62 protein-coding genes, 1 tRNA gene and 1 other RNA gene (2 of these 64 running past the window's edge) are annotated in these 57,182 nt (G+C 45.7%); 39 read left to right on the plus strand and 25 right to left on the minus strand.

The window, feature by feature from the left end; genetic code table 11:
* The 5 genes from FKV70_RS10895 to FKV70_RS10915 form a co-directional block, all read right to left on the minus strand.
* Positions 1–941: the 5' portion of a M42 family metallopeptidase gene (locus tag FKV70_RS10895; RefSeq protein WP_142612849.1), read on the minus strand. It extends 97 nt beyond the left edge of the window; only the first 941 of its 1,038 coding nucleotides appear in the window; the start codon lies at positions 939–941; its stop codon lies off the left edge, out of view.
* Positions 942–954: 13 nt separating this feature from the next.
* On the minus strand, positions 955–1,368 hold the full coding sequence (locus FKV70_RS10900; RefSeq protein WP_063213034.1) for a LapA family protein: 414 nt from the start codon (positions 1,366–1,368) through the stop codon (positions 955–957).
* A 56-nt stretch (positions 1,369–1,424) separates the two neighbouring features.
* Positions 1,425–3,221, minus strand: a complete 1,797-nt coding sequence (gene pepF / locus FKV70_RS10905) for an oligoendopeptidase F (RefSeq protein ID WP_142613102.1) — start codon at positions 3,219–3,221, stop codon at positions 1,425–1,427.
* Positions 3,222–3,419: 198 nt separating this feature from the next.
* Positions 3,420–3,608: a hypothetical protein gene (locus FKV70_RS10910; protein WP_016819720.1), complete on the minus strand. Its 189-nt coding sequence runs from the start codon at positions 3,606–3,608 to the stop codon at positions 3,420–3,422.
* A gap of 7 nt (positions 3,609–3,615) precedes the next feature.
* The gene (locus FKV70_RS10915; protein ID WP_014599632.1) at positions 3,616–3,849 is read right to left on the minus strand and encodes a hypothetical protein; all 234 of its coding nucleotides are present in this window, start codon (positions 3,847–3,849) and stop codon (positions 3,616–3,618) included.
* A 173-nt stretch (positions 3,850–4,022) separates the two neighbouring features.
* Here FKV70_RS10915 and FKV70_RS10920 point away from each other — a divergent pair, with 173 nt between their 5' ends.
* The 5 genes from FKV70_RS10920 (at position 4,023) to FKV70_RS10940 (ending at position 8,405) form a co-directional block, all read left to right on the plus strand.
* Positions 4,023–4,220: a cold shock domain-containing protein gene (locus FKV70_RS10920; protein ID WP_013370483.1), complete on the plus strand. Its 198-nt coding sequence runs from the start codon at positions 4,023–4,025 to the stop codon at positions 4,218–4,220.
* A gap of 208 nt (positions 4,221–4,428) precedes the next feature.
* Complete coding sequence (locus tag FKV70_RS10925; protein WP_142612850.1) at positions 4,429–5,844, plus strand: MATE family efflux transporter; 1,416 nt, start codon at positions 4,429–4,431, stop codon at positions 5,842–5,844.
* A gap of 151 nt (positions 5,845–5,995) precedes the next feature.
* Positions 5,996–7,075, plus strand: coding sequence for a tetraprenyl-beta-curcumene synthase family protein (locus tag FKV70_RS10930; protein WP_142612851.1), 1,080 nt, complete (start codon positions 5,996–5,998; stop codon positions 7,073–7,075).
* A 23-nt stretch (positions 7,076–7,098) separates the two neighbouring features.
* A complete protein-coding gene (pfkA, locus tag FKV70_RS10935) occupies positions 7,099–8,070 on the plus strand; it encodes a 6-phosphofructokinase (RefSeq protein WP_063213030.1) in 972 nt (323 codons plus the stop codon).
* Positions 8,071–8,195: 125 nt separating this feature from the next.
* A complete protein-coding gene (locus FKV70_RS10940; protein WP_063213029.1) occupies positions 8,196–8,405 on the plus strand; it encodes a DUF3906 family protein in 210 nt (69 codons plus the stop codon).
* Here FKV70_RS10940 and FKV70_RS10945 read toward each other — a convergent pair.
* The 4 genes from FKV70_RS10945 to FKV70_RS10960 all read right to left on the minus strand — a co-directional run bounded on the left by FKV70_RS10945 (position 8,402) and on the right by FKV70_RS10960 (position 12,541).
* The gene (locus FKV70_RS10945) at positions 8,402–9,772 is read right to left on the minus strand and encodes an MATE family efflux transporter (protein WP_142612852.1); all 1,371 of its coding nucleotides are present in this window, start codon (positions 9,770–9,772) and stop codon (positions 8,402–8,404) included. The two genes, FKV70_RS10940 and FKV70_RS10945, sit on opposite strands and share 4 nt — an antisense overlap.
* Positions 9,773–9,963: 191 nt before the next feature.
* The gene (locus tag FKV70_RS10950) at positions 9,964–11,142 is read right to left on the minus strand and encodes a putative glycoside hydrolase (protein ID WP_142612853.1); all 1,179 of its coding nucleotides are present in this window, start codon (positions 11,140–11,142) and stop codon (positions 9,964–9,966) included.
* Between the two features lie 216 nt (positions 11,143–11,358).
* A complete protein-coding gene (locus FKV70_RS10955) occupies positions 11,359–11,547 on the minus strand; it encodes a hypothetical protein (protein WP_014599634.1) in 189 nt (62 codons plus the stop codon).
* Positions 11,548–11,719: 172 nt separating this feature from the next.
* Positions 11,720–12,541, minus strand: a complete 822-nt coding sequence (locus FKV70_RS10960) for a YitT family protein (protein WP_063213026.1) — start codon at positions 12,539–12,541, stop codon at positions 11,720–11,722.
* Positions 12,542–12,867: 326 nt separating this feature from the next.
* Between FKV70_RS10960 and cshA the strand changes: the two genes are divergently transcribed.
* From cshA to FKV70_RS10980, 4 genes are all read left to right on the plus strand, one after another.
* Positions 12,868–14,442 (plus strand): degradosome RNA helicase CshA, encoded by a 1,575-nt coding sequence (cshA, locus tag FKV70_RS10965; RefSeq protein WP_064796152.1) that lies wholly within the window; start codon positions 12,868–12,870, stop codon positions 14,440–14,442.
* 224 nt (positions 14,443–14,666) lie between these two features.
* Positions 14,667–15,428 (plus strand): YesL family protein, encoded by a 762-nt coding sequence (locus FKV70_RS10970; RefSeq protein WP_064796151.1) that lies wholly within the window; start codon positions 14,667–14,669, stop codon positions 15,426–15,428.
* A 58-nt stretch (positions 15,429–15,486) separates the two neighbouring features.
* A non-coding RNA gene (gene ssrS / locus FKV70_RS10975) (6S RNA) lies at positions 15,487–15,681 on the plus strand.
* Between the two features lie 216 nt (positions 15,682–15,897).
* A complete protein-coding gene (locus tag FKV70_RS10980; protein ID WP_063209160.1) occupies positions 15,898–16,290 on the plus strand; it encodes a DUF1499 domain-containing protein in 393 nt (130 codons plus the stop codon).
* A 91-nt stretch (positions 16,291–16,381) separates the two neighbouring features.
* On the opposite strand, the gene tpx is transcribed toward FKV70_RS10980, so the two are convergent.
* Positions 16,382–16,900, minus strand: a complete 519-nt coding sequence (tpx, locus tag FKV70_RS10985) for a thiol peroxidase (RefSeq protein WP_064796150.1) — start codon at positions 16,898–16,900, stop codon at positions 16,382–16,384.
* 120 nt (positions 16,901–17,020) lie between these two features.
* Between tpx and FKV70_RS10990 the strand changes: the two genes are divergently transcribed.
* The gene (locus FKV70_RS10990) at positions 17,021–17,644 is read left to right on the plus strand and encodes a rhomboid family intramembrane serine protease (RefSeq protein ID WP_063209164.1); all 624 of its coding nucleotides are present in this window, start codon (positions 17,021–17,023) and stop codon (positions 17,642–17,644) included.
* Positions 17,645–17,741: 97 nt separating this feature from the next.
* Complete coding sequence (gene gltC, locus FKV70_RS10995; protein ID WP_063209263.1) at positions 17,742–18,671, plus strand: glutamate biosynthesis transcriptional regulator GltC; 930 nt, start codon at positions 17,742–17,744, stop codon at positions 18,669–18,671.
* A 101-nt stretch (positions 18,672–18,772) separates the two neighbouring features.
* Here gltC and FKV70_RS11000 read toward each other — a convergent pair whose 3' ends face one another.
* A complete protein-coding gene (locus FKV70_RS11000; protein ID WP_013370498.1) occupies positions 18,773–19,444 on the minus strand; it encodes a zinc metallopeptidase in 672 nt (223 codons plus the stop codon).
* Positions 19,445–19,485: 41 nt separating this feature from the next.
* Positions 19,486–19,917, minus strand: a complete 432-nt coding sequence (locus FKV70_RS11005; RefSeq protein ID WP_063209265.1) for a MerR family transcriptional regulator — start codon at positions 19,915–19,917, stop codon at positions 19,486–19,488.
* Positions 19,918–20,209: 292 nt separating this feature from the next.
* Between FKV70_RS11005 and FKV70_RS11015 the strand changes: the two genes are divergently transcribed.
* From FKV70_RS11015 to FKV70_RS11030, 4 genes are all read left to right on the plus strand, one after another.
* Positions 20,210–21,613, plus strand: coding sequence for an ammonium transporter (locus FKV70_RS11015; protein ID WP_064796149.1), 1,404 nt, complete (start codon positions 20,210–20,212; stop codon positions 21,611–21,613).
* 48 nt (positions 21,614–21,661) lie between these two features.
* Positions 21,662–22,744, plus strand: coding sequence for a DUF294 nucleotidyltransferase-like domain-containing protein (locus tag FKV70_RS11020; RefSeq protein WP_142612854.1), 1,083 nt, complete (start codon positions 21,662–21,664; stop codon positions 22,742–22,744).
* Positions 22,741–23,478: an exonuclease domain-containing protein gene (locus FKV70_RS11025; protein WP_063209170.1), complete on the plus strand. Its 738-nt coding sequence runs from the start codon at positions 22,741–22,743 to the stop codon at positions 23,476–23,478. Before FKV70_RS11020 ends, FKV70_RS11025 begins: the two co-directional genes overlap by 4 nt.
* A gap of 171 nt (positions 23,479–23,649) precedes the next feature.
* Entirely contained in the window at positions 23,650–24,276 is a 627-nt protein-coding gene (locus tag FKV70_RS11030) for a TlpA family protein disulfide reductase (RefSeq protein ID WP_142612855.1), read from the plus strand.
* Positions 24,277–24,337: 61 nt separating this feature from the next.
* Here FKV70_RS11030 and cimA read toward each other — a convergent pair whose 3' ends face one another.
* The gene (gene cimA / locus FKV70_RS11035) at positions 24,338–25,954 is read right to left on the minus strand and encodes a citramalate synthase (protein WP_063209172.1); all 1,617 of its coding nucleotides are present in this window, start codon (positions 25,952–25,954) and stop codon (positions 24,338–24,340) included.
* 293 nt (positions 25,955–26,247) lie between these two features.
* Here cimA and FKV70_RS11040 point away from each other — a divergent pair, with 293 nt between their 5' ends.
* The 3 genes from FKV70_RS11040 to FKV70_RS11050 all read left to right on the plus strand — a co-directional run bounded on the left by FKV70_RS11040 (position 26,248) and on the right by FKV70_RS11050 (position 29,523).
* Complete coding sequence (locus FKV70_RS11040; RefSeq protein WP_142612856.1) at positions 26,248–27,528, plus strand: DNA polymerase IV; 1,281 nt, start codon at positions 26,248–26,250, stop codon at positions 27,526–27,528.
* A gap of 161 nt (positions 27,529–27,689) precedes the next feature.
* On the plus strand, positions 27,690–27,932 hold the full coding sequence (locus FKV70_RS11045) for a ferredoxin (RefSeq protein WP_064796146.1): 243 nt from the start codon (positions 27,690–27,692) through the stop codon (positions 27,930–27,932).
* 160 nt (positions 27,933–28,092) lie between these two features.
* Positions 28,093–29,523, plus strand: a complete 1,431-nt coding sequence (locus FKV70_RS11050) for a L,D-transpeptidase (protein ID WP_142612857.1) — start codon at positions 28,093–28,095, stop codon at positions 29,521–29,523.
* Between the two features lie 27 nt (positions 29,524–29,550).
* On the opposite strand, the gene FKV70_RS26120 is transcribed toward FKV70_RS11050, so the two are convergent.
* Entirely contained in the window at positions 29,551–29,697 is a 147-nt protein-coding gene (locus FKV70_RS26120; RefSeq protein ID WP_167669723.1) for a hypothetical protein, read from the minus strand.
* A gap of 217 nt (positions 29,698–29,914) precedes the next feature.
* Between FKV70_RS26120 and FKV70_RS11055 the strand changes: the two genes are divergently transcribed.
* The 3 genes from FKV70_RS11055 to FKV70_RS11065 are packed head-to-tail and all read left to right on the plus strand — an operon-like array spanning position 29,915 to position 32,426.
* On the plus strand, positions 29,915–31,009 hold the full coding sequence (locus tag FKV70_RS11055) for a quinone-dependent dihydroorotate dehydrogenase (RefSeq protein ID WP_142612858.1): 1,095 nt from the start codon (positions 29,915–29,917) through the stop codon (positions 31,007–31,009).
* 34 nt (positions 31,010–31,043) lie between these two features.
* The gene (gene yjbM / locus FKV70_RS11060; protein WP_064796143.1) at positions 31,044–31,856 is read left to right on the plus strand and encodes a GTP diphosphokinase; all 813 of its coding nucleotides are present in this window, start codon (positions 31,044–31,046) and stop codon (positions 31,854–31,856) included.
* Positions 31,857–32,426 (plus strand): DUF309 domain-containing protein, encoded by a 570-nt coding sequence (locus FKV70_RS11065; protein ID WP_142612859.1) that lies wholly within the window; start codon positions 31,857–31,859, stop codon positions 32,424–32,426.
* An 85-nt stretch (positions 32,427–32,511) separates the two neighbouring features.
* Here FKV70_RS11065 and FKV70_RS11070 read toward each other — a convergent pair whose 3' ends face one another.
* Positions 32,512–33,039, minus strand: coding sequence for a thioredoxin family protein (locus tag FKV70_RS11070; protein WP_063209186.1), 528 nt, complete (start codon positions 33,037–33,039; stop codon positions 32,512–32,514).
* 163 nt (positions 33,040–33,202) lie between these two features.
* Between FKV70_RS11070 and FKV70_RS11075 the strand changes: the two genes are divergently transcribed.
* On the plus strand, positions 33,203–34,816 hold the full coding sequence (locus FKV70_RS11075; protein WP_142612860.1) for an RsmB/NOP family class I SAM-dependent RNA methyltransferase: 1,614 nt from the start codon (positions 33,203–33,205) through the stop codon (positions 34,814–34,816).
* Positions 34,813–35,595 carry a pseudouridine synthase gene (locus FKV70_RS11080; RefSeq protein WP_142612861.1) on the plus strand — a complete coding sequence of 261 codons (783 nt, stop codon included), beginning with the start codon at positions 34,813–34,815 and terminating at the stop codon, positions 35,593–35,595. The genes FKV70_RS11075 and FKV70_RS11080 overlap by 4 nt, the downstream gene beginning before the upstream one ends.
* Before the next feature lie 123 nt (positions 35,596–35,718).
* On the opposite strand, the gene FKV70_RS11085 is transcribed toward FKV70_RS11080, so the two are convergent.
* The gene (locus FKV70_RS11085; RefSeq protein WP_142612862.1) at positions 35,719–36,900 is read right to left on the minus strand and encodes a GGDEF domain-containing protein; all 1,182 of its coding nucleotides are present in this window, start codon (positions 36,898–36,900) and stop codon (positions 35,719–35,721) included.
* A gap of 205 nt (positions 36,901–37,105) precedes the next feature.
* Between FKV70_RS11085 and FKV70_RS11090 the strand changes: the two genes are divergently transcribed.
* Entirely contained in the window at positions 37,106–38,230 is a 1,125-nt protein-coding gene (locus FKV70_RS11090) for a glycosyltransferase family 4 protein (RefSeq protein ID WP_142612863.1), read from the plus strand.
* Here the strand turns inward: FKV70_RS11090 and FKV70_RS11095 are convergent.
* Positions 38,227–39,333 (minus strand): YkvI family membrane protein, encoded by a 1,107-nt coding sequence (locus tag FKV70_RS11095; protein WP_142612864.1) that lies wholly within the window; start codon positions 39,331–39,333, stop codon positions 38,227–38,229. The two genes, FKV70_RS11090 and FKV70_RS11095, sit on opposite strands and share 4 nt — an antisense overlap.
* Positions 39,334–39,475: 142 nt before the next feature.
* Between FKV70_RS11095 and FKV70_RS11100 the strand changes: the two genes are divergently transcribed.
* The 5 genes from FKV70_RS11100 to FKV70_RS11120 all read left to right on the plus strand — a co-directional run bounded on the left by FKV70_RS11100 (position 39,476) and on the right by FKV70_RS11120 (position 41,988).
* Positions 39,476–40,081, plus strand: a complete 606-nt coding sequence (locus FKV70_RS11100; protein WP_063209198.1) for a DedA family protein — start codon at positions 39,476–39,478, stop codon at positions 40,079–40,081.
* A gap of 85 nt (positions 40,082–40,166) precedes the next feature.
* Positions 40,167–40,739 carry a xanthine phosphoribosyltransferase gene (locus tag FKV70_RS11105; protein WP_063209201.1) on the plus strand — a complete coding sequence of 191 codons (573 nt, stop codon included), beginning with the start codon at positions 40,167–40,169 and terminating at the stop codon, positions 40,737–40,739.
* Positions 40,740–40,840: 101 nt separating this feature from the next.
* Positions 40,841–41,185 carry a hypothetical protein gene (locus tag FKV70_RS11110; RefSeq protein WP_013370520.1) on the plus strand — a complete coding sequence of 115 codons (345 nt, stop codon included), beginning with the start codon at positions 40,841–40,843 and terminating at the stop codon, positions 41,183–41,185.
* A 138-nt stretch (positions 41,186–41,323) separates the two neighbouring features.
* Positions 41,324–41,545, plus strand: a complete 222-nt coding sequence (locus tag FKV70_RS11115; protein WP_063209269.1) for a hypothetical protein — start codon at positions 41,324–41,326, stop codon at positions 41,543–41,545.
* A 113-nt stretch (positions 41,546–41,658) separates the two neighbouring features.
* Entirely contained in the window at positions 41,659–41,988 is a 330-nt protein-coding gene (locus FKV70_RS11120; RefSeq protein WP_013370522.1) for a carboxymuconolactone decarboxylase family protein, read from the plus strand.
* Positions 41,989–42,122: 134 nt separating this feature from the next.
* Here the strand turns inward: FKV70_RS11120 and FKV70_RS11125 are convergent, their stop codons facing one another.
* Entirely contained in the window at positions 42,123–42,656 is a 534-nt protein-coding gene (locus tag FKV70_RS11125; RefSeq protein ID WP_142612865.1) for a YhjD family protein, read from the minus strand.
* Between the two features lie 207 nt (positions 42,657–42,863).
* Between FKV70_RS11125 and FKV70_RS11130 the strand changes: the two genes are divergently transcribed.
* From FKV70_RS11130 to FKV70_RS11140, 3 genes are all read left to right on the plus strand, one after another.
* A tRNA-Leu gene (locus FKV70_RS11130) sits at positions 42,864–42,948 on the plus strand.
* A gap of 210 nt (positions 42,949–43,158) precedes the next feature.
* Positions 43,159–43,671 (plus strand): peptide-methionine (S)-S-oxide reductase MsrA, encoded by a 513-nt coding sequence (gene msrA, locus FKV70_RS11135; RefSeq protein ID WP_142612866.1) that lies wholly within the window; start codon positions 43,159–43,161, stop codon positions 43,669–43,671.
* A gap of 126 nt (positions 43,672–43,797) precedes the next feature.
* Entirely contained in the window at positions 43,798–44,733 is a 936-nt protein-coding gene (locus FKV70_RS11140) for a divergent polysaccharide deacetylase family protein (RefSeq protein ID WP_063209205.1), read from the plus strand.
* On the opposite strand, the gene FKV70_RS11145 is transcribed toward FKV70_RS11140, so the two are convergent.
* Entirely contained in the window at positions 44,708–45,463 is a 756-nt protein-coding gene (locus tag FKV70_RS11145; protein WP_142612867.1) for an N-acetylmuramoyl-L-alanine amidase, read from the minus strand. The two genes, FKV70_RS11140 and FKV70_RS11145, sit on opposite strands and share 26 nt — an antisense overlap.
* A 244-nt stretch (positions 45,464–45,707) precedes the next feature.
* On the opposite strand from FKV70_RS11145, the gene FKV70_RS11150 reads away from it, so the two are divergent.
* Positions 45,708–45,893, plus strand: coding sequence for a YqzE family protein (locus FKV70_RS11150; RefSeq protein ID WP_142612868.1), 186 nt, complete (start codon positions 45,708–45,710; stop codon positions 45,891–45,893).
* A gap of 123 nt (positions 45,894–46,016) precedes the next feature.
* Here FKV70_RS11150 and FKV70_RS11155 read toward each other — a convergent pair whose 3' ends face one another.
* The 5 genes from FKV70_RS11155 to FKV70_RS11175 form a co-directional block, all read right to left on the minus strand.
* Positions 46,017–47,072 (minus strand): hypothetical protein, encoded by a 1,056-nt coding sequence (locus FKV70_RS11155; RefSeq protein WP_142612869.1) that lies wholly within the window; start codon positions 47,070–47,072, stop codon positions 46,017–46,019.
* Positions 47,044–47,292 carry a hypothetical protein gene (locus FKV70_RS11160; protein WP_142612870.1) on the minus strand — a complete coding sequence of 83 codons (249 nt, stop codon included), beginning with the start codon at positions 47,290–47,292 and terminating at the stop codon, positions 47,044–47,046. Before FKV70_RS11160 ends, FKV70_RS11155 begins: the two co-directional genes overlap by 29 nt.
* 37 nt (positions 47,293–47,329) lie before the next feature.
* Entirely contained in the window at positions 47,330–48,280 is a 951-nt protein-coding gene (locus tag FKV70_RS11165; protein WP_142612871.1) for a YqhG family protein, read from the minus strand.
* A 2-nt stretch (positions 48,281–48,282) separates the two neighbouring features.
* The gene (locus FKV70_RS11170; RefSeq protein WP_142612872.1) at positions 48,283–50,175 is read right to left on the minus strand and encodes a DEAD/DEAH box helicase; all 1,893 of its coding nucleotides are present in this window, start codon (positions 50,173–50,175) and stop codon (positions 48,283–48,285) included.
* Positions 50,176–50,310: 135 nt separating this feature from the next.
* Positions 50,311–51,150 (minus strand): helix-turn-helix transcriptional regulator, encoded by an 840-nt coding sequence (locus FKV70_RS11175; protein WP_142612873.1) that lies wholly within the window; start codon positions 51,148–51,150, stop codon positions 50,311–50,313.
* A gap of 172 nt (positions 51,151–51,322) precedes the next feature.
* Between FKV70_RS11175 and fabF the strand changes: the two genes are divergently transcribed.
* The 4 genes from fabF (at position 51,323) to FKV70_RS11195 (ending at position 54,884) form a co-directional block, all read left to right on the plus strand.
* The gene (fabF, locus tag FKV70_RS11180) at positions 51,323–52,561 is read left to right on the plus strand and encodes a beta-ketoacyl-ACP synthase II (protein ID WP_064796131.1); all 1,239 of its coding nucleotides are present in this window, start codon (positions 51,323–51,325) and stop codon (positions 52,559–52,561) included.
* Positions 52,562–52,692: 131 nt separating this feature from the next.
* Positions 52,693–53,061 (plus strand): GNAT family N-acetyltransferase, encoded by a 369-nt coding sequence (locus tag FKV70_RS11185; protein ID WP_142612874.1) that lies wholly within the window; start codon positions 52,693–52,695, stop codon positions 53,059–53,061.
* 20 nt (positions 53,062–53,081) lie between these two features.
* Positions 53,082–54,035 carry a helix-turn-helix transcriptional regulator gene (locus FKV70_RS11190; protein ID WP_142612875.1) on the plus strand — a complete coding sequence of 318 codons (954 nt, stop codon included), beginning with the start codon at positions 53,082–53,084 and terminating at the stop codon, positions 54,033–54,035.
* 108 nt (positions 54,036–54,143) lie between these two features.
* Positions 54,144–54,884: a zinc ribbon domain-containing protein gene (locus tag FKV70_RS11195; protein WP_142612876.1), complete on the plus strand. Its 741-nt coding sequence runs from the start codon at positions 54,144–54,146 to the stop codon at positions 54,882–54,884.
* An 83-nt stretch (positions 54,885–54,967) separates the two neighbouring features.
* Here the strand turns inward: FKV70_RS11195 and FKV70_RS11200 are convergent, their stop codons facing one another.
* Complete coding sequence (locus FKV70_RS11200) at positions 54,968–56,203, minus strand: MFS transporter (protein WP_142612877.1); 1,236 nt, start codon at positions 56,201–56,203, stop codon at positions 54,968–54,970.
* 197 nt (positions 56,204–56,400) lie between these two features.
* On the opposite strand from FKV70_RS11200, the gene FKV70_RS11205 reads away from it, so the two are divergent.
* Together FKV70_RS11205 and FKV70_RS11210 are read left to right on the plus strand one after the other, a co-directional pair.
* The gene (locus FKV70_RS11205) at positions 56,401–56,988 is read left to right on the plus strand and encodes a TetR/AcrR family transcriptional regulator (RefSeq protein ID WP_142612878.1); all 588 of its coding nucleotides are present in this window, start codon (positions 56,401–56,403) and stop codon (positions 56,986–56,988) included.
* A 22-nt stretch (positions 56,989–57,010) separates the two neighbouring features.
* Positions 57,011–57,182 carry the start of a hypothetical protein gene (locus FKV70_RS11210; RefSeq protein WP_142612879.1) on the plus strand. It continues 221 nt past the right edge of the window, so 172 of the gene's 393 nt are visible here — the first part of the coding sequence; its start codon is at positions 57,011–57,013; its stop codon lies beyond the right edge, outside the window.

Below are 57,182 nucleotides of genomic sequence, written 5' to 3' on the forward strand. Positions count from 1 at the left end.
ATCAGGGCAGCACGAATGTTATTGCCTGCTTTAAGCGCAGCCGAAGCGTCCGAACCATAATGCGGATAAATATCTACCGCATACGGAATATTCAGCTCCTTGGCCAGCTCAATCAGACGGGTCGTCATATTATAGTCATAAGGACCAGAGGAATCTTTGGCGCAGATAGAAACATCAGTTTCCTTGCAGCTCAGATCCTCACCTATGCAGCCCATGTCGACAGCAATCAGCTCATTGATTCCTTTCGGTATGTATGCCGCTCCGTGCCCTACTTCCTCATAGTTGGAAATGAGCAATTTAACGGTATGTCGAGGCTTCCAGCCCCCATGTACAGCCGATTCCAATAAACCAAACAGTGCCGCTACGCTAGCTTTATCATCCAAGTGCCGTGATTTGATAAATCCACTAGGCGTTACGACCGGGCGCGCATCGAAGGAAATAAAATCGCCCACTGCAATACCGAGCTGAAGCACGTCTTCCTTCGACTCGACAAGCTCGTCAATCCGTACCTCCATATGGCTCTCCTTGCGTTCATAGCTTCGTGCATCATCATAGACATGCACGGATGGATGGCTTGACAGGATCGTGCCTGTATACGTTTGTCCGCTTCGGGTATGAATAAGGCAGTATTCGTTCTCGATACTGTTCATCATGAAACCGCCCACAGATGTCAGGCGTAAGGTTCCTTGCGTTGTAATCGACCGTACCATCGCCCCCAAGGTATCCACATGCGCGCTGAGCGCTACAGTACGTTCCTTTTCTTGACCTTCCAATGTCAAGATAGCACCGCCTTTAGCATTCCATTCAATGGGTACCCCTAGGTTTTCGGCTTCCTTACGAATTAGCTCCATTACATGATGTGTGTACCCGCTAGGACTAGGCGTGTTCAGCAGCTGATTCAAAAAGCTCATGATATAGTGTTCATTTAATTGAATTGTCATTTGTTGCTCCTCCTCATTTGGACAACCGATCGGGGTTAGAGGACGGTTGCTCTATACCTGGGTCGGATGTAGACAACGTGCCAGTCGTGTCATCGGACACATTTGCATATGCTTCCACTGCGGTTGTGTGCTCTTCTTGTAGGGTATGCAGCTGATTAGTTAGACGTTTGATCTCTCTCTGAAGTCTATATTGACGGAAAATACCGAAAGAACCGACAATAAGTCCACCCAGAAGAGTGCAACCGAGAATAAGCAGAATCAAAGGAATGCTAACCCTGCTAAACAGAAGGTTCACTTGAACCGAATTGACATTAATAACAGCAAAAACAGCTGTTAACAAAGCTATAACAAGTGCAGCGATCAAAGACCATTGTGTTTTCAAAATGCCACCTCCTCCCGTTACATTATAAAATCCCTTGTCCGCCATGGACAAGGGATTTATCCGTGCATCTTTTTCATGCGGGATTCTAAGTGTGCACGGTTTTACTTTCCTTCAGTTAGCTTTTCCATTTCCGTAATGACTTCCTCAAATACACTCATCGCTTCGCGAATCGGCTGTGGTGAGGACATGTCAACGCCAGCCTTCTTCAAAATATTGATTGAATAATCACTGCCGCCGCTCTTTAGGAAGCCTAAGTAACGGTCAACAGCTGGCTGGCCTTCTTCCAGAATCTGTTTTGAAAAACTGGTTGCGGCCGAGAAGCCAGTAGCATATTTGTAGACATAAAAACTGTTATAAAAATGAGGGATTCGTGCCCATTCCATTTCTATGTCTTTGTCTACTTTCATGCCAGGCCCGTGATATTTTACATTCAGATCATAATAAATCTCCGATAAAAGCTGCGGTGTAAGGGATTCTCCCTGTTCAGCACGCTCATGTACAATCTTCTCGAATTCCGCAAACATCGTTTGACGGAATACCGTTGTCCGGAATTGGTCCGCATAGTAGGTGAGGAGGTACATTTTCTCTTTTGGATCGGTAGATTTGTTCAGCAAGTAATCCATCAGCAAAGCTTCGTTAGTAGTGGAAGCCACTTCAGCCAGGAAGATGGTATACTGTGCATCCCGGTACTTCAATGCGTTGTCTGAATAGTATGAATGCAGCGCATGCCCCATTTCATGCGCAAGCGTGAACATGCTGTTCAGATTATTTTTATGGTTCAGAAGAACATAAGGATGGGTGCCATAAGCTCCCCAGCTATAGGCGCCTGTACGCTTATTTTCATTTTCGTATACATCAATCCAGCGCTCGTCATAGCCTTTTTGCAATGAAGCCAGATAGTTCGCGCCCAGAGGCTTAAGACCTTCTTTGGTTTGCTTTTTGGCGTCCTCATACGTAATGTCCATCTTGTATTCGTCCACAAGTGGAGCGAATAAATCATACATATGAAGCTCATCCACACCTAACAACTTTTTACGCAACTTAATATAACGGTGAAGCAGGGGCAAGCTTTCGTGAATGGTATCAATAAGGTTCGTATACACTTCCTTCGGAATATTATCACCATATAGTGACATCTCCAGTACGGAAGGGTATTTGCGAACACGAGAATAAAAAATATTTTTGTTCACATTGGCACTCAATGTAGAAGCAATCGTATTTTTATTTTTGGCATACGTGTCATATACCGCTTTAAAAGCACGTTCACGTACTTCGCGGTGTGGACTTTCGAGAAATTGAATGTAGCTGCCATGAGTCAGCTCGACCTCTTTGCCATGCTCATCCTTGATTTTTGGAAACTTCAAATCCGCGTTGTTGAGCATGCCGAAAATTGTTTGCGGGGCTTGAGCCAAATTGCCCACCTGAGCGAGCAGGGCTTCTTCTGCTTTGCCTAGAACATGTGCTTTCTCCCGCTTCATCTCTTGAAGCGTAAACTTATAGTCGGAAAGCTTCGGATCTGCAATAAAGGCATCAAGCTGTTCATCCGGCAGTGCCAAAATTTCAGGTGTGACGAACGAAAGAGACTCGCTGACTTCTACGCCTAGCTTTTTGGCCTTTTGCGAAAGCCCTTGATATGTAGGTTCAGCCGTATCTTCATCATGATGAAGATGGGCGTACACATATACACGCTCAGTTTTGAGCGATAGCTCATCTTCGAGTTTAAAGCAGTCGCCAATTGCTTCAGCTGAATTGAGCTTGCCCTGAAATTGAGCAGCCTTTTTAGCTAATTGTTTGACTTCTTCGTATTCTTGATCCCATGCCTTGCGGTTGGGGAACAGGTCTTCCAGTTTCCATGTATTTTCCACTGGCGCATCAGCGCGTTTTACAATTTCACTCATGGAGAGCCTCCTCTGATCGAACGTAATGTGGGATAGGGCTGCGTTGGTAAGGGACGGATGCCAAAACGAAGAAACCGCCACGCTTGCCGTGAGCAGCAGGGCAAGAGGTTTTACAGGATGCATGTAACGGCATATCCTCCTTATACCATGGCTTGTTATGCCATAGTATGACCTTTTGCCCCTGAAAGTATAATTTTCCTACTGTGGGTTGGAACCTATATTTAATAAGCTGTATACAATAAGATAAAAGGCAAGGCAAATCATGATTACGGCAGTGAGGGCCATCCACTTCTTGAGAGGAGTCGGTATCGTTTCCCGCTTCATGATCAGCACTCCGCCCAGCGTGAAGGCCAGAATAATGAAGATGAGATAGCTGTTGGACACCATGAATAGGCTATACCTGTTTGAAAGCGTTCATGATCCGCTGCCATTCTTCCTCATTATCTTGAAAGGACTGCTTGGGAAAACGATTTTCGGCCCAATGCATCAGCGCTGGACGGCTCAAAAATGTATGGGCTTCCTCGCCCCAATCATCGGATATTTCCCGCAGAACGATGTAACGGCCCTGCACCTCGACAGTCATCATATTCCACTTGTCTTTTTTGTATATTTCGTGTTTTTTCATCATATGCATGTCTCCGATTTTATAGATGTTTTGGTTCATGATACCGCAGTTTCCGCCGCAAAAGCAAATCATTCCAGACCCTAAAATCCGGAAAAACACCAATTGCAATGTGAAAAAGCATGAAGTATAATATGGATATTCGCCATAGATGGCGGTATTTTTAGGAGGTTGTTCACTTGAAAGGTACAGTTAAATGGTTTAACGCAGAAAAAGGTTATGGCTTCATTCAAGTTGAGGGTGGCGAGGATGTATTTGTACACTTCTCCGCAATCCAAGGCGACGGTTTCAAAACTTTGGAAGAAGGTCAAGAGGTTGAATTCGAAATTACTGAAGGTAACCGTGGACCACAAGCAGCTAACGTAATCAAACTGTAAGTGTAACTGAATTGTAAGAAATGTTCCGTTTTTACGGATGTCTTATATATTACGGTTAAACGATGAATTGAGAGCGCAGTTCCTTAAATTTAAGGAACTGCGCTTTTTTGCGTAAAAACATTTATCATTTGAGAAGGTTGAATTGGAATAGGGTATTATACGTAATAAAACGAAGTATGAGTTATTTTAATTTGAAGGAGTTGAGAAAATGAGTGCAGCAGAGGCTCATCGTAAGCCTTCCCTGATTGAAGGTCCCATTGCCAAAACGCTGTTTATGTTCTCTTTGCCGATGCTGTTCGGAAACATTTTGCAGTCCTTGAATGGAACGATTAATTCAATCTGGGTTGGAAAGTTTCTGGGAGAAGCTGCGTTGACTGCCGCTTCAAATGGAAACATTATAATGTTTTTTCTGATCAGCTCGATTTTTGGGGTCACCATGGCGGCTACGATCCTGATCGGCCAAAATATCGGAGCGGGTGACATAGCAGAAACGAAGCGTGTAGTAGGTACAAGCGCTGTCTTTTTCCTGGTGCTCGCTGTTGCTATAGGTGTTATTGGGTTTGTAGGCTCACCTTGGATTCTTCATGTGCTCAATACCCCTGCCGAATCGGTGGATATGGCGATCACGTATACGCGCATTATTTTCGCAGGTATGCCCTTTTTGTACGGCTATAACTACATCATGACCGTAATGAGGGGGGCTGGAGATTCCAAAACACCGTTTTATTTCCTGCTCGTTTCCGTCGTACTGGATGTGCTACTCAACCCGCTATTTATATTCGGATGGGGACCGATTCCTGCTATGGGCATCGGAGGCTCTGCTGCAGCTACCCTGATTGCCCAAGGGATCAGCTTTGTGTTGATTCTCATTTACCTATATCGTGTAAAATATTTTTTGCGCATTACATCTTCAGAGCTATACTTGCTTACATTTGATTGGAAGATTATTTGGACCCTTATCCGTAAGGGAGTTCCAATGGGATTACAAATGATTGCTGTTTCCACCAGTGCGATTGCTTTAATGAATCTGATCAACGGCTACGGGACAGTTGCAGCGGCAGCCTACACAGCAGCCAACAATTTATCCAGCTATGTGCAGATGCCGGCTATGGCGTTAGGTGCAGCCGTATCTTCCTTTGCCGCTCAAAATATCGGTGCCGGGCGCTGGGATCGAGTGCGCAGGACAACTTGGATTGGGATTGTGTATAATTTTGTATTGACTGGTGGGGCAGTCATATTCATTTACGTATTTAACCGTCAAGCCTTGCTGATGTTTCTTCCTTCAACAGGAGGGGCATTAGAGCTGGGAATGCATATTAATCTGATTACTTTGTGGTCTTTTGTAATATTCGGTATTACCAATGTCATTACAGGCGTTGTTCGATCTACGGGTTCTGTAATGATACCGCTTTTAATTACCATTATTTCATTATGGGGTATTCGTATACCTTTGGCCTATGCATTAGTCGACGAGTATGGTCTGGATGCTGTATGGTGGAGCTTCCCTGTTGGATTTATAATTTCAGCCGTAGCAGTTATTTTTTATTACGTTTTCGGAAAATGGAAGCAGGCTAGCATGGGAGAGGGGAAGCAAGATGTGAAGCTGGCAGAGGATAAGGTATAGATAGGACATTTCTACTACAATATCTCATTTTTCTTGAATATTAAAAGAAAAAAGTGAGGTTGTTCATTTGTGCTAAAAGGTCGATCATATTATAATGAATATGGTTTGGATAGGTATAATTACGTAGACAACAATGTGGAGGCACCGTCATTTGAGTTATGATGAGCAAGGACGTTATCAAGTACCGAGAGGCCCCATAGGTCTAATGAGCCGAATGTACAAGCACATTCTCCCTGAAACGAAACGAGAACTGAGTAACTGGAAGAGCAAGGCCGAGCAAATTCCGGACCCTGAGCTGAGAAGCCAGGCGCTTGCGAGCATAGCAGAGAAGACGTTTCACTGCGTGGGGGGAGCGGTTTATGCCGCAGCCAATATGTCTGACCGGCAGATACTCATTCCGTTGATTGTGGCGTACCAGACGATTAGCGATTATCTGGACAACCTGTGTGATCGCAGTACGTCGATGGACGCGGATGATTTTAGGTTGCTGCATCAGTCTATGCTGGATGCGGTTAATCCGGCGGCTAGGCCAGTGAATTATTATGAGTTGCGTCGTGAGCAGGAGGATGGCGGTTATTTGACTGGGCTGGTGACAACCTGTCAGTCTTGTGTAAGCAGGCTTCCGGGCTATGAGGCGGCAATGCCTTACGTTCAGGATTTGGCGCGATTATACACGGATTTGCAAGTATACAAGCATATTAAACCCGAGCTGCGGGAACAAGCGCTTTTGGACTGGTGGTCGATTCATAAAGACCGTACGCCCGAGCTGCGCTGGAACGAGTTTGCTGCGGCTACTGGCTCAACCCTGGGGGTCTTTATGCTGTTTCTTGCTGCCAGCGACCGGCATCTCACAGATGCGGGGGCTGCCTCAATACATGCATCGTATTTTCCACATGTGTGCAGTCTTCATATTTTGCTGGATTATCTAATCGATCAAGACGAAGACCGGAAGGGCGGAGATCTTAACTTTTGCAATTATTATGAAGATACCGACATGATGCTGGACCGGATCGCCTACGTAGTGAATCGGGCGCGGGCTGATATTGCAGATGTCCCTGCCAGCTCCTTTCACCGGATGATAATCGAGGGATTGCTGGCTTTATATTTATCCGACCCCAAAGTTAATGAGCAGCAGGATGTTCGCGCTGTTTCGAGACGTTTAATGAAAAATAGTCCGCTCATGCGTCTGTTTTTCCTATTAAACAGTCGATGGATAAGAAGGCTTATATGATTATTTTGAGGAGGTCATAATTCATGACAGCAGTTAAGAAAATTGCAGTATTAACAAGTGGTGGAGATTCACAAGGGATGAACGCAGCAGTTCGCGCCGTTGTGCGCAGCGGCTTGTATTTCGGATTGGAAGTCTTCGGGATTCAACGTGGCTATCAAGGTCTGCTGAACGATGATATTTTCCCGATGGACCTGAGAAGCGTCGGAGATATTATCCAACGTGGGGGTACTGTACTTCAATCTGCGAGATGCCTGGAATTTACGACAGAAGAAGGACAGAAGCGTGGCGCTGAAATTTTGCGTAATCGTGGAATTGACGGCGTAGTCGTCATTGGTGGCGACGGTTCTTACCAAGGGGCTAACAAACTGACCAAGCAAGGTATCAAAACCATGTGTCTTCCAGGGACAATTGACAACGACATTTCCTTCACAGACTATACTATTGGTTTTGATACAGCAGTTAGTATTGTAGTAGACGCAATTAACAAGCTGCGTGATACGATGTCTTCCCATGAACGTTCTTCCATCGTGGAAGTTATGGGACGTCATTGTGGCGATATTGCTCTCCATGCGGGTCTGGCTTCCGGTGCAGAAACGATCTTGGTACCTGAGGTAGAATTCGACCTGAATGAAGTATCTGAGCGGATGAAACAAAACTTTAAACATGGCAAACGCCACAGTATCATTATCGTTGCTGAAGGTGTAGGCAAAGGCGAAACAGTAGCCAAAGTAATCCAAGAAAACTGTCCAGATTATGAGCCTCGTGTTACAGTGCTTGGACACATTCAACGTGGAGGTACACCAACTGCATTTGACCGTAACCTGGCAAGCCGTTTGGGTGACTTTGCAGTTCGCCAATTGATTGAAGGTGTATCTGACAAAGCTTGCGGAATGATTGATGGCAAGCTGGTAGCTACAGATATTGGCAAGGTTGTAAGTACTAAAAAAGATTTCAACATGGAGCTTTATGAACTGGCCTTGCGTTTGTCCCAATAATAAGAACTTTTTACGTTTATAATTTTAATAAATCGGTTCTGATATGGGAAAAGATTGGGATTATGCGGATGACTTGAGTCATCCGCTATTTTTATAGTTTTGAATAGGATCAGGAGGTAATCACCATGTATTTATTCAAAATAGAAGTGGACAGTTCGGAAGGAGCGCTGACCGTTATTCTTGCTGCTGAGAATGAAGAACAGGCTTTTGAGGAAATTGAACAACATGTGGAGAGACACTTTTTATATCCCCCCAAGCTAAAAGAAGTGGCGATCGTAGAGAAAAAACGAATAACTACGGGCGCAGCATATGTAATCGAGACACGCAAAGACTAAGGAGTCTTTGCGTGTTGTTTTTGTTCGGCAAAACGATGTTGCACTCTAACCAAACGCCAGAGAAGTAAAATAGCACCTACGGCCAGACCTGTAATCAAGCCAATCCAGTAGCCGTAAGGCCCCCATGTGGTCCAGCGTGCGAGTATATAGCCTACAGGAAGTCCAATAACCCAATAGGAGAGGAAGGTGAGCAGAAAAGCCGGATTGACATCTTTATATCCACGCAGCGCTCCTTGGGTTGGTGTAGCGACAGCATCGGATATCTGAAAGAAAATTGCATAGATTAAAAAATGCTGGGCTAATTGAATGACCTGCGGGTCGGTAGAGTAAAGTCGAGCGACTTGTTCACCCCAGATAAGCAGCACAATAGCTGTAATCAAGGATAAGCCCACTGCACTGCTAATGCCCATTACACTATAAGTTTTAGCATCTCGTAGACGGGCAGCTCCTGTTTCATAGCCGACCAGAATTGTAAGTGCCATGCAAATACTGAGTGGAATCATATACAGAGTAGAAGCAAAGTTCATGGCTGCCTGATGAGCGGCTATGGTAGCCGTGTTATAGCTGCTCATGAAGAGAGTGACGGCTGAAAAAACGGCAGTCTCAAAAAATATAGCAAATCCAATAGGTACCCCGATTTTGATAAGCTCTTTCAAAGCACTGGCCGCGATCCCGTATATTTTGCTGAAGATTTGGTATTTGGCAAATATGTTTCCCCGATGCACAGTAATACCAGCAACCAGCATAATAATCCAGTAGGTGGTAGCCGTTGCTACCCCGGAGCCTACACCTCCCAAACGGGGAAAACCCCAATTACCATAAATAAGTAGATAGTTCAATAAAACATTGATGGGCAACGACATGAGTGTAATTAACATGGTGAAACGGGTTTGCCCCAATGCATCCATAAAGCTGCGAAGGACGGTGTAGGCAAATAGAGGAACAACACCGAAGGCCATCGCACAAAGATAGTACAGAGCCACATTATGAACTCTCAATTCCAGATTCATCTCGTTCAATATCGGTTTTACCAGAATGATGCCAGCAATCAATACGACGATGGAGAGGGCGAGAGACAGCCAAAGAGCCTGAATGACATAGTAGGAGACTTTATCTTTGCGCTGTGCTCCGACCAATTGGGATACAATGGGGGTAATAGCCATAAGGATTCCATTCAGGCCTGTTTGTACAGGGACCCACAGGCTTACTCCGATAGCTACTCCAGCCAGATCGGCAGGGGAAAAGTGCCCCGACATATTTGTATCAAAAAAAGTCATGGCAGATAGTGCAAGCTGGGTAATCAGAATAGGGAGCAAAATGTAAAAAAGCTGCTTCCATTTCTGTCCCATGGTTAGAGTCAATTGCATTTTTGTTGTCCTCATTTACTAGGGTTTTTATTTATATATATCATAACATGTAAATTTTATTGTAAGGGATACTACAACAATTGAACAGCAATAAAAAGACTGCGTCCGTTCACCAAACAACGGGGCAGCCTTCGATATAATGATATAAGTTCTAAATTTCGTATATGACTAAGAGAAGTTTAGAGAGATGATTATTTGTAAGTTACCCCGCTTGTATAGCGGTTCGTGGCATTCCAGAGTAAATATTCGTCCACCTTCATGTCCTTAAGTGCTCGAATTTGATCCTCGACTTGTGTTTTCCCATACTTGGCATAATGCCCGCTTCCCAACCAACTTGCGGTAAAATCTTGAATCCACGGGCGAATAATTGGCTTGAGCTTGCCTGTAGGATCAAGTTTTTTGTGTGTATCTACCATGGAGCCTTTGATCGTCTGGTATGGATTTTTGTCTGGGTCTTTTACACCGAACCAGCCTGTCGTGTAGTGACTTGGATAAACCATCGGTGAAATGACATCTACATTTTCGGAGATTTTAGTGAAATCCTGTCCGATCCCCTCGGCCGCAGGAACGGATGCGGCATAACCGAAAATATCTACTGATACCCTCACACCAAGTGGGGCAAGCTCTTTGCGAGCATATTGTACGAACTCAGCGACCGTATCCGAGCGGGATTGGTCTGATTTGGTATATTTCAGTTTGTCTGCTCTTTTTTCAAACCCTTCGGGGAAACGTACATAGTCAAATTGGATTTCCTTAAACCCGAGTTTTGCTGCTTCCTTGGCAATGGCGACATTATAATCCCATACTTCTTTATTATAGGGATTAACGAATCCATCTCCCTTACCGTTTTTCCAGACAGATCCATCGGCATTGCGGAAGGACATCTCAGGATTTTTATTAGCCAGTACCGTATCTTTAAATACGACAATACGAGCAATCGGATAAACATTATGTTTTTTCAATCGGTCCATCAAGCCGGAAATATCCTTAATGAATTTTTGCGGCTTGCCCAATTTCAGAAGCTCGGGGTTGGTCGTTGGATAAGTAATGTAGCCTGCATCGTCCTTAATGTCGATCACCATGGAATTGAGCTCTGTCTTGTCCAGCAGTTCCAACAGTTGGGTCATACGTGAACCGCCTGCGCTATAGGCTGTGACATAGATGCCTTTAATAGACGGTGTGGTCGGCTGTGGGTCAATTTTATCCGGCGGATTGGAGGCATCTACCTTAATGTTACTGTGTTGTGCTTGAATTATCGCGCTGCTGATTGTCGTTGCCACCGTATCTTTTACATTTGGAGCGTTGACTGACTGGTCGCCATTCCCACTTATCCCCATGGCCAATAGCATAATTGCCCAAATCATATTCATTTCTTAACTCTCTCCCTTATGTATGGCGCTTACCTGATTATACGTAAAGTTATGGACTGAAAAACAACACACTTGTAACTAATACTGGCATCATCAGGCATAGTCTTACATGATTAACCTAACTATCGCCCGATGAATCTGTAAATAGGCATAAATAATGCCGCTCTCTTCACGATTGTGGATGCAACCGGAAGAAGCGGCATTTGGCGAAAAAATTTATTGAAGATAGTTGTTGTCTTGGTGCTCACAAATACTGTACTGAATAATTTCTAGCGCATCCGTTGGCTTGAGTATGGACAACCCGTCCCGAAGCACAATCATCGAGTTCAGCTCATTCTTTTTGAGAGAAGGGAGCATTTCCGGGTACCATCTTAAGACAATGTCGGACAGTTTTACCGTTTCCATTTCCACAAAAATCACCCTTTCCTGCTCGGAATCATTCCAAAAGAATCATTCAATACGATTCGGAAAAGCAAAGTGCCTGTGAAATAGCAGGTAAAGCTGGTCTTTATATACTATGGGAACAGCGCACATATAGTGTATCACAAAAACGGTATTTTGACACTTGGGTTTGTGTTTATCTTCGGCGGAATGAACCCATTACTCCAACTGTTTCCACAATATTCACAAAAGCAGCAGGGTCTACTTCCTTAATGATACGTTTTAATTCTACAAGCTCGTAGCGTGTCGTGACAGTCATCAGCATGTCCTTCTCAGTATGTGAAAATGCACCTTCAATTTTTATTTTGCTGACACCCCGTGGCGTGGTCAACATTCGGCTGAGCAGCTTGTCAGTATGCTCTGTAATAATATAGACGGTGATCTTCGTATGACTCACATAGATTTGATCCAACACTTTACCCGTTACAAAAATGGATAGCATGGAAGCCAGTGCAATATTCCAATCATTGTTCAAATACCCTGCGGCGAGAATGACCAGTCCATTTAGACCTACAAGTACAGTTCCGACGGGAAAGTCACGATAGGTGGTGACGATGGAACCGATGATGTCGAAACCGCCTGTAGAACCTCCTACCCGAAAGGAAATTCCAGCTCCAACGCCGACCAATACCCCGCCAAAGACAGAGGCCAGCAGAGGATCAGACACGACAGATTGTACGGGGACCCAGGCCAAAATCCATGTTGTAACGATAACCGATAAAATGCTCAGACTAATAAATCGCTTGCCTAAAATAAACCAGCCTGCAATAAGCATCGGGATATTGATAATAAAGTACATGGTGCTGATATTAAATTTGGTGAAATAGCCGATTAGCATAGAAAGCCCGGCTACGCCACCGCTCAGCAAGTGATGTGGGACGAGAAACAGATTAAAACCGCATGCTATGGCAGCGGCTCCAAGTATGACAGTTAGGCAGTTTAACACTATTTTTAACAACTTTTTTTCACCTCATTTAAATTATACAGAAAGCAACTTACTGGTATTCATGAATTGTTCTGTGCTATAATGCGATGTGGATATTCTTGAGTAGGGACCTATGTCCAGAGAAACACTTAAAATTTAAACTGTTTTAAAAAGGGTAAATTCGTTTAAGATGTATCGGATAGGGTTCCCCGAATTCATTACAGAAACATGCAGTTGTAGATCTAAATAAACTGGCACTGTATTGGGGAAAACTTATACAATAATATCGCTACTTAAGAATACAGACAACATTGTGGATTGTCCACCACATCCACCATTATGAAGGAGTTTGAATAAATTTGACGACATTTGCAGAATTTGATCTTGAACCGAAAGTAATTCAGGCGATTACGGAGTTGGGCTTTGAAGAAGCCACACCAATCCAATCCCAATCCATCCCAATTGCACTGCAAGGCAAAGACATGATTGGCCAAGCCCAAACAGGTACGGGTAAAACCGCAGCCTTTGGTATTCCGCTGATCAACAAAATTTCTAGAAACGATGAAAAAATCAGAGCTCTGATTATGGCTCCAACACGTGAGCTTGCTATTCAGGTGGCTGAAGAAATCGAAAAACTCTCCCGCTTCAAAGGTCTTCGCACTTTGCCGATCTATGGTGGACAAGACATCGTACGCCAGATTCGCGCTTTGAAAAAGAAACCTCAAATTATTATCGGTACACCAGGTCGTTTGCTTGATCATATTAACCGTAAAACCATTAAGCTAGAAGATGTAAACACCGTTGTTCTGGATGAAGCAGATGAAATGCTCGATATGGGCTTCATGGAAGACATTCAGTCCATTCTGAAGCAGGTTCCGGACGAGCGTCAAACAATGCTGTTCTCAGCAACAATGCCTCCTAATATTAAAAGATTGGCTGAGCAATTCCTTAAAGATCCTGAGCATGTATCCGTTATTCCTAAACAAGTTAGCGCCCCACTGATTGATCAGGCCTACATTGAAGTTCCTGAGCGTCAAAAATTCGAAGCGTTGAGCCGTTTGATCGACATGGAATCCCCAGAACTTGCTATCGTATTCGGTCGCACTAAGCGTCGGGTAGACGAGCTGGCTGAAGCTCTGCAAAAACGTGGTTATTCCGCAGACGGTTTGCATGGTGACTTGTCTCAAAACCAACGTGACGCTGTTATGCGTAAATTCCGTGACGGAAGTATTGACGTACTCGTAGCGACTGACGTTGCGGCCCGTGGTTTGGACGTTTCCGGCGTAACTCACGTTGTGAACTTTGACCTTCCGCAAGATCCGGAAAGCTATGTTCACCGTATCGGACGTACTGGACGTGCAGGTAAAGAAGGGGAAGCTTGGTCTTTTGTAACCCCTCGTGAAATTGACCATTTGCATTTCATTGAACGTGTAACTCGTCACCGCATTCCGCGCAAGCCTCTTCCAACATTGGCAGAAGCACTGGAAGGCAAACAACGCATCATTGCTGAACGCCTGCTAGAGGTTGTAGAAAAAGGCGAGCTGAACGAGTACAAAGGTTTGGCTATTCAAATGCTGGAGCAATATGATTCTGTACAACTTCTCTCCGCAGCTCTGAAGCTGATGACTGGTGAGAAGAGAGAAGCATCTATTGAGTTGACTCCGGAAGATCCGATCCGTGCAAAACGTCGTAAACCAGACGTGCGCTCTGGCGGACGCAAGCCTTCCAACTATGGACGCAGCAACGGTGGTTACAATTCCAACCGTGGCGGTAGTGGCAGTAAAGGTGGATACGGAGGTTATAACCGTGGCAAAGAAGGCGGTGGCTACAACCGTGATTCCGGAAGCCGCTATAGCGGGGATCGCAAACCACGCCCGAGCAGCAATGGAGAAACTCGCCGTCCTGCACGACGTGAAGATTCCTCTTCTGAATAATAAGAAATTAAATTAATGAAAAGTCGAAGCTGAATGTCAGCTTCGACTTTTTTATTATGAGATCGAATGTACGAAATTTAAGCGATCTGCTTTAATGGAACACATATGGATTTCACTGGCGCTTTAGGGCTGAAATACGGTATGATATAGTCAGAAGCCGGAATTAACAGGCATAGCAACATAAGTCTTGGAACTGCCAAGGCTTGCGGAGGGAGAGACTGACATTGGAATTTAAAGGAGCTATGGGGGGGATTTACCGCCTAACCGAGTGGATTACCCGGCTGGCGGCTAGCAATTTGTTATGGGTGTTATGTTCGTCGCCTTTTGTATTCTGCCTCATACTGAAATTACTTGTTATGAATCAGAATTTGACGAATGAATCGTTACAAATGAACTGGGCGATGGCTGTTTTGGCACCGCTTACTTTATTTCCAGCAACATCAGCTTTGTTCACGGTGGTTCGCAAATGGGTGATGGGCGATACTGATTCAGGCGTGTTTCGTACCTTCTTTAAAGGATATAAAGAGAACTACAAGCAGAGTCTGATCGGAGGGATCTTTTACACGTTATTGTTTGTCATCATGTACGTGGATTACACAGTATATATGACACAGCTCAGCAACTTGCAAATTGTGGGCGTTATCATGCTGATCCTCATCATTATTTTGCTTGTGTCTATGTTTAACTTCTTTTCGATGGTGGCTCATTATCATATGTCTACCAGACAAATTATTAAAAATGCGGTGTTATTGACGCTGATTCGGCCATTCCGTGTATTTTCCACCATGCTTGGCAGCGCCGTTGTAATATACATTGGAGTTAAATATCCCGTGCTATTCTTATTCTTCATCGGCAGTGTAGTTGCCTGGTTCGCCTTTTTTAATTTTTACGGAACCTTCCTCAAAATGCAGGACCAAATGGAGAAGATGAAACAGAAAGACGAGGAACAGACAAGTATTGAAGACAAGAATAGTGATAACCTCTAAAAATAAAACATATTTCTCCTAGCATTTACTTTCTGAGTGAGAAGCGCTATAATAAGGTCACATCCTGCGATGCACGTTACGGTCATTTGTTGTTTTGAACCAATGACAATGTCTAGGGAGATCTATACGGATGAATAGCTGAAAAGCCCTGTCAATTGCTGACAAGGGGACTTCAAAAGTTTATTCTGCGGTCACCCACCTGCTAAAGCAGGTTCAGAAGACGCTATGGTCGAACGGCATCGGCGGGTAATCCATAATGTAATGAACACACTCTGGTACTGCTCATGCAGAAACAGGGTGTTTTTTGTATGCAACAATGTTAAACTAAGACTTGAGGTACTAAGGTCGCATACCACAGGCATAATCGGACTTACGATCGGTTGCTTACCATATTTGATAAAGCGCTTGCAGTAGAAGGGACCGATATGTCGTATTGATGGGTAGCGATTATCGTGAAGGAGGAAATGTCTTGTCGTTGAAGAGGACTCTGGTAGGGATTGTGCGCAGCCAAGAAGGTACAAGCGACCGGGTCAAGGACCCCCAAATGAAGACACGCTATTATAACTTATCGAGAGACAAGGCTTGGGAAGAAGTATCATCTATCATGAAAAAAATTCCTGGCTACAAGGTACTCCATGAGGTAGCATCCGTAGGTGAGATTACGTTGGAGAAGCGAACAGCGTTCGGTCGAACCATCGACATTACCGTTTCGATTTTATCTGTTTCGCCAGTTCGAAGTGCGGTGGATATTTATTCTGCTTCACGCGGATCGTTAGGGGACTTGGGTGCGAATTACCGCATTATTTTGCAACTGTTCGCTATGATTGACAAGAAGCTGTCTGCTTATAAGGTCGTACAGTAATAGCAGGTTATGGAGCAATGATGTGGTAGACAAACATCAAAAAAAGCGAGGAAGGCAATCCTTCACTCGCTTTTTTAATATTCGTTCTTGATTAGACGAGTTTTTTTACGGCTGCGATCGCCTGGTCATAGTCAGGATGCTCAGCCATTTCGCTCAAGTATTCTACGTAAGCGATTTTGTCATTTTGATCAATGACAAAAATAGCTCTATGATCCAGGTGGAATTCCTTGATGAATACACCATAAGCTTCACCAAAGGAATGATCCTTATAGTCAGACAGCGTCAATACGCGGTCGATACCAGCCGCACCGCACCAACGAGCTTGAGCGAAAGGCAGATCCACGCTGACCGTCAGGACTACGACTTGATCCCCTAGGGAATCCGCTTCTTGGTTGAAACGTCGAGTCTGTGCGTCACACACGCCTGTATCTAGAGAAGGGACAACGCTAATCAGTTTAACTTTGCCTGCAAAGTCTTGAAGCGTAGCTGTTTCCAATAAGTCTTTCTGTAATTTGAAATCAGGCGCCTGATCTCCAACTTTCAGTTCAGGACCTATGAGAGTCAAAGGATTGCCTTTAAAAGTAGCAGCTCCTGTACGTTCTTGTGCCATATGTAATAGCCTCCTTTGGTTTTTGGCATTGGTTATCGTTGCCGAAATCTATTATAATCTTTTATAAAAGACATTGTCCAATTTGAATAAGGTGGAGACACCCATGAAGGAAGGATTGCCTTGATTTTTTTACGTTATGAGAACTGGAAAAGTTATTTGCGGTTTTACCCGGTAACCTGTCTGATTTTGCTTATCAATATTGTGATGTTTATTGTACTGACCGTGCAGGGTGGATCGGAAAATAGTTTGACACTGATCCGGTATGGGGCTTTGATTAATGAGGCGCCATTCACTGATCAGCTATGGCGCTATGTGTCAGCTATGTTTTTACATGCAGGGTTTGATCATCTTTTGTTTAATTCCTTTGCAATACTTGTATTCGCTCCTCCGCTGGAGCGTTTGCTCGGGTCCTTGCGATATGTGTTATTGTATCTGGTCACAGGCATTGTTGGAAATATTCTGTCCATTGCGCATTATAACATGCTGGCGGAGACGACAGTGTCTGTAGGGGCTTCAGGAGCGATTTATGGCATCTATGGGGCGTTTTTGTACGTTGCCTTGTTCCAACGGTCCTTGATGGACGATGCTTCGCGCAAAACGCTGTACACACTGCTTGGGTTTGGTATTCTGTTTTCTTTTGCGGTTGCGAACATTAACTGGACCGCTCACTTTGGGGGCTTGCTCAGTGGATTCTTCATGTATGGATTATTGATTAGATTGACTGGTCAGCGCAAACGTCACTAAAGACAGCTTTAAGTAAGTTATCTGGGTAAGAAAGAGGATGGTGTTCGATGAACATCTTCTTTCGTATGTTGAAAAACAGATTGGAGCGAATATCGGAGTGGAATTACGACAGTTGCAATACTTCATGAAAGTAGCGCAAAAAGAACATGTCACTCAGGCAGCCGAGGAGTTGCATGTGGCGCAATCTGCGGTAAGTCGGCAAATTCATCAGCTTGAAGAGGAGCTGGGAGTTAACCTTTTTATGCAAAAGGGGCGTAATCTGCAGCTTACGCCAGTGGGGCAGCTATTTTGCAAACGGGTGGAAACGATCATAAAAGATCTGGAGCGGGCAGTTTTGGAAGTGCATGAGTTTTTGGACCCTGAGGGGGGCGAAATTCGTATTGGTTTTCCGCACAGTTTGGGAATTCATCTTATTCCTACGGTGGTGGCTGAATTCCGCAAGCAGTATCCCAATGTTAAATTCAGATTTAAACAAGGGATGTATCCGAGTTTAATTCGTGATGTGTTAGCGGGTGAGGTGGATTTGGCTTTTGTATCTCCTTTTCCAGACCGACATGATCATGTCGAGGGGGATGTGGTGTTAACCGAGGAGTTATTTGCAGTTCTCCCGCCTAATCATCCTTTGGCTTCAGCCGAACACATCACATTGAGCCAGCTTAAAGGAGAAAAATTCATCTTGTTCAGAGATGGGTATTCGTTACGTCCGATTGTCTGGCAGGCCTGTCTGGAGGCTGGTTTTACACCGGATATTGCTTTTGAAGGCGAAGAGACAGATACGATACGCGGATTAGTAGCTGCGGGTATGGGAGTTAGTCTTCTGCCCGAAATGGCACTGTTTCAGACCAATCCACTTCAACCTGCAAGGGTGTCGATTGTTGATCCGGAGGTAACGAGAACGATTGGCTTGATTCATCGCAGAGATGACAAGCTTCCATTGGTCGCCAAATCTTTCCGGACTTTTCTGTTGCACTATTTTGGGCTTCAAGGTAACGCTGCTGCTTCGAACAAAACTGTAAAAGCAGATTGAGGGTATCAAGTATAAATAGGGTTTTGGTTTGAGATCAAGAAAAAAAGGTTGTTCCTCTACCGTCGTTGGCGGAGGAACAACCTTTTTTGCAATACAAGTGCTTAGTCTCGGCTGTTAAAGATGCCGATTAGGCGGATCAGTTCTAGCAAGGAGACAAGAGCTGCGGCCACATACGTCAATGCAGCAGCGTTCAGAACTTTGGCTACACCGCGTTCTTCATCACTACGGATAAACCCTTCGGAAACCATGATTTCCCGTGCGCGATTAGAAGCATTAAACTCCACTGGCAATGTAATTAATTGAAAAGCGACAGTAGCCGAGAAGAAGATAATACCCAGGCCGATCAGGTTCGTAAAGCTAAATAAGAAACCGGCAATCAGCAGAAACGGTGCAATCCCGGAAGCAAAGTTTACGATCGGAAAAATCCGGTGGCGAAGCGCTAGCATAGGATAATGCTCTTTATGTTGAATGGCATGACCGACTTCATGGCAAGCCACAGCAACCGCAGAAATGGATTTTTCATAATAAACAGGCTCGGACAGGCGCACCACTCGTTGTATTGGATCATAATGGTCGGACAGCGCACCGGGTACTGGCTCAATAGGTACATCATGCAAGCCGTTGCGATCCAGCATGTGCCGAGCTGCATCATAACCAGTCAACCCATTTTCGTTGGGGACATCAGACCATTTGTTAAATGTACCTTTTACACGAAATTGCGCCCATAAGGATAATCCGAACGCAAGAATAATCAAAATATACATACCCATCATAAAGCAACCCTCCATTATTGTTCATCTATTAGCCCGGGTATCTACATCATAGAACTATGCTCCAACAGATACTTCAAAGCCTCAATACAAGCGGCGCTTTGTGGCAATAGACCAGTAAGCAGCTTGCGAGCTTGAACGGGCTTAAGCTGTCCGAGAAGAGGCTGTAGTTCATTAACTTCACGCTCTAGACGCTGCATGTGCATTTCTAGACTCGTTAGTTTGTCAGTGACATGTTCTTCCCCTGCGACTGAGTTCCATTTGATCAGTGTTTGTCTGATTTCCTCGAGGCTATATTTCTCTTGTTTCATTTGGTTAATACGTTCAAGCCTGTTTAAGGTTTCATCATTATAAAGTCGATAATTTTTCAATGATCGTTCTTCAGGTTTGATCAAACCGAGTTTTGTGTAATAATCAATCGTTCGTTCGCTGACACCAGCCGCTTTGGCTAGCTCACCAATTCGATATAGCTTCATATCCCCATCTGTCTTCACCTCGCGCTCTTCGTTCAACCTTCGATATTAGCATCTTAAACCGAGTGTTTATAAAGGATATTTTACATGATCCTCAACCATACAGTCAAACGTCATGCTTTTGTTGAGCTTAAACAAACTACCTTTTTGGTCAGTAAATATGACATGTCAGGTTTATAAGATCGTTTTTTTAACATTATAAAAAAAATCTTGTCAACTTTCATGTATTCTGATTATAATGACAATAAGAATTTCATGATATGTAAAGAAACTTAACATTCGAGGAGTGGTCTTCATGAGAAAAAAGTGGTTGGTTGTATTATTGGCCATGCTGGCGGTTCTGGCTTTCCCGGTAGGTGCGTTTGCTGCTGACGGGCCAACAAATATTCAACTTCAAGCTGGACTAAACACGGCCTTTACATTCTTGGCGTTTATACTTGTGTTTTTCATGCAAGCGGGGTTTGCGTTGCTGGAGGCAGGCTCGACTCGAATGAAGAATGCGGGTCATGTCGCTGGTAAAACGATTCTCACGACAGGTGTTGCGGCTTTGTCCTTCTGGGCCCTCGGATTTGGACTCGGCTTTGGCAATGATAGCGGCAACGGATTTATGGGGCTGACAGGTTTCTTCATGAGCGGGACAGATGCTGCTGCATCGTTTGATACTCTTTCGGGCTTGGATGTTCCAATTACGATTATGTTTTTGTTTCACTTTGCTTTTGCTGCGGTTTCGCTTTCGATCGCATGCGGGGGGATGGCAGAGCGTGCAAAATTAAGTGTATACATTATTTTCGGTATTTTGTTCTCGATCGTGATTTATCCAGTTGTTGCTCACTGGGTATGGGGCGGCGGTTGGCTTGGCAAATTGGGAATGCAGGATTACGCTGGTTCAACCGTGGTCCATTTGACGGGTGCTACGGCGGCACTTGTCGCTACGCTGCTGCTCAAACCGCGTCTGGGCAAATTTAATAAAGATGGCAAGCCGAACATCATCCCTGGTCATAATCAGGTGTACTCTATCCTAGGTGTTATTATTCTCTGGTTTGGCTGGTTTGGATTTAACCCAGGTAGTGCGGTTTCTGCTATGAATGACGGATTCTTTGGATATGTAGCTCTGACTACAAATATTGCTGCTGCGGCAGGTGGGGTTTTCGCTTTGCTCGTATCCTGGATGGTATACGGAAAAGCAGACATTCCGGCTATGCTAAACGGTGTGCTGGCAGCTTTGGTTGCAATTACGGGTTCTTGTGCCTTTGTAGCACCTTGGGCCGCACTGGTCATTGGCGCAGTTGCAGGGATCGTCACTTTCTTCACAGCGCAATGGTTTGAGCGTGCGAGAGTGGATGACCCGGTATATGCTTTCTCCGTGCATGGTGTTGCAGGGATGTGGGGCGCAGTATCCACAGGGTTGTTCGCTACTCCTGAGCTTGTAAAAATAACAGGTGTAGGTCAAGCGGGTCTGTTCTATGGTGGCGGTTTTACGCAATTAGGAGTACAGCTGCTCGGGCTGGTTGGCACTTTGGCTTTCGTATTCGTTATTTCCTTTATTATTCTTGGTGCGATGAAAGCCATTATGGGTATTCGTGTTACGGAAGAGGAAGAAACGATGGGACTCGATATCAGTGAGCACGGTACGTACGGTTATCCAGAACAAATGAAGTTAGTGACCGAAGCTGAAAAGCGTTCTGGAATTGTCAGCTAATATGTAAAATATAAAGAGCCAGTATGGATGGGCGGAGGAGATGGAAGTATGGAACTGCAAAATAAGGCCCCTTGGGTGAGTTCCACTGAAGCGATTGATCATGCAGACACACCTGAGTCGTTAAGGCAGGCCAGGGTCGATTCTCAGAAATGGCTGCTGGCTTCCCAAGCCTCCGCTCCGTTATCAGACTGGTTACGAACGGCGAACGAAATGCATGACCGCATCGCGGCCAGAGCTGTACAAATGTGTGAAAAAGGGATGGTTGAGGATGGCTTCGGCCCTCCTCCCGTCCCTTACGCATTTATAGCCTTCGGAAGTATGGGGCGCTCGGAATCGACGCTGTGGAGTGACCAGGATAACGGTATGATTATCAGTGACCTAGTGTCTGCTGATAAAGAATTGTATTTTAGCGAGTTTGGCCGCAGAGTATCTGCGATGCTAGAGTATTTGGGATATCCCAAATGCGAGGGGAAAGTGATGTGCTCGGAGCCGTTGTGGCGCCGTACATTGTCTGGATGGCAAGAACAACTATCAAAATGGTCGGAGGATTTTGCCTGGGAGCCAATTCGTTATCTCATTATCTCGTCTGACATGAGACATATCGCAGGCGAGGAGCAATTGTCTGTGGAATGGAAGCAAGGCTTTTATAAGTTGTTTCGTAAACATCCCGATTTGCCTTCAGCGGTACTTAGGAACACGGTAAGACATAAAGCAACCCTTAATATTTTAGGTCAGATCGTTACCGAGCGGTTCGGTGAGCATGCAGGCGATTTTGATGTGAAATACGGGTTATATATTCCGTTGGTGAACGCCGTCCGTTTTTTGGCATTGCAACATGGTGTGGAGGAAACTTCTACCCTGAAAAGGCTCAGGCGTCTCGCATCACTTGAAGCAGCACCGTTGCCTTTGCTTGATGCTTGCGAGCGAGCCTTTAGGATTGCGCTTCAGCTTCGAATGGCTACTCCCGCGAGAGAAAAGGATGGGTTGCTGATCAGTAATGGCTATCTGGCTGTCAAACCGTTGAAGCAAGGTAAAGGCTGGCATGAGCTGCGAGAGGCTCTTTCAACAGTACGACGGCTGCATCGTGCGTTGCAAAGGCAGCTACGGTTTATGGAAGGGAGAAGGTCATGAAGGAACCGGCGCAGGGAGGTGGTTTCTGGAGTGCCCTCCGCAGAGGAGGAGTGCCGTCGGCAATCGCATCTGTAATGGGGGCTCCTACGGCCCAGCAGATGGCGTTTATTCGGTCCTTAACGCGGGAACAACGGCGTTCAGAAGTATTGCGTACCCCGCTGGAGCGTTTGGAGACGGTAGTTTTTGATCTGGAGACAACAGGATTTTCGGCTCAGCATGGAGATGAGATTTTATCATTCGGAGCGATTCGGGTTGTCGGGGATATGATTATGGAGAAAGAGCAGTTTTATACGCTTGTCAATCCACGGACGGAGATTCCTGAACACATTACTGAGCTTACTGGGATTACCCGGGAAATGACGGATGAAGCTCCGCCGCTTATGAATGGTCTGCATGATTTTATGTCCTTTGTAGGTGGGCGGGTGCTTGTAGCGCATGCCAGTGCTCATGATAAGGCCTTTTTAAATGCTGCGTTATGGAAAACATCTAAAGTTCAGTTAACTCATCGTGTACTAGATACCATGATGCTTGCCAAATGGCTGGAGCCACAGCAACACCAAACCTATAGTTTGGATGAATTGCTGGCCTTTCAATCCATTCCGATTGAAGGGCGTCATCATGCGTTAGAGGATGCGAAGATGACTGCTAAGCTATGGGTGGCATATGTTCAGGAAATGCTGAAGCGTGATGTGACGAATTTGGCGGATGTCTACGCACACCTGAGCCATGCCTGATTCTGTACAAGGTATAAATCTCTCACTACATCATTACAGCAAGTTCGCGATTTTCGTGAGTTTGCTGTTTTTTTTGCGACCTGTTCGGATTTAGAAGATTAGAGATGAGGAGAGTATGGGCATCCTATGGGAAGGATAAGGTCATTTAGACAAAAGGCAGGTGATAAGACTGTGAAAAGATTTCTTTTCATCCAAGCGATAATTGTGCTACTTGTGGTTAGTTCTTTATGGGGAATTATTGCAAACACAGCCTGTGCAGTAAGCCTGCCCGAGAAAAAGGTATCCTTGGCAGAGAAATATAAAGGTGAGAAAGTGCATGAATCTGAAAAGGATGTAGGGACTGAATTAGACGCAGTGGAGGTGATGAACAGAATTAAACCTGGGCAACAGCTTCCTTCTATGATTTTAAAGGGGTTAAACGGCAAGTCCTACGATGTAGGGGCTACGCGGAATAAAGCGATGATCCTTAGCTTTTGGGCTTCATGGTGCGATCCGTGCCGATTAGAAGCGCCTATGCTGAATGAATTGTATAGTAAACATAAACATGAGGTAGATGTATATGGCGTCAATGTAACCCGCTATGACCGGTTGGAGGATGTGCAGAAGTTTTCCCGTTCTTTGAACCTCAATTTTCCCATTTTACTGGATGAACAAGGAGCGTTGTTTGAAAAATTTGGAGGATCGGCTTTTCCGACTCATGTAACGATTGATGACCATGGACGGGTACGAGAAATTATAATCGGCATGCTCAGTGAACGAGAGTTGGAGGATAAAATAGAAGCACTTTCAAAAAAATAAGGTGACTTTGGGGGCCGAGTAAACCTCCAATGTCACCTTATTGTCTCATTGTAGTAGTTGATTAGTGGTTAACTAATCCATGATGAGTAAGCTCTGTTTGTGCATTTTTTGGAGTTGGGGCTTCCAGCAATGCGTAACGGAAGCTGTCCAAGAGTGCTTCCCAGCTAGCTTCAATTACATTTTCGGATACGCCTACGTTACTCCAGACATCCTCATAATTTTTGGACTCAATGAGCACGCGTACCTTGGCGGCGGTGGCGTCTTTTTCGTCGAGCACGCGTACCTTGTAGTCAGCCAAGTGCATGTCCCGCAAGGCCGGGAAATATTGTGAAAGGGCTTTGCGGAGTGCGTTATCAAGCGCGTTGACAGGACCATTTCCTTCAGCTGCAGTATAGACACTTGTCCCTGCAACATTCAGCTTTAAAAATGCCTCGGAGACGACCGGTCTGCCCGCTGTTTTTTCTACCAGCACCTTAAAGGATTCGAAAGAGAACATTTCCTTCACTTCACCGCCGGCTTCACGAATAAGCAATTCCAGCGAAGCATCCGCGCCTTCAAACTGATAGCCCTGATGCTCAAGCTCCTTAATACGACTAATGACACCGCGCGCCTCATCACTGGATGGATCAAGGGAGATGCCCAGTTCTTGCGCCTTGGATACAACATTGCTTTGTCCGGCCAATTCGGAGACCAGGACCCGCTGCTTGTTCCCCACCAGTTCAGGAGCGATGTGCTCATAAGTTCGTGAATCGCGCAGGATAGCTGACACGTGAATGCCTCCCTTATGGGCAAAAGCAGCATTGCCTACATATGGCTGGTTCACAGGCAGATTGACGTTGGCGACTTCGCTCACAAAACGGGCTGTATTGTGGAGTTGTTTGAGCTTCTCCGGATTTAGACAATCGTAGCCTAGTTTGAGCTGCAAGTTCGGGATGACCGAGCACAGGTTGGCATTACCACAACGTTCACCGTAGCCGTTTATGGTGCCTTGCACCTGCCTAGCACCTGCTTGAACAGCACTTAGTGAGTTGGCTACAGCCAATTCACAGTCATTGTGAGTATGAATGCCCAACTGTGACTTCGTTATCTGATTTTGCAGTGTAGTAACAATTTCCTGTATCTCATGCGGTAGAGTGCCGCCGTTGGTATCACACATCACGAGCCAATCCGCGCCGGCTTCCTCCGCTTTTTTCATGACGGCAAGCGCATACTCGGGGTTGTTTTTATATCCGTCAAAAAAATGCTCGGCATCAAAAATTACCTCCATGCCCCCTTGCTTTAAAAAGGCGATGGAGTCATAAATCATAGCCAGGTTTTCCTCCAGTGTTGTCTGTAAGGCGGTGTGTACATGAAAATCCCATGATTTACCGACCAGGGTAGCAGCCTGAGCGCCAGATTCCAGAATCCGTTGCAGATTCACATCCTGCGCTGCGATGCTGTCTTTGCGACGTGTGCTGCCGAAGGCGACAATCTTGGCCTGAAGGCCAAGTTCCTGTACCCGTTTGAAAAATTCAATATCCTTGCTGTTGCTCCCCGGAATCCCGCCTTCAATATAGTGAACACCGAGATCATCGAGTTTTTTTGCGATTTTCAATTTGTCATCAGCAGACAAGCTAATTCCTTCTCCTTGAGTGCCGTCTCGCAGCGTTGTGTCAAAGATAGAAATAGCGGTGGACATGAGGGACTCCTCCTTTGCGGGTTGCTCAGATTGGTGATGCTCTGCTTTTTTAAGCATGATTAGTTTAGTAAATTAACGCTTAAAAACACGAAAGCGTTAGTTTGTCGTGTTCGTATGATAGTCGATTATAACAACTAATGACTTCAAATGTAATATATATTTATCATTTTTAAACGCAAAACCTATATTTTTTATGTAAAATAGAAATAGTATGCAAGGGAACTCAAGTATAAAATCAAAGAACATATTTCTGATATGACGGTTGAATTTACAGTTAAAAAGAAGGGTCGAGCATGAAAGATGTCAGTGCCTATTATCCAGTTGGTGGACGAGTTATTCTGCATGTGGATATGAACGCATTTTATTGTTCCGTTCATGCAGCGGAGGAGCCGGAAAAATATAAAGGATTGCCTACTGCAGTGGCTGGCAGCAGTGAGCTGCGCAAAGGTGTTATTGTAACCTGCTCTTATGAAGCACGACGATTGGGCATTTCAACAGGGATGGTTGTACAGCAGGCTCGCCGGATCTGCCCACAGCTTATCGTGATACAGCCTGACTTTCATTTGTACCGTCGTTATTCCAAAGCATTTATGAGTATCGCTTACTCATATACACCTATGCTGGAAGCCACTTCAATTGATGAGTGTTACCTGGATATTTCTGGTTCCAAGCAGTTTGGAACACCTTTGGAAATTGCCGAGGAAATTCAGCGTCGGGTAGAGGAAGAGCTGGGCTTGCCCTGCTCGATTGGAGTAGCGCCCAACAAACTGCTGGCCAAAATGGCCTCTGATCTGAAAAAGCCACGCGGGATATCTGTTCTACGTTTACGTGATGTACCCAACATTTTGTGGAACCTTCCATGTGGCCAATTGTTTGGTGTGGGGCGCAAAACGGCAGACAAGCTTCTACAACTAAATATTCGCACCATTGGGCAATTGGCCAAGGCAGATGAGCACATGCTGGTTAGTGTATTTGGTGTAACTGGTTCTTGGTTGAAATTGGCGGCGAATGGAATTAATCATTCTCCGGTCAGCACTGAACGGGAGCCAAACAAATCCATCGGTCACACAACCACACTGCCTTTGGACGTAGTAAAGTTGGAAGAAGCTCAAAGGGTGCTGCTTAACATTAGCGATCAGGTAGCCCGGCGGCTTCGACGACAGGGTATGTTGGCAGGTGGTATTCAACTGACGATTCGGACCCCAGATATGAAGACCTTCACGCGTTCTCAAGTCAGGAGTACGCCTACGGAAAGTGCAGATGACATATATAAGGAAGCTTGTGCATTGTATCGTCGCCACTGGGGAGAGAATAAGCCGGTGCGTTTGTTAGGGATTACGCTGCAGCAGCTCATTCCTAAGGAGGAAGCGGCTGTTCAATTAGATCTATTTGAATACCAGGATCAGCCTAAAAAAGAAAGCTTATTGAAAACGATGGATGCGCTACGCGATAAGTTTGGTGAAAATGCAATTTTGACTGCGGGGATGCTGGGAGATGATCCTTCGGTACTGCTTCGTAATTCCAAGTTGCGCGGAACTTCGCTGCAAAAAGACAATTTACCTACTCCGGAGTGAACATCGGCGCAGGTTATTGTTAGCATCAGTAATACATGTTATAAGCATTTTTTGCATGAAGGATAAAGGAAAATAATTTGTAATAATATTGGGTTTGTATTAATATGTGAATAGAATGCAAAAGCTGGTTTGTTTGATTGTATAGGAGGAAGAGAAAAGTTATGGCTAAGTACACTTGGGTAGAAAAAGATACATGCATTGCTTGTGGAGCTTGCGGCGCTACGGCACCAGACATCTATGATTATGATGATGAAGGTTTGGCTGAAGTAATCTTTGAAGGGGATGCAAACCAAGGCATCAAGGCGATCCCAGAAGATCTGTTTGATGATATGCAGGATGCTTGCGACGGTTGCCCTACAGATTCTATCAAAGTTGCAGACGAACCGTTCAATAAAGAAGGCTAAGTGTAGACTTCTTGGACAGGCATAGCACCGCCAGTACCCTTCGCCGTATAACGGTGAAAGTATGCTGGCGGTGCTGTTTTTTTATGTGCTGTCCATTAAGCCCATTTTGACCGATATACATAATAGTAAACAAGCAAGATTACCCGATTAGGAGGATCCGATGGACCATTCGCCTCATCTTAAATCGTATGTAAAAAAGCACCCTGATAATAAAATGGCCTGGTATCTACTCGGTAAAGAGTATGAAAGCAGCGGTCAGGAGGGTAAAGCAAATTATTGCTTCAATCGTGCGGGGGAAGTGTTCGAAGCCTTTGAGCATAAACAGATTCCGGCAGACGTATGGATGGAATATCAGGATAAACTGGTTCAGATGTCCAAGGAGAAGGAGCGGAGAACCGCTCGAACACGCCACCTTTTAACTGCGTTAATGGTACTACTACTCATCTGGGTTCCTTCAGCCAACTCACCGAGCATTTCACCTAAGAGCGCATCCGTTCCATCCGGAACGGAGCATGCAGCAGTTGATCATGTCGAAGCTGCGAAAGCGGCCGCTGCAGATCCAAAGGAGAAGGCACAGAATGGTGAGCCTTATGCTGGTGGTGTGTTTACGGCTCAAGCCCGGCAAGGAAGTGGAGCTGGAACGGCGTTCACGGAACTGTTGGCAAAGACGAGTCAAATGCCTTCCAAGATCACGGTGCTGGGCATGGAGCAGAGGGGGACATGGCTGATCTGGAGAGATGGTATGAAGCCGTTACTAAGTGTACAGAACAAGGGAAATGGCGGATTAGCAGTTCAGTCTTACGACGCCGCTGCATGTGCTTGCAAGCCGCCAGATAGTGAAACCCTCCGCATAACAGGTCTAAAGTGGGCTGCGGGACAAGAAGAGCTAGCTGTGCTGAATAGCGCCATGCGTGCTTTTCGCTCACAGCATCAACGTCTTCCGCAAAGCCTTGAGGAACTCACCCGAGATTTTCCCAGTAATACGATGTACGGTACGACTGACGGGATGAAGAAGGCTTTTACACCTTTACGCAATGTACTTGCTTCTTCAGGACAGGGAACAGGGAAGACAGAAGAACAGAACACAGGCTCTGCGGCTGAAAATAGTCTATTGCTGGCATCTTCACTGCATGGACGGCCTTTTCTGGGGCAACCGCTCCGAATTGTGATAGATAAATCCAGGCACAGGCTAGCATTGGTGAGTGGCAATATACTTATTCGCAATTATCCCATCGGTTTGGGCGGGGATAGAACACCGGAAGGAAAGTTTGTGATTACCGATAAAGTCGTAAATCCGAACGGAAAATCCAACGGTGAGTTTGGCAGCCGTGGTATGCAACTGTCTGCAACCAATTATGCTATCCATGGCACGAACGAGCCAGACAGTATCGGCAAAAATGAGTCGCTGGGTTGTGTCCGCATGGGGAAGGAAGACGTGGAGGAGTTGTTTGCACTCGTGCCTTCAGGTACAGAGGTGGTCATTGGTAACGGAGGACTGCCTGATCAAGTGCTTGTACCCGGTTCCCGATTTACGAGTGAGCCGCAGCACGACCAGACGAATCCCCGCAAAACCTATCACTGGCTAAATTAACATTGTGATGCCACTGCTACTTGTTGATTAACGGTTTCCTGCTTGTGCTAAAACAATGACCAGAACAATTACAATGATGAGTAGAACAAAGCTGACAGCGGTCCATACGATCGCTTTCTTGTTCACCTCATCCTTTTTCTTTTGCAGACTGGGTGGCTTGCGTTTGGTCTTCATACAGCAATCCCTCTTTTCTTACGGGCTAAAGTCCTGTCTTACTATGTCCATTGTAAATGGTTTGATTATACATTTTCAATGACATCTCCATGACAACTGAGTTGTTCTGATACTGGACCTCGCAAATTACTTTCTTTTTGGTATGGAAAAAGCTAAACTATTTTGTAGAGATGTTTTTTTAGGATTGTGCAAGGGTATAGAACGGAGTGGATGAATCGTGTTGTATCGAAGGATTGCGAAACCTGTTTTTTTCAAAATGAGTCCAGAGAGGGCCCATCATGTAGTCATCGACGGCTTAAAGCATTTGGGTTCACTTCCCGGTGGAGCAGCGACGTTGCGAGGGATGTATGGAGTCAAGGAAACGGAAGATCTTGCCGTTGATCTGTTTGGCATTCATTTTCCCAACCCGATTGGACTGGCTGCGGGTCTGGATAAAAATGCTGAAGCGGTTGCTGGTTTTTCTTCCATCGGGTTTGGATTTATGGAAGTAGGCACGGTGACACCAGTCGGACAGCCCGGCAATGATCAACCCCGTTTGTTTCGACTGCCTCCTGATGAGGCATTAGTGAATCGGATGGGCTTTAACAATCTGGGTGCTGAGAGCATGGCCAAACGTTTGGCAGCCCTTAAACATCGACCTGTACCGGTTGCTGTTAATATCGGCAAAAATAAAGTTACGCCAAATGAGGATGCCCATAAGGACTACGAAAAGTGTATTTCCGCACTGTATCCGTATGCGGATTTCTTTGTAGTGAACATTAGTTCGCCCAATACTCCGGATTTGCGAAAACTCCAGCATGGCAGTGAACTAAAATCGTTACTGGAAGCGGTTCGGGCAGAGATGGGAGTTCAGGCGGAGAAGTATGGTGAAGCCAAGTCTGTATTGGTTAAAATTGCGCCGGATGTATCGGACGAGGAACTGGAATATATGACGGATGCGATTGCAGCCAGCGGAGTGGATGGCATTATTGCGACGAACACGACAATATCGAGGACCGGTCTGACGCATCGAAATGCAAGTGAAACCGGAGGGTTGAGTGGCAAGCCGCTACGTGACCGTTCTACAGAGGTCATAGGACGGGTGTATCGTCAGACGGAAGGGAAGCTGCCTATTATTGGATCAGGTGGTGTTTTTACCAGTCGTGATGCCTATGACAAAATTAAAGCAGGCGCTAGCCTGATTGAAATTTATACAGCATTGATCTACGAAGGGCCAGAAGTAAACCGGGCTATACATGCCGGTTTGCGTGAGCTGCTTCGAAAGGACGGCTTTAGACACATTACCGAGGCTGTTGGTGCAACTCACAGATAAAAAAGTGTTGTCGGAAGAGACAGGAGGTACGGGGATGGACGGAAGAGACTGGGGAACATTTTTGCTGCCATACGATCAGGCGGTGGAAGAGCTTAAGGTCAAGTTCAAAACAATGCGTGCGGAGCTGAAAAAGCGCGAGGAATACGCTCCTATCGAATTCGTAACCGGACGGGTTAAAAAAATATCCAGTATCCTCGATAAGGCGAAGAGATTACAGGTTTCACTTGATCAGCTGGAGACGGGGATCGAGGATATTGCTGGCATTCGCATTATGTGTCAATTCGTAGAAGATATTCGGCGGGTAGCTGAGTATATTCGAAGACGTAAGGATTTGACGGTACTATTCGAAAAGGACTATATAACCAATTATAAAGATAGCGGCTATCGCAGCTTTCATATGATTGTGGAATACCCGGTTCAGACAGCAGTGGGGTTAAAGATCGTGCTGGCCGAAATTCAAATCCGTACGTTGGCTATGAATTTTTGGGCAACCATAGAGCATTCTCTGAGCTATAAATATCGAGAGAGTTTGCCAGATGATATGCGGGCCCGATTGAAAAAGGCGGCTGAGGCAGCCTTTGTGTTGGATAATGAAATGTCTTCCATCCGTCTTGAAATATTGGAAGCCCAGAAAAAGTTTGAGGATGAAGCCAATATTGTATCCAAAGTGCTAACAGGCATGCACCGTCTGTATTTCTACCATAAGATCAGTGAAACGATTGAGGCGCAGCGCAAGTTTAATGAACTGTGGGAGCGGCACGACATGGAAGGAATCAAGCAGTTGCATGATGAGGTCAAGGAGATGCTGGAAGCTTCAACTAAGGAAGAAGACAGGGATGAATATTAAATGGTGAATCCTTCCTATGAACCGTTGTACGTGACTTATTTGGTATACTTCAATCGGGATCGGGATTATTTTGAATGTCATGAGGTACTGGAAGAGCTGTGGCTTAAGCTGGACCGAGACCCTGTATATAAAGGTTTGCTGCAAATTGCTGTAGGACTGTATCATTTTCGCAATGGTAACTATCGTGGTGGGTACATGATGCTGGACAGTGCGGTACACAGGCTGGAACATGCTTCTTCGCAAGCGCTGGGCATTAATCTGGCGAAGCTGGTAGACGAGGCGCGCGCTTGCGCCCGGCAGCTTGCTGAAGCTGTTAAGGACGGTTCGCAAGAGCTCCAACGTCAACCACCGGTTTATCGGGATTTGACGATTGAAATTGTCGAGCCCGGGCTGCGTCAGGCCGTGGAGAAGGCATCCTCGTCCGTTCCGGTCAATATCCCTCAGCAGAGAGGTCCTAGGCGTGGGGAAAAGCATGAGCAGCGTCAGCAGGCGCTGGTAGCTTCGATTAGGCGCAGACAGGCTGCCGGGAGCTTACGCTCAGCCACGGTGGAAACGAAGGATGCGCCATGATGTTGTAGCGTATAATAAACGAGCAGCCCGATCCGTTTCATAGGGATCGGGCTGCTTTATCGTTGTCAGGCGAGTGATTACCTGTCTAAGACGTCACGTTCTTTTTATATTTTTCAAAGAAGGCTTTGAAATCGTCGAGTGTGTATCCGTTGTCCGAAGGGTTTTCCTTCAACCCACCCACCATGCGATCTTTTTCCACGCCTTTTTCGTAATAAACAAGTGTAGGAGTATACTCAATCTTGTATTTGTCCCAGCCGGCTTCATACTCACGCAGGTTAAATTCATGCATCGTGATGTTCTCTTGCTTGCTCAGAGGCATAAGCTTGGGAGTAGTGGCACGGCAGTGAACACAGTCAGACGCGAAATGATAGACGAAAAAGCTTTCCTTTTTGTCAATTTTGCTTTGTAGATCTTCAGGCTTAATAATTTGCTGATAGTTCGGATCATTTAGCAGTTCCTGAGTAGCAGGATTTAACGAGGCTGTGGAAACGCCGTATAGCTTGTTTTTAGTGCCTGAGTTTAGAGCGAGCAGCACTCCAAGCAAAATGACAAGCACAACAAAAAAGCCAATGACAGGTATGAGCTTTTTTTTGTTGGATTTTTGTGCGTTCAATGGAATCTCTCCTATCAAAATCTAAAATATGTAACTATGAACCTCATTATTATACAACATTACAGACTGTAGTGAAAGTTTGTAAATCACACAGATATTGCCGGATAACAGGTTGATTATGGTACAATAAAATTTATTTTAACAGGACAGGATGATTACGATTATGGGTGTACAGCTCCCGACAGCATTTGTAACGCGCATGGAGCAATTGCTCGGCGATGAATTCGAGGCTTTTATGGCTGCTTATGACCATACGCCCCATGCGGGGATTCGCGTGAATACATTAAAAATTCCGGTAGAGGACTTTAAGGAACGTTCTCCGTTCGAACTGCGGCCGATTCCGTGGTGCCCTACAGGCTTTTACATTCCACACGGTACCAAGCCCGGACTACACCCCTACTATCATGCTGGGTTGTACTATGTACAGGAACCGAGTGCGATGTCTCCGGTTGAACTGCTCAATATAGCTCAGGATGAGGCGGTTTTGGACCTGTGTGCTGCACCGGGAGGGAAATCAACCCAAATCGCAGCCAAGCTGCAAGGAAGCGGCATACTGGTGACCAATGATATTAGCGCTGACCGAACGAAGGCGTTGGCTAAAAATGTGGAATTGTACGGTGTGCGTAATGCCGTGGTACTGAATGAAAGCCCGGATCGCATCGCAGATGCCTTTCCTCATTTTTTTGATAAAATTTTAATTGACGCACCTTGTTCGGGGGAAGGCATGTTCCGTAAGGACGAGGATATGGCCAAACAATGGGAAACGCATTCGGTGGAAAAATGTGTGGTCATGCAACGGGACATTTTGCGTGTAGCAGCCTCGATGCTGAGTGATGGGGGAAGAATTGTCTATTCGACCTGTACCTTTGCCCCGGAAGAAAATGAAGGAATGATTGCGGAATTTCTGGAGGCTCATGCCGATTTTAATGTAATCCCTGTTCCTTCGGAAGCGGGGTTTGGACCAGGCCACCCGGAATGGGTGAGTGAAGAGATTGCAGCGGCTCATCCTGAACTGCTTGGTACAGCACGCCTTTGGCCGCATCTTGTAGAGGGAGAAGGTCATTTTATCGCTGTATTGCAGCATCAGGGTGGGGCTCGTGTTGATTCGGCAGCAGATCTTACTGAATCAGGGGATCTGGCTCCATCGAAGCAACATTTGCCCGTCAGGGAAGCGCTACTCTCCAATGGCCAAGGAAGGCGTACTGAAGAGTCTGTACGAACCGGAAAAGGAATGAGCGGAAAGTCAGGTAAAGGCAAGAATACGCGCGGCATTGATAGCAACAAGTCTCGTATAGGGAAAGAACATGTAAAATCTGCTGCACGCTCCCCGCATGATGTGCTGGCATCCTATCGCCAATTTGTTCAGGAGCAGCTGGAGGTTTCACTTGAAGGCCATACGGTGGTGTATGGAGACCGCATTTATCAGTCCCCGCTGGCATCACATCGTTTGGACGGGCTTAAGGTGGTACGTCCGGGCTGGTTTATGGGAACCGATAAGAATGGTCGTTTTGTACCTTCACATCCGCTGGCGGTGGCTTTACGTCCTTCTGAGGCGATTAGAAGTATCAACCTTTCTAGTTCGGATGCTGAAGCCATCCGGTATTTAAAAGGTGAAACCTTGTCCGTCTCTGTGGAGAGAATGGAGCTTCGGCATGGAGCCCAACCTAAAGGCTATACTCTCGTGTGTATTGATGGTTATTCGGCCGGATGGGGGAAGTGGCAGGACGGCATGCTTAAAAATGAATATCCTACAGGCTGGAGGTGGACATCGGTATGAGTGGAAAAGGGAGACAAACTCAGCGTTTGGACAAAATTTTAACCCATATGGGGTATGGTTCCCGTAGTGATATCAAGAGACAGGTAAAGCAAGGTATGATCACGGTAAACGGACGGGTTATCAAAGATAGCGGCTTACAGGTTCATCCTTACCAAGACCAAATTGAAGTGAACGGCGAACGGGTTGTATTTCGGGAGTTTATTTACATCATGCTGCACAAACCACCAGGGGTCATATCTGCAACCGAGGATACGAGGGATCGGACGGTGTTGGATTTGCTGAGTTCGGAGGAACGACATTTTGATCCTTTTCCAGTGGGGCGGCTTGATAAGGATACAGAAGGCTTATTGTTATTGACCAACGACGGCAAGCTCGCCCACGAACTGCTGTCTCCACGGCGTCATGTTCCCAAAACGTATGAGGCTACGGTGTCGGGGCATGTCACGGAGGAGGATATTCATCACTTTGCAGCAGGTGTGGAACTGGACGATGGGTATGTCACCCTTCCCGCGCAGTTGATGATTCTTCGGCATGAACAGCCGCGTCAGACTGACGGAGAAGTCCTTTCCTATATTTCGCTTGTAATCCATGAGGGTAAGTTTCACCAAGTGAAGCGCATGTTCGAGGCGGTTGGCAAAAAGGTGACCTATTTGAAAAGAACAGCCATGGGACCACTGAAGCTGGATGAACAGCTTCCACTGGGCAGCTATCGAGAGCTGACCAGCGAAGAACTAGTATCAATCGGCCGTGATATAGCATCTGCGACATCAGAAATTTAATGACGAGTTTAAATACAAATGACGCACAGGCTCTTACGAGAGCCTGTGCGTCATTTTATGATATAGCAACCAGATAGAGAGATGTTCACAGACAAGCTTCACCAACAAATCGTAGTGTGTGAATTATTGTGCGCGTGCTGCCCGGCTTTTTTTCACTTCCGTTGCCTTATAAGCTGTGACCTTATTTTTGCCTGTCGTTTTGGATATGTACATGGCTTGATCGGCCTGTTTGACGAGTTCATCCGGGTTTATTTCCTTCTTAACTGTACTGTGTCCGACACTAATGGTGACGATGCTTTCCTCGGCCACTCGTTCGCGGATTCGCTCTGCGACATGCGCAACTTTGGCCCGTCGATCCACAACCATTGCGACTAGTTCCTCGCCGCCGTATCGCCCAGTCAGCCCGATTTCATCCAATTCCTCCTCCATAATTTGGGCCACCTGCTTGAGAACTTCATCCGCACGAGCATGGCCCTGCGTATCATTCAGCTTTTTGAAATTGTCAATATCGCAAAAAATGATCGACACGCGGATTCCCTGATCTATATATTGCCGCAGTCTTCCCGAAAAATATTTACGGTTATACAGCCCGGTCAGACCATCGGTGATGGAAGAACGATAAATCCTTTGGAGCAGCTCTACAATTCGTTCAAACAGAATGATAAATAGCGTTGTGTAGTACAGTAATGGTAGAAATAACATCCACAGGAGTGTGCTTGATCCGCCTGCTTCTTCAGGAATGTCATTTCGCAGCCAGAGAAAACTAAGCCAGAGTAAATATATGAATAAACCTGCTATAAATTTCTTTGGCTGTCCGATTCGTGGGGTGATGAATAGAAGGCTTAATATAAGGACCAACACTCGATAAAACAGAGTGAATCCAACCAACTTCACCGCGCTGATCCAAGCGGGCAATAAATTTAAAGTCCAAGCCATGACCGGTAGTAATAATAACGCAGCCAGTAATAGCAAAGCCCATCTCTCCACAAACTTTAGCTTTTGGTAAAGCTGAAATACGGCGGCATTGATAAGCAAGAAGGCAAACGCCTCCAAAGCGTTCTTCCACACGATTCCCTGCAGTTGCATTTGGCCACCGCCTGCCGAATAGAGATTCATCGCTTCGTATGTCATAATAAGAATAGCGGCAACCGAAAAAAGGATATAGGCTTTTTTTCGTTGTCTGCTATATATGATCACGCACATTAGCGCCATCATGAGTATAATATACAAACCGCAGGCTGCACTTATGGCCCCGGTCAGAGATGGGGAGCCCAAAGTTCCCAATAAGGACAACAACGTCAACATCACCGACTCCATTTGCAAAATTAATCAATCTATTGAACGGATGATAACGTTCCGATACAATAGACAGGATTTATTCCAGTTAAAATGTTATAATTTTCTTTTGTACCTAACATTTATTCTCAATATATCATCTTTCAGAAAATCCGGAAACCTATACATATATCCTGTATTCCGGGCAGTTTGATGTTTGAAAGGGGAAGCACTCATGAAATTGCTACAGGCTCTCTTTTTCCCACCCGAGCAACCGGGAGGCGTTTCATCCATGATTCCATATTTGCAAGAGCGGTTTACGTCCCCACGTTGGGAAATGGAGCTATTTTCAATCCCTAAACGGATTCGCAACAAGGGTAGGGAAGAAGTAACCTTTGATACCTTTGACTGGACGAGATATGAGCAATATCCAATCGTTCAAAAATATATTCAGACATACCGTGATTATTTGTGGTGGACTCGGCTTCGCATTCAGAAACCTTTTGACCTTATTCACGCTCATCATCCGATTGCCGGGCTCGCTATGAAAAACGTATTTCCTGATATTCCGCTCGTACAGACGATTCACTCTTCCTATGAGAAGGAATTAATTCTAAACGGGAAAATAGAGGAGAACGGGCCTGAACACCAATTCTTAGTGTCACTGTACCGAGAAATGGAGCAGAAGGCGGATCGACTGATAGCAGTATCGCAGTCTTTTCAGCATTACTTAACACCTTATGTACAGCATCCGCAAGATATTGTGGTTATTCCAAATGGATATGATGAGAAGCGATTTAAGCCCGTTCCTCACGAAAATGAAGTGACACAGCTCATAACCGTTTGCCGGCTTGTTCCCGCAAAAGGACTGGATATTTTATTACAGGCTTGCGCTGAGCTGAAAAAAAGAAATCAGGAATTTGTGCTTCATATCATTGGAGATGGTCCGATACGACCTGAGCTGGAAGAGATGGCGCGGCAGTTAGATATATATCATGAAACGATCTTTTATGGATATACTCTTCACCCGGAAGAGTTTATGCCTTTCTTTGATGTGTTCGTATTGCCTTCGCGGGCAGAGGCCTTTGGCTCCGTATTTGCAGAAGCGGCGTTGAGCTGTCTGGCATTGGTAGGTACAGAAGTAGGGGGAATACCAGAGCAGATTGAGGATGGTGTCAATGGTCTGCTCGTGCCACCCGATAATCCGAAGGCACTGGCAGACGCATTAGAAAAGGTCATCGCAGACCCTGCCTATCGTTATGAACTGGCTAGATCTGCCTGTGACAAGGCTAAATCAAGCTATTCTTTAAGTCGTGCCGTTAACGAACTGAAGAAAATGTATTTGAAATTTCCACACTAACCATGCCGGGTATCACCTGATTTGGAATCAGAATGCCGAAAGCTGGAGCGGGGACGTGAGGAGCGGAAAGGTCTCCCGCGTCCTGACATGATCAGTTTACTAACCCACATCAGACTAAGCATTCCGAAAATAGGATAGAGAACAGATAACAGTGAACTGAAGCCGAACTGACTGATTAAGAAACAGGTGAGCATAATGAATAATGTAATGAGCTTGGGCGAAATTTGCACATGCTGACGAATTTGTAGACTGACTCCATAAATGTCGGCCACAAAGGTACTAAAGATCTCCATAAAAATGAGTAGAATGTATATGATTTCGACAAGCGCTCCCAGACGATAAGCAATGCTTCCCATAGGGATTTCAAATTGCTGAATGCCTGGCATTTGCGCTGACATGACAAAATGGGCAGCCATCAGCATAAAGCCAACACCAATTCCACCTAATACGCCGCCCCAGCGGATGGTTTTACGGGAGAATGTTTGGCTGCCTAGAGGGACAAGCACGGCCTGAGCCATAGTCAGATTGAAGGATGTGTACAGCAGTGGAGAGATCCATGCTCGTAGTACACTGTGATCTGTCGTATTCGTAATAAAGCTTTGCGGATTAGGCATGGAAAGGGTGCTATGAACGAGTAAAAGAGATATGGTGATCATCAGCGGGACCACAATAGTGTTCATATGCAGGATCGCTTTAATACCTTTATTCAGCAGTATGTAAGTTCCGATCAGTGTAATGAGCAGTCCAGTTTGGTAGTGAAGATGAAGATGCTCCACAAAAACAGAGCCAGCTCCTGCCAGCATGACGCTATTCACGCAAATCAGCACAATTAGCGTGAATATGCTGATCCATTTTCCAGCATGGGCACCAAAAAGGTGTTTATTCAGATCCTCGTAGGAGCGGGCTGAAATATCATGAGCGATCAGCATTATTTTCGTACCCAACCATACAAATATGAGTGTGGACAGCATAATAGTGATTGTAGCCCAACGTCCATACTGCGTAAAAAATTGCAAAATTTCTTGTCCGGTAGCGAAGCCGGCACCGACGATTGTACCAATGTATGTAAAAGCAATCTGAAAAACTTGAATATTACGTTTCATTCTCAGTCCCCCCTTGCCTGCTTGAATAACGCTGCAGTGAGCATATAATACAAACTATGTTCAACTGAAATAGGACATGACTGGATGAGACTGAAAATAATTATTATTGAATTTAACGAATAGCTTGACGGGAGCGTAATTTATGGGTCAAATCCTTGCATGGATACTGGAATACGGATATTTGGCAATGTTCGGCTTGCTTGCCCTTGGAGTAGCTGGTATGCCGATACCTGACGAAGTGCTGATGATCGCCTTCGGCGGGCTCGTGTCTCAAGGACACTACAACTTTATTGCCGCACTGGCAGTCACATTTTTCGGCAGTATGACAGGCATGATGCTTAGTTACACACTGGGGCGTCTGCTGGGCAAGCCACTATTGCACCGATACGGTAAATGGGTGAGGCTTACGCCTTCAAGGATTGCCTCCTCCGAAAATTGGTTCGGACGCTATGGCACCTGGGGAATTTTGTTCGGATATTTTGTCCCTGGCTTGAGGCATGTATCCTCATATTTGGCAGGTACAACCCGTCTAGGTGTTTTTCGTTATATCAGCTATGCATCGGCAGGAGCGTTGCTGTGGTGCGGTACATTTTTGGGAATCGGACATGCAGTGGGCATGCACTGGGAACAGGTGGCCAGGCTGATGGAGAAGGTGACGCACCGGATAGGTTTAATCGTTATTCTTTTAATTGTTTTGGGAGGAATCATCGCTTGGTTCTGGAACAAACGTAAAAAAAATGTCACATGACCGTATGGAAAGCAGGTTATAGCTTGAAAGCGGCGGGTGAAATATGGTACTTTTACCGCATAGGAATGCCGTGGGAGGTCATGGAATGGAAGTATTAAAGAAGCGAATTTTAGATGAAGGTGTGATTGCGTCGGATCAGGTGCTAAAGCTGGATGGATTGCTTAATCACCAGGTTGATCCAGAGCTGACAATGGAAATGGGACGAGAGTTCGCAGCCCGTTTTCGGGAAGAGAAAATCACCAGAGTAGTGACCGTGGAATCCTCAGGCATTGCCATCGGGTTTGCGACAGCGTTGGAGTTGGGTGTACCGTTGGTATTTGCTCGTCGTAAAAAGACTTTATTAGCTGATCCAGATGCGCTGTGTGAGCGTGTGCCTTCGTTTACGAAAGGTATTGTTACAGATATTATGTTGTCTCGTCAATTTATTCATGAACATGATCGTGTTTTGTTCATTGATGATATTATTGCTAATGGCGATGCAGCTCGAGGTATGGTTAAAATTATTCAACGCTCTGGGGCGGAGTTGGTTGGATTCGGAGTTGCGGTTGAAAAAATGTTTCAGGCAGGAGCGAGAACCATCCGTGAGCAGGGCATCCGTGTCGAATCATTGGTTAAAATTTCGTCCTTGGCTGATGGTAAAATAGAGTTTGCTGAATAGTAACATTTCGAGACTCCGGATCCTTATTTCTAATAATAACCTTTGCATGAGCATCAATTTCGCTTATAATATAGATAAGGTTTGGGAGAGGAGGCAGCAACATGGGGAATGAACAATTGACCGAACAGTTTTTTCTGGAAAAACTGGCAGCGGCTAAAGTGCATTTTGAACGCGCCTTGGATTGTAAGCATACGGAATTCGACGATTTGTATCCCTATATGATTGAACATCCTCAGTTTTTTTGGTATAAACGCTATGTAGCCTGGTCTGAGTTGTTGACATTGGTTAACCTATGCGAAGAATTGTCCTTCTCTTGGAAAGAAGAATTTACTGCTCACCAAGTGGAGTATGTAGAACAGCGAGTGTTGTCTGCACAAGTGCTGGACTTCTGGTACGAGAAGAACGATACAAAAGAACATGACCACAGTGTAAATCAGTCGGGATAATTTGTTGCTCTGTTGGCAATCCATATAAGTAGTAAGAGGAAAGAGACCTAAATGATTTATTTAGGTCTCTTTTTAAACTTTTTGTCTGCTATCAATTATGACCGTTGTGCTGAAAAAATGGATAAGGAGGGAACATGGATGATAATGGACGAAGAATTGGATGCTTATCGACTCTCCGGTGAAAAGGTACGCGTCGTACGCGATGGATTGGAGTCCAACGATGTGGTTGGCATTGTATTGGCCTGGGATGATGAACAAGTGCTTATTCGCCGTCAAAATCGACGCGTAGTCAAGTTGGATCGCAGCTATACATACCAGCCGTTCAGCGAGCCGCGTCACAATCCGGTAGATCTGGATTAAGACGAGATCGACATAGGGATTGGATAAAAAACGGGGCGTTCATTAGGCATACAGCAACTCTAAACCGGACACAGTAATAAAGGAAAACTCAACAGAGAGGGCGTGCTGTGTCAATGACGGTTATGGATGAAAAAGTACACGCATACAAGGATCAAATCAGCCATTTGGAAGATAAGTTGCCCGAGGTAGTTCATGCTTATCATCGTTTTACTGGAGAATGCTTTCAAGCCGGCAGTCTAGATGAAAAAACTAAGCAACTGATTGCGCTAGGTATTGGCTTATTTGCCAATAATGAGGTGTGCACGTTTTATCATGTTAATGAGGCTCGCTCTAAAGGAGCCAGTGATCAGGAGATTATGGAGGCCGTTGCTGTAGCTGCTGCAGTTGGTGGAGGACATGCTCTAAGCCAAGGTGTTACGCGTGTACAGAAGGCGCTGCATTAAAGCGAATTATTCAAACAGATATATTCTTACTCGTAATAACAAACATAGACTGGCCTGAACATGATCGTTATGGAAAGAAGCTTCCGAGCACAGTTGGTGCCTGCGGAAGCTTCTTTTTGCGTGTAGTGCGGGGATTATGCTCTTTTGCTTGCAGCAAAAGCAGTAGGACGAGAGGAGTTATGCTTATAGGCAGAAGAGGATGTAACCCAGCTTCGCCCAACAACGCGTAGGGGTTTAGAGGTTGAGTTATTTGGTTCGGGGCGATATTTCTCGGGTAAAGGAAGGGCAGCTGTATGAGGCATGGAGGTAGTGAGCCCGAGATAAGCTCGCATTCGTTCATACATTTCTTTGCGGAATGCGGGCATAGGCATACTGAACTGCTCTTTAGCGCCTTTATATATATAGGTGGCGTAAACGCCGGAGTGGTTTTGTTGTATGTCTAGAACACGAATCTGATACTTCTTAAATTCATGTTTAATTTCAGATAGCAGGATTCCGGTACGATCTATTCCTGCGTTAACCATTTCGACATAAAGATCAGGAGTTTTTAGCACGCCGCTTTCCTCAAGAATGAGACTGTCCCGCTCAAACACTTTTTGAATAAAGGTAAGAAGCAGATAACTTTTCACAAGAGAGCATTGATGCTGGGTAGTATCTGAAGAGATCATTACCATTCACCGCCTTAGGAAAATGTGATGATAATTCATAGTCATCGAAGTGAAGGAACCTATGTTCTCAGGAACTTATGTTCTTATATTAATGTATTATTCCTTTTTTATCAAGGATAAATAAAAGGTTTGACAACTTTATATGATCATGGTATGATCTATCTTGTCGCTAAGAAATTAATTTTTCGAGGTATACATCAAATATATGCGGTCGTGGCGGAATTGGCAGACGCGCACGGTTCAGGTCCGTGTGGGCTAACCCCCCGTGGAGGTTCGAGTCCTCTCGACCGCATCCATTAGAAAAAGGTTTATAGAATTGCTCTTGTAGCACTTCTATAAACCTTTTCTTATATTTCGGGATGCCAATTTACCAGCAAGGATTTCAATATAAGAACTTGAACTTTATTCAAGTATATAAACAATTCTTTTATAAGTTTATCTTTTAAGATATGATTGGATATAACGCATTTCATGATGAAGCTATTGAAAGGTTGGATAAAAGATGGAGAAAGCAACTTTTGCCGGTGGATGCTTTTGGTGTATGGTGACTCCGTTCGAAGAGCAGCCGGGCATTCATAGTATTGTCTCAGGGTACACTGGAGGGACGATTCCCGATCCAACCTATGAACAGGTTAAAACAGGAACGACAGGTCATTACGAAGTGGTGCAGATTACATTTGAGCCTGAGCTGTTTCCTTATGAAAAGCTGCTTGAATTGTATTGGCCACAAACAGACCCTACTGATGAAGAAGGACAATTTCAGGACCGGGGCACACAGTATAAACCCGCTATTTTTTATCATACGGAGCAGCAACGGGACCTGGCGCAACAGTCCAAGGAACAGTTGGCGCAAAGCGGACGCTTTGATAAGCCGATTGTTACGGAAATTCTTCCGGTTACGATTTTTTATCCGGCAGAGGATTATCATCAAGATTATCATAAGAAGAATGTAAAGCATTATAAGGAAGATCGAGCACAATCTGGTCGTGATGAATTTATCGACAAGAATTGGTAATCTGCTTGGATATCCGTTATTACCCACGACAAAGGCAGATCGGGGATCATCCCTGAGTCTGCCTTATACATATTTAGACGAGGTTACTCACACAATGAAGGGACAGAGAAGGAGGCTGACCCGCAAATGAGTACACGACGGAAGTTACAGATTAGAAATCTAATAAAAAAGGCCTTAAAGGCATCACGCAGACAAAAGGAGCCATCTTGTGCGCTTATACGCTTTGGGTGCTCTAGAATACAAAAAATTGTAGTACTTTGTATTTCAGTTTGTATGCTATTTATGGTCTGTAGAACTGCTGTCGCTGAAGCAATTGACCAGCAAAATGAGCCGCAAAAGAAAGTTGCCGTTATTATTGACGACTTAGGAAACAATATGAAAGGGACAAAGGAGATTTTAAACTTACCCGTTAAAATCACCGTTGCTGTAATGCCCTTCTTGCCTACAACCAAGCAGGACGCTATGGAAGCGCATAAGCGTGGTCATGATGTTATCGTTCATCTGCCGATGGAACCAAAGCAGGGCAGACCTGAATGGCTTGGACCTGGAGCGATCAAGGCTAATATGACGGATGAAGAAGTACGCGCCAAGGTGACGGAAGCAATTAAGGATGTTCCTTATGCCATAGGAATGAATAATCACATGGGCTCCAAGGTCACCTCAGACAAGCGTATTATGTCCGTTGTGCTTGATGTGTGTAAGGAACACGGACTATTTTTTGTGGATAGCCGTACCAATTATTGGTCAGTGGTGCCTGAACTTGCAGCTAAAAAGGGAATGCCCCCAGTGCGAAATGATATTTTTTTGGATGATGTTCATACTATCGCCCATGTGCAGCGACAACTTGCCAAAGTGGTTGAATGGTTGGCTGAGCACGACACCTGTGTAACGATTGGTCATGTCGGCGGAGCAGGCTTGAAAACCTCTTCAGGACTTCATTTATCGGTTCCCAAATTAAAGGAGCATGCTCAGTTTGTTGGCATTAGCGATCTGGTGCGTGATGTATGGGGATGGACAGGTGATCCAGCCACTAATACTACCATACCGTCAGATGCGCAATAATGCCTTCGGCAATAGCTTCAGCAATGTTTTTTTGACCAGGATCACCGGAAAGCATGGTTCTGTCCTGTTCGTTGCTGATAAATCCGGTTTCCACAATGACCGCAGGATGCTCAATTTTATTCAGGAGATAAAAGGGTTTTCCGTACATGGTTCCTCTATTCATGCAAAACAAGCGGTTTAGTGAATGCTGAATCCGTTCTGCCAACAGGTAGCTGCTGCCCTCATCCTGATAAAGCACAATGGGACCGCGTTTTTTAGATTGTTTGGCCCAATTGACATGCAGGCTTACAACCAAAGCAGTGGGAAGTTGCTCCGTTAAGCTTTTGCGTTGGGCAAGGTCTTTAAGATGCCGGGATTTAGACTTCAACCAACGGTTATCATCACTTAATGCGTAGTCCTTATCCCGATTGAGAACAGCAGGGTAACCCTGGGAACGTAGAATCAAGTATAGCTTTTGAGCAATAGCAAGATTAATATCTTTTTCCAGAAGTCCTTTATGACTTGTTCCACCATCCACACCGCCATGACCTACATCAATCAGGACCACGGGCTTGGCAAAAGCGTGATAGGAACGGTTAAAGGGGCTTTCTGTATGTTTGTTTGATTGGGTACCTTTTTCGTCAGGATGCATAGTTGCATAAGCGATAGGGGCAAGTACAGAACTACTAAGGATGCAAAGGCTCAACCCTAGAACGGTCAACCATATCCTGTTTAACTTTTTATTCAACATATTATATTCCTCCAGTGGACGAATTAATTGACGTAGTGCCTTTAAACATAAGTAGCCTTGAGCTAGCACAAATATTTAAAAATAGTATGTTCCATTTAAGGGAAACCATACGTAGTTCTTTCCACAGGGGTTAAAGCCGTGGAAAATGTACAAGCTAGTACTACCTGCACCTAACGTGTTATCGGGATATTTCCAAGCACAGTGATCGAAAAGGGTAGGTGCAGATGGAGGAGGTTTATGGAGGATGGCGAAGAGTGACGAGCTGGTGACGTATATAACACAGCGGATTGTACGTTATATGGAAACGCCGCGCGATGTTCGACGCAGCCAAAAGCAAGCCAAGGAGCCGTGGGTGAGCAAATGGTTTGGCATGTTGCCTCTCGCCTTCAAAATGTGGATAAAATCCGCGCGCAGAGAGCGAAGAGAGTAACGTAAACACGCCAAAGAGACCACAAGAGGCATGGGAGAATGCCATTTGAGGTCTCTTTTTAATTTGTTATAAAGATAAATTAAAATACATTTCATTGTTACTAAAATAACTGAAATACTAAGATTATAAGTGCAGAAATTCGCCATGGGACAACAATCTTTGTAGTGGTACAAATCGGGAAAGACCATTGTGGTAGGTCAATGCATATAAAATGGGTTCGGACGGATGATCCGGAGATATCCAAGCTTGATACCCGCTAATGGATAAGGGTCCTCCAAAAGCAAAATTGATACTTGTGGCAGAAAAAATCATACGCTGTGAATTACTGAGTATGTCCATAAATTGGCTTGTGTTGTGGATGGAAAGTTTATGCTTAGGTTGAAGCCAACCCAGATCATCATAGGGATCGAAAGGTTCAGACGACACAGTAACTGCTTGTGCCTGAGTTTTCAAAAAGGGTATAGATAAAGAAATCGCGTTGTTCTGGAGCTTATGCTTCCAGCTCCCATCTGCTACTTCTACAGGTAGTGGATCGCCAGTAACAGCATCAATACCTATTTGGCTACCCGTTGAGGAACGTACCAGCCAGTAGGCTAACAGAGGTTCCTCATACATAGGTGTAATTTGTAGCTTGTCGGTAGAAGAAAATTCGGTTTCTGTAAGGGTTTTAAGGGATTGACGAAGTACATCCATACTGTAAGGTCCGCCAGGTCCATTCCCGTATTCGTTGAGTTGATAAGCGCCGTTCGAGTCGGATCCGATAATTAGATAGCCGATGTATTCTCCAGCATGGTTTACCTGAACAAGCCAGCTATGGGTTCCGGGTCCGAGCGGATGGTAGCTAAGCTCAGCATCTTTCCAAGAAGCAAAAGGGGGCTGCGACGATAGAGATTGTACGGTGTCGGTCGCTGTTTGTTTTACCTCGTCAGGCACCCCTTGCTGCTGAGTAGGAGGTTTTGATGAAACGTCACCTGGGGAAACGGGAGGAACAACAGGACTCATGGATTCCGTTGATGGAACCTGGAAGCTTTCGTTGTGGTTGGGTGCTGAACTTAAATTGTTTTCTTGAACGGCTGAGGGGGCCGCATGAATGGAAGCGAATGGACAGACTGCGGACAGACTGATCAGGACAGCTGCGATCATACCTACGCTATAGTGTCCGGAATGATTTTTGTTCAATGGAATCCACCTTTCTGTCGGATGGCTTGCCGACGGAGGCATTCTTTTTTATTAGCATACAGCCTGTCCGATGAAAAGACTGCTGCACTCTGTCGGCGCAACTGTCGTATCCAGGTTCGCTTTTTGCTGTCGATACATAGGGGACAGGCTTGACCATACTTGTGGTTTCAGCAGCGGAAACTGGTGTAGGCTGAAGCAAGATGTTACAACTTGGCGACATGTCTGCAACCCTCCTGCGAAGGAGCGTGAGATATCAGTTACCGCAGATGAAATATCCCGCAGTTAATGGCGGATACAAGTACCTTTGGCTCATATTGCCATACCATTTCTTTACGGCGAGCTTGATGCTGTTCCAATACGGATTCTTTTTTATCCTCTTCCTCTTTTTCTTCCTTGATTAGATCATCGTAGTAGTGGTCAATAACCTCTAATTCCTCGCGTAATCGTTCCTTTGCCTGCTCAGCCCAACTATAATCTTGCTGTCGGAGCTGTTCAGTGAGATAGCTTTCAAGCGAGGCGGAAGCCTCAGACACAGATAGCTGTGCTGGCTGTACATGCATATTGCCTGCCAGCAGAGGGCTTAGCTGACGGGTTTCGAGTATAGTGCCAAAATCCGCTACAATAGTGCCACTTTTGAGTGAGATCCCTAGCCACTGAAGTTCCTCACGCTTCAAATCGCAGGCAAATTCGATCTTGTAGCAGACACTGAGCCAAGCTTCATAAACTACGGGAGAACGGGCAGACAACTGACGGGCATCAGGCTGCTCGAACAAATAAACATATTTCCCTCCATCCCGAGCAGCTTCAAAAATTTGATGCAGCCGGCGACTTCCGTATCGAAGCTCCTCCTGCATAATGCGGCCAGGCCCTAATTGCGGCAACGTCGGTACATGACCAAAGTACCGTCCCATGACCTGATCTTGTGCAGCGTTGCCGGGTTCAGACGCTGGCGGGGTCTGAGCCGCTAAACGTTCCTGTTCCGTCCGATAGGCTTCCCCATCAAAGATGAATGTGAAGGACATCGTCTGCGCTGGAACGCCAGTACGCTCTACGTACCCCCAATAGTAGGGGCGGTTTGTTAAGGCTTTATCCGCCTCTGGAGATAGCTTGACAGTTACATGGTGGGGAGACCTCTCAATGATGCTGCACCCGGTAGCTTCCAGATAGGTGCGAACAAAACGCTGGACTTGCTGTGCATTCATAGTCAAGGCTAGCGACCTCCTTTCACACTGCGTCGAGCTTTAGGCAGAGGAGCTGCACCACTTGTTAAGCCTAACAAATCCTCGGTGGTATTGGAGCTACCTCCTGTTAATCGTCCTTTGCGCTGCTTTGTTCCAGATGACTTATCCGTTGCTACGTTTGGAGTGACTGACGGGTCTGTGCGCAGTTGCTCCATTTCTTGTTTGATAGAATCCAGCGAGTGACCCAGCTGTTGCATTTTTCTGCGAATTTCATCATCACTGCTGGATTCAAGCATGATTTTATATAAGCTTTTTTCAATGGATTCTTTTTTCTCAAACTTCTCCAGAATCATGTCTAACCCGCCGATGACCATCTCAAACATATTAATTTTTTCATGCAGCAGATGCAGGATGTGCTCCTCAATCGTTCCAGTTGTAGACAGGTTGAAGATATTCACATCATGCGTCTGTCCAAGGCGATGCACCCGTCCGATCCGCTGTTCCACACGCATGGGGTTCCACGGCAAATCGAAGTTAATCATGTGGTGACAAAATTGCAAGTTAATGCCTTCCCCACCTGCTTCCGTGGCAATCATGACCTGAATGCGTCCACGGAACAGGTCCATCATCCAATCCTTGCGGCCCCGGTTCATACCGCCTCGGTAAGGAACAGCAGACAGCCCGCGATCACGGAAATAGTTGAGCAAATACTCCTGTGTAGCTCGATATTCTGTAAAAATGATCACTTTTTCGTTCATCTTCCGGATGAGCTCAAGTGCCTTTTCCGCTTTGGAATTAGCCTTGATCGCTTTTATATGTGCGACCAAGTCCCAAACACGATCGCGTAGCGGAGAGTCTGGAGCCATCTTTTTGGACAAGTTGACCAGCGTGACAAACACAGCATCCCGGCTGCTGCACACTTCCCGCTGAAGGGTAACGAGAGACAGCATGCTGCTTAAATTTCCGCCATTCGCCTGATATTGCTCTTTGACAAAAGAGGTCACCCCATCATACAACGCCTTCTCTTCCGGGGAGAGTTCCAAGTGAATGTTGGAAACATTTCGTTTAGTGAACTGAACCGGCCCTTCTCCACGACGATTGCGGATCATGACTTTAGACAGCTCATCTTTGAGCTGATCTTCATTTTTAGGCAGACGTTTATCTACAACAAAGTTAGCTGAAAAATCACCTTGTCTTCCCAACTGACCGGGTTTGAGTAACGTGATCAGATTAAACAGCTCAGATAGATCGTTTTGTACAGGTGTTGCTGTCAGGAGTAAACAATATTTTTTACGCAGCTTCATAATGAACTGGTAGTTGGAGGTCTTTTTATTTTTCAGCTTATGAGCCTCGTCAATAATGAGCAGGTCATAATCGGTATCTAGCAGGATGTTACTATGTGGCTCCCGTTTGGCCGTATCCATAGAGGCGACGACGACCTCGGAAGACCAAGAATATGCCTTTTTCTGGGCAACTGCAGGAATGCCGAATTTGCTATTCAGCTCCCGCACCCATTGCAGGACCAGAGAAGCGGGTACAAGAATAAGCACTTTAGAAGCCAGCCCGCGAACCAGATATTCCTTCAGGATCATTCCAGCTTCAATTGTTTTGCCTAGGCCGACTTCATCGGCAAGAATGGCACGTCCGGACATCTCGAACAGTACCCTTCGCGCGGTATCGAGTTGATGGGGCAATGGAGTGAGGTCTTGCAAATGTTGAAGACATTGAAGCTCATCAAAGCTCGGCACCAGCTTAGCCTTTTCCGCCTCGATGGCCAGCTGATACAGATCCCAATTTCCCCAAGGGCCTCCCTTGTGCAGTCGTTGGTCTAGCTCGTCCTGCCAGCTGCGGTCAAATTGTATCGGAATAGGCAGTGGTGCTTGGTTTTGTGTGTGCTGGGAACTTGTCGGTTTGGCTTTCATGAGGATTCCCTCCCTCCTAGTAGTAGCACCGTTGAAGCTCTTGGCTCTGTCACATATATGGCATCTATTTTGTACAGATCGTAGATGTAGTATGGACGGAAAAAGATATCTTCATAACAGGAGGGATGAAATCCTTTAGTTGCCTTCCATTAACTTCTGAAGTTTACTTTCCGTAGAAGTTTGCGCATTAGGGGTATAAATGCTGCAACGAAGATCGACACTGCCTTGTACCTGGAGGGAAGTCAGGTCAAATAACATTTTGCCAGCCTTGGCATGGCGAAACTCAATGAGCACTTCCGGTGCGGAGCTTACCTCACTCTGATTCCAAAGTTCGTTAAACTCTCCGTAGGTCTGGCTCATATTTTGTATAAACTGTGCATACCAAGGATCGGTTACGTATTGCCCGTAATAAGCGCGAAAAATGGCAAGGAACCCTTTTACAAAGTGCTCCCAATTCACAGCCAGACTTTTAAACTCCTTTTTGGTAAATAGCAGTTCGATCATATTGCGCTGCTCATGTGGCAGCTCGGCAAAATCCATAAACACATGAGCAGCAGCTTCGTTCCAGCCGACAATATGGCAACGCCGATCTGAAATAATAGCAGGACAATAGTGCAGCTCTTGTACGATCTTTTGCAGAGATGGAGAAATGATCGCTTGCTCTGCGGGAGCAGGCAGGGGATGAGCACCGGCTTCCAGCGCTAAATCGTACAAATATTTACGCTCATCTGCGTTCAACTGCAAGGCAGCGGCAATAGCATCCAACACGGAGGCGGATACCTTAATATCCCGTCCCTGCTCCAGCCAGGTATACCAGGTTGTACTGACACCTGCCAGCTGGGCGACTTCTTCTCTGCGTAAACCTGGTGTTCTGCGCCGTGACCCTGGGGGCAGACCAACCATATGTGGATGTAGGCGGGCTCTTTTGGTTTTCAAAAAAACAGATAATGCTTCCAGACGTGCTTCCGTTTTCATAAGTATTCTCTCCATTCGACGAGTGTATGTGAAGTGAGGATATCAGGCGCTTACTATACGCTTACTATAGTAGTGTTCATTATACCAGGATAAACAAACACTTGTAATAGGATAAGACGAGCGTAAAATGAGGTTTATAAGTAAGCCATTGAGCAGGAGGAATGAATAGCTTATGCAAAGAGTAGTGATAACAGGTATGGGTGTCGTTTCACCATTGGGGAATGAAGTAGGCACGCTGTGGAACAATTTGGTGGCGGGCCATTCAGGTATACAAAAAATTGAGTCATTTGATGTGTCTGATTTAAAAGCAAAAATTGCTGGACTGGTACAGGATTTTGATGCAGAAAAGCAGTGGGGGCGTAAGGATGCTAGACGAATGGATCGATTTACTCAGTTTGCATTATATGCGGCTGAGCAAGCACTCAAGGATTCTGGTCTGGAACTGGATCGCACGGATCTGGAGCGTGTAGGTGTATACGTAGGATCAGGAGTCGGCGGTTTGGATACATTGGTCGATAATGTGGACGTGCTGCTACAGCGGGGGCCAGGCAGAGTTAGCCCAACGCTGGTACCTATGATGATCTCAAATATGGCGGCTGCCCAAATTAGTATCGCGTTTGGGGCGATGGGTCCTACGCTTTCACCCGTGACGGCTTGCTCTATTGGGAACACTGCAATTGGAGAGGCATTTCGGACTATTCGTACAGGAGATGCGGATGTCATTTTTGCTGGTGGAGCTGAAGCAGCGGTGTCCCGATTGGCCTTGGCAAGCTTCGCTAATGCAACAGCCTTGTCCACACGTAACGAGGAGCCTTCGAAAGCAAGCCGGCCGTTTGATCAGGATCGTGACGGCTTTGTCATGAGCGAAGGAGCAGGCATCCTGGTACTGGAGTCGCTGGAGCACGCTACCCGCCGGGGAGCAGAAATCTATGGCGAGGTCATCGGTTATGGAGCGAGTTCGGATGCCTATCACATGGTTGCACCGCATCCCGAAGGAACCGGAGCTTATCTAGCAATGAAAGCGGCCCTTCATTCGGCCCGCATCTCCCCGGAAGAAGTGGACGTGCTCAGTGCCCACGCAACGAGTACGCTGCCAGGGGATGTAGGGGAGACGCTAGCGATCCGCAAGTTATTTGGCGACTATGCCTATCAAATCCCAGTTACCGCTAACAAGTCCATGCTGGGTCATATGCTGGGAGCTGCGGGCGGCGTTGAAGCGATTGCACTGGTACAAAGCCTGCGAGAAGGCATCATCCCGCCAACGATAAACCTGGACAACCCGGACCCTGCTTGCGATCTGGATTATGTGCCTCACAAAGCGCGTAAGGCTTCATTAAATATTGGGTTATCTAATTCGTTCGGCTTCGGTGGTCATAATGCAGTCATTGTGCTGAAACGCTACGAGTCATAATAGGTAATGAGTTATTGAAGCCTCAGATGCTAGATCCGGCTGGATCTAGCATCTGAGGTTATTTTCATTTAGGCATCATAGATTTTAATTAAATAAGAGATAGAGTAAGATGGAGGAAAACATTTGGAGGGATGGGAATACAAAATAAGAGAGAGTATTACATACTTGGTGCATTTACAAAGGATCATCAACTGGCTGGCATGACTGGGTTTAGGAGAGAAGACAAAATAAAGACACAGCATAAAGGAATGATTTGGGGAGTTTATGTACCACCGACTTACCGGAGCCAGGGAATCGCTAAGAAACTTTTAATGGAAGTGATCAGTCGAGGTAGAAAGGTGGAAGGCTTGAAACAAATCAATTTGAGTGTGGTGGCTACCAATCAAGCAGCAGTTGAGCTTTATAGAAGATTGGGATTTACAACCTATGGTATAGAAAAAAACGCCTTAGAATATCAGGGTCAGGGATATGATGAGGAACTCATGGCATATTTTTATTAAGGGTGAAAGGTTTTGGAAAAATGAAAATTGAGCGATTGCTTTCTATCGTGATTTTGCTGTTAAAAAGAAATAGAATACAAGCAAAGGAACTCGCTGATTTGTATGAAGTTTCGATTCGGACGATCTATAGAGATATTGAAGCGATTAGTTTAGCTGGTATCCCCGTAGTGACTTATCAGGGAGCAGGTGGGGGAATCGGTTTGATGGAAGGATATCGCCTGGATCGTAGTATACTGACAGATCATGATATCAAGGATATTGTGATGGGCTTGCAAAGTTTGTCCTCGTCGTTGGGCGGTCCTAATGTGTCCCGGTTGCTTCATAAATTTGAAAGTATTATCCCAGAGTCTGAGAAAGAGCAATTTAGTGTACGTACTACACAGTTCATTGTCGATCATTCGGGATGGGGAAATCAGGCGGTACAGGAAGCTAAACTAATAAAGGTAAAAGAGGCAATGAGTCAAGCGTGCACGCTTGCTTTTACCTATCGAAATGCCGAAGGAACCAGAACGGAACGGAATGTAGAACCGCATACGCTTGTGCTGAAAGGGCAACAGTGGTTTGTATATGCGTATTGTCCCGACAGGGAGCAGTTTCGCTTGTTCAAGCTTTCTCGTATGAGTGAACCTGTAGTTACAGAGACGTCTTTCACCCGCAGGGACCTTTCCTATGAAGTGCTGCCGTGGAATGAGGGACGAATGACCCCATCCAGGGATGTACAACCGTTTACGCTACAATTTAACCGCAACTCCAAACATCTGGCGGAGGACTGGTTTGGAGTGGAAGCGTTGACCGAGCAAGAGGAAGGGATCTATACGGTTTCGGTACCGTTTCCCGAGGATGCGTGGTTGTACGGATTTATTTTAAGCCTGGGACCGGATGTGATTGTCAAGGAACCAGCCCATTTGCGAGACAAGATTTATCAGATGGCATTGCGTATTGCGTCTAATTATGAAGCGGGTCAGGAATTTTAGAATGAACCTTAGATTAAAAGTAAAACAAACCTGACCCATAGTTGTCAGGTTTGTTTCGTTATACTGGTGGCATACCTGATACGAATTGGCGAAAGGGGATTTAGGAGAATGGATAAAGCCTGTCAAAGTTGCGGGATGCCGCTGGAGCATGAGGATCAATACGGAACGGATGCACAACATCATAAAACAGATGAGTATTGCAAGTATTGTTACCAGGATGGTGCATTTGTACAGCCAGACTTGACAATGGAGGGAATGATTCAGCAGTGTGTGCCTATTATGGTAGAGGAGGGGATGCAGAAAGAAGAAGCGACTTCGATGCTGCATAATTACCTGCCCTATTTAAAGCGGTGGCGGTCCTCAGAAGATGCTGCGCATACAATGAATGGACCCATTCGGGAGGAATATCGAGGCAGTATCCGTTTGGTTGGGCTGAAAGCACGCACCAATAATCAGAAGGAACAAACATCCCAAGGAATCATTCCAGGCATGTGGGGGCGTTTCTGGAGTGAGGACGTGTCTGGTCGTATTCGAGACGACGAGGGACCTGCTTCTGTCTATGGTTGTTATACTGACTATGAAAATGGGGCTTTGGGCGAGTATACATTTTTTATCGGAAAGAAAGCGACTGAGGATTTCCAGACTCCTGACGATCTTGAAGAACTCGTAATTCCCGCTGCACGCTACGCTATTTTTCAGGCAACCCATGAACCTTCTTCTGTCTTCCGTGTATGGCAGACAATTTGGGCATGGGCCGCCACGGGACAAGGGGAGAGAACCTACACAGGTGATTTTGAAGTCTATGGCAATCCAGATGAGCCCGTTTTGATTTATATTGCAATCAAGTGATGATTTACAGTGCTAGAAGAGAACCGCCTAGGCCGTTGTTGAGGTCTAGGTGGTTTTTCGTTGATCCAATCCGAGTCTTACTATTAAGCTGCACGTCGAGTCACTACCCAGAAAATGAGAGCCAGAGCACTGACACCAGTCCCCAATAGACAGACTCCGCTCCACCCAGCATAGGTATACATGTGAGTCGAGGCAATGGCTCCAGTGGCGCTGCCGATGGAATAAAATATCATGTAGCCTGCGGTAAGTCGGCTTCGTGCCTCAGGGCGAACGTTGAAAATCAAGCTCTGGTTAGTGACATGTACAGCCTGTACGGCCAAATCCAAAAGAATGACGCCAAGAGCTAAAGCCAATAGAGAATGCTCGGTGTAGTGTATAGGCAGCCAGGACAGCAGCAATACAACTAGTGCGGTACCTGTCGTTCGTTGTCCCAAGCCTTGATCAGCAAGCCGTCCTGCTTGTGCAGCTGCTAATGCTCCGGCCACCCCAGCCAGGCCGAAGGCCCCAATAGCAGTATGTGAAAGAGACAACGGGGGAGCACTGAGAGGTAATACAAGTGAAGTCCACAATATGCTGAACGCTGTGAAAATGAGCAGTGCAAGGACAGCGCGAATACGCAAAATTCGTTCTTGGACGAACAGTGCGATAACCGAGCGAAGCAGCTGCGCGTAGGAAAGTGTGGCGCTTGAGGGTTTGTTCTTTGGGAGCACTCGCAACAGAGCTACAGCCATAAACAGTGTTAGTGTAGCAGAAACAAGGTAAACTGAACGCCAGCCTGCCAGATCGGTTAATACACCAGCAACGGTTCGTGCCAGCAAAATGCCGATAACGACTCCGCTGGTTACCAGCCCTACGACCTGCCCGCGTTCTGTCGGATGAGCCAAGGTCGAGGCGAAAGCCACGAGTGTTTGAGTCACCACAGCCAGCAGTCCGACCATCGCCATTCCGATAAGCAGTATGGTACGGGTAGGAGCAAAGCTAACCACGATTAATGCCAGTACGGATAGCAGCACTTGGCCTGTAATTAATCGTCGCCGATTCAAAAGATCGCCAAGCGGGACGAGCAGCAGCAGTCCCAGCGCATAGCAAATTTGTGTGACGGTAATAACGAAACCAACCGATGAGTGTGTAATGCCAAACTCATGCGCCAGCGCATCCAGTAAGGGCTGTGCATAGTAAATGTTAGCGACAGCCAGCCCGCAGGCTATAGCAAACAAAAGTGCCACAGATCGAGATAGGACACGAACAGGGGCTGTTTCCGCAGTGTTGGCTATCGCTTGATTGGAGAGGAGTAGCGCTTTTTCTTTTGACGTCTTCATTTTCACATACCACGTCGCTTTCTGTAATTTATGTACCAATCAATATAATATACTGATTGGTACATAATGATTTTAGGTCAATATAACTTGCATTAATACGATATGTCAAGAGTTTAACCTGCACAGATTTGACATCCTCCTCGGGCAAACGTACAATCTTAATATACTGATCGATACGAAAAGAAGGGGGGTAAAATATGGTTCGTCCACGGGAATTTGATGAAGATCAAGCGTTGAATGCAGCGATGCAAGTTTTTTGGGAAAAGGGATTCGAGGCCACATCTTTAAGCGATTTAACTTCCCGTATGGGAATACAGCGCCCCAGCATGTATGCAGCCTTTGGGGATAAAAAGCAATTATTTGAAGCTGCGCTGCGTAAATATACGCAATCTCATGCTGCACATGTAAGGGCGGAACTGCAAAGCAGCTCGTCTGTAAAACAGGCATTTTCCAATTTTTATAAAGGCATCGTGGCAGAGGAGTACGAGAATGGAATTAATAGAGGATGCTTTTGTATTAATACGATGGTAGAATTAGCTCCCCATGATGAGAGATTTGAAATTTTAACCAGAGAACATCAAATGTACCTATCTGCCGTCTTTCAGGAAACCCTCGAACGAGGTATTCGATCCGGGGAGCTTGGGGTAACTATAGATGCACGAGCTTTGGCGCATACGTTGGTCTCTTTGTTGATCGGGATTACCGTGATGATGAAGTCACGCCCAGCGCGTTCTTTTGTGGATGATGCGGTTGCGACCGCACTTATGTTGCTGGATGGAAAATAACTTAGGAAGGGAGAGCACCTAGGTGTCGCAGATAAAAGCTATTCAAACGCCGCTTGGTGAATTGCATGGACGGGATGCAGTCTATTTGGATCATGTGTATATGAATTATGCGAAGAAAGAGCTGGTTTTGAAAGGAGAGATTAATGGCGGGTTGGCTCCTGAGGCAGTAGACGATTTTGTACCCTATGAGCTTA

It is taken from the genome of Paenibacillus ottowii (assembly GCF_006874425.1).
GTDB classification, from domain to species: domain Bacteria; phylum Bacillota; class Bacilli; order Paenibacillales; family Paenibacillaceae; genus Paenibacillus; species Paenibacillus ottowii.

Coding starts and splice junctions, on each gene's coding strand:
- FKV70_RS10900 (WP_063213034.1), bottom strand. CDS start 1,368: ATGGCGGACAAGGGATTTTATAATGTAACGGGAGGAGGTGGCATTTTG.
- pepF (WP_142613102.1), bottom strand. CDS start 3,221: ATGAGTGAAATTGTAAAACGCGCTGATGCGCCAGTGGAAAATACATGG.
- FKV70_RS10910 (WP_016819720.1), bottom strand. CDS start 3,608: ATGGTGTCCAACAGCTATCTCATCTTCATTATTCTGGCCTTCACGCTG.
- FKV70_RS10915 (WP_014599632.1), bottom strand. CDS start 3,849: ATGATGAAAAAACACGAAATATACAAAAAAGACAAGTGGAATATGATG.
- FKV70_RS10925 (WP_142612850.1), top strand. CDS start 4,429: ATGAGTGCAGCAGAGGCTCATCGTAAGCCTTCCCTGATTGAAGGTCCC.
- pfkA (WP_063213030.1), top strand. CDS start 7,099: ATGACAGCAGTTAAGAAAATTGCAGTATTAACAAGTGGTGGAGATTCA.
- FKV70_RS10940 (WP_063213029.1), top strand. CDS start 8,196: ATGTATTTATTCAAAATAGAAGTGGACAGTTCGGAAGGAGCGCTGACC.
- FKV70_RS10945 (WP_142612852.1), bottom strand. CDS start 9,772: ATGCAATTGACTCTAACCATGGGACAGAAATGGAAGCAGCTTTTTTAC.
- FKV70_RS10950 (WP_142612853.1), bottom strand. CDS start 11,142: ATGAATATGATTTGGGCAATTATGCTATTGGCCATGGGGATAAGTGGG.
- FKV70_RS10955 (WP_014599634.1), bottom strand. CDS start 11,547: ATGGAAACGGTAAAACTGTCCGACATTGTCTTAAGATGGTACCCGGAA.
- tpx (WP_064796150.1), bottom strand. CDS start 16,900: ATGGCACAAGAACGTACAGGAGCTGCTACTTTTAAAGGCAATCCTTTG.
- FKV70_RS11000 (WP_013370498.1), bottom strand. CDS start 19,444: ATGATGGGTATGTATATTTTGATTATTCTTGCGTTCGGATTATCCTTA.
- FKV70_RS11005 (WP_063209265.1), bottom strand. CDS start 19,917: ATGAAGCTATATCGAATTGGTGAGCTAGCCAAAGCGGCTGGTGTCAGC.
- FKV70_RS11015 (WP_064796149.1), top strand. CDS start 20,210: ATGAGAAAAAAGTGGTTGGTTGTATTATTGGCCATGCTGGCGGTTCTG.
- FKV70_RS11020 (WP_142612854.1), top strand. CDS start 21,662: ATGGAACTGCAAAATAAGGCCCCTTGGGTGAGTTCCACTGAAGCGATT.
- FKV70_RS11025 (WP_063209170.1), top strand. CDS start 22,741: ATGAAGGAACCGGCGCAGGGAGGTGGTTTCTGGAGTGCCCTCCGCAGA.
- cimA (WP_063209172.1), bottom strand. CDS start 25,954: ATGTCCACCGCTATTTCTATCTTTGACACAACGCTGCGAGACGGCACT.
- FKV70_RS11040 (WP_142612856.1), top strand. CDS start 26,248: ATGAAAGATGTCAGTGCCTATTATCCAGTTGGTGGACGAGTTATTCTG.
- FKV70_RS11045 (WP_064796146.1), top strand. CDS start 27,690: ATGGCTAAGTACACTTGGGTAGAAAAAGATACATGCATTGCTTGTGGA.
- FKV70_RS11050 (WP_142612857.1), top strand. CDS start 28,093: ATGGACCATTCGCCTCATCTTAAATCGTATGTAAAAAAGCACCCTGAT.
- FKV70_RS26120 (WP_167669723.1), bottom strand. CDS start 29,697: ATGAAGACCAAACGCAAGCCACCCAGTCTGCAAAAGAAAAAGGATGAG.
- yjbM (WP_064796143.1), top strand. CDS start 31,044: ATGGACGGAAGAGACTGGGGAACATTTTTGCTGCCATACGATCAGGCG.
- FKV70_RS11065 (WP_142612859.1), top strand. CDS start 31,857: ATGGTGAATCCTTCCTATGAACCGTTGTACGTGACTTATTTGGTATAC.
- FKV70_RS11075 (WP_142612860.1), top strand. CDS start 33,203: ATGGGTGTACAGCTCCCGACAGCATTTGTAACGCGCATGGAGCAATTG.
- FKV70_RS11080 (WP_142612861.1), top strand. CDS start 34,813: ATGAGTGGAAAAGGGAGACAAACTCAGCGTTTGGACAAAATTTTAACC.
- FKV70_RS11085 (WP_142612862.1), bottom strand. CDS start 36,900: ATGTTGACGTTGTTGTCCTTATTGGGAACTTTGGGCTCCCCATCTCTG.
- FKV70_RS11090 (WP_142612863.1), top strand. CDS start 37,106: ATGAAATTGCTACAGGCTCTCTTTTTCCCACCCGAGCAACCGGGAGGC.
- FKV70_RS11095 (WP_142612864.1), bottom strand. CDS start 39,333: ATGAAACGTAATATTCAAGTTTTTCAGATTGCTTTTACATACATTGGT.
- FKV70_RS11100 (WP_063209198.1), top strand. CDS start 39,476: ATGGGTCAAATCCTTGCATGGATACTGGAATACGGATATTTGGCAATG.
- FKV70_RS11105 (WP_063209201.1), top strand. CDS start 40,167: ATGGAAGTATTAAAGAAGCGAATTTTAGATGAAGGTGTGATTGCGTCG.
- FKV70_RS11110 (WP_013370520.1), top strand. CDS start 40,841: ATGGGGAATGAACAATTGACCGAACAGTTTTTTCTGGAAAAACTGGCA.
- FKV70_RS11115 (WP_063209269.1), top strand. CDS start 41,324: ATGATAATGGACGAAGAATTGGATGCTTATCGACTCTCCGGTGAAAAG.
- FKV70_RS11120 (WP_013370522.1), top strand. CDS start 41,659: ATGACGGTTATGGATGAAAAAGTACACGCATACAAGGATCAAATCAGC.
- FKV70_RS11125 (WP_142612865.1), bottom strand. CDS start 42,656: ATGATCTCTTCAGATACTACCCAGCATCAATGCTCTCTTGTGAAAAGT.
- msrA (WP_142612866.1), top strand. CDS start 43,159: ATGGAGAAAGCAACTTTTGCCGGTGGATGCTTTTGGTGTATGGTGACT.
- FKV70_RS11140 (WP_063209205.1), top strand. CDS start 43,798: ATGAGTACACGACGGAAGTTACAGATTAGAAATCTAATAAAAAAGGCC.
- FKV70_RS11145 (WP_142612867.1), bottom strand. CDS start 45,463: ATGTTGAATAAAAAGTTAAACAGGATATGGTTGACCGTTCTAGGGTTG.
- FKV70_RS11150 (WP_142612868.1), top strand. CDS start 45,708: ATGGCGAAGAGTGACGAGCTGGTGACGTATATAACACAGCGGATTGTA.
- FKV70_RS11160 (WP_142612870.1), bottom strand. CDS start 47,292: ATGTCGCCAAGTTGTAACATCTTGCTTCAGCCTACACCAGTTTCCGCT.
- FKV70_RS11170 (WP_142612872.1), bottom strand. CDS start 50,175: ATGAAAGCCAAACCGACAAGTTCCCAGCACACACAAAACCAAGCACCA.
- FKV70_RS11175 (WP_142612873.1), bottom strand. CDS start 51,150: ATGAAAACGGAAGCACGTCTGGAAGCATTATCTGTTTTTTTGAAAACC.
- fabF (WP_064796131.1), top strand. CDS start 51,323: ATGCAAAGAGTAGTGATAACAGGTATGGGTGTCGTTTCACCATTGGGG.
- FKV70_RS11185 (WP_142612874.1), top strand. CDS start 52,693: ATGGGAATACAAAATAAGAGAGAGTATTACATACTTGGTGCATTTACA.
- FKV70_RS11190 (WP_142612875.1), top strand. CDS start 53,082: ATGAAAATTGAGCGATTGCTTTCTATCGTGATTTTGCTGTTAAAAAGA.
- FKV70_RS11195 (WP_142612876.1), top strand. CDS start 54,144: ATGGATAAAGCCTGTCAAAGTTGCGGGATGCCGCTGGAGCATGAGGAT.
- FKV70_RS11200 (WP_142612877.1), bottom strand. CDS start 56,203: ATGAAGACGTCAAAAGAAAAAGCGCTACTCCTCTCCAATCAAGCGATA.
- FKV70_RS11205 (WP_142612878.1), top strand. CDS start 56,401: ATGGTTCGTCCACGGGAATTTGATGAAGATCAAGCGTTGAATGCAGCG.